The following is a 57,671-nucleotide window of genomic DNA, read 5'->3' as shown; positions in this document are numbered from 1 at the left end:
TCCGGGCGATGGCGACGTCGACGGTCGAGCCTCGTGAATGGGTCGACAGCTCTCCGACATAGCCGTTGGCGATCAGGTCGCTGCGCCTGACCTTCGGATACCATTGCGGATCGGGCGGCCCGCCCTCGCGCGTCCATTCATTCATGTCGGCGACGGCGCGGGCAGGGCGGTAGCAATCGAACAACACCAGGGTCAAGCCTTTGGCGGCGATCGCTTTCTGGACGGCGGACAGTGCCTTTGCCGCCTGCCCAGTGAGGATGCAGGCCGGGGCGTCATAGCCGTCCACTTGCGATGCAGAAAATTATCCGATCCGGCGTAGCGTATGTCCTGGCGGATCGAGGGATCGACATCGGCGAGCCGGACAAAGCCGGCGGGCAGGGCATCGGCCAAAGCGGGGAGTGTGGTTGCCGCGATAAGGATTGTTGCTGCCAGTGCTGAGGCTGCTGACGATAGAAGATGGCGCGAGGCACCCCCCTCTGCCCTGCCGGGCATCTCCCCCGCAAGGGGGGAGATTGGCAGCTTTGCCGTTGCGTATTGTCTTTGACAGTTGGCGAAAGCGGAAAGGACATCCGATCTCCCTCCTTGCGGGGGAGATGGCCGGCAGGCCAGAGGGGGGTGCCTCGGAACAGGCATGGGGTGAGTATCCTGCTATCCGCTGAGCCTGTGGAAAGCCAATTCCATGAATCGCTTGGCGCGATCTATTCGACAAACACCTTCACACTCGCCGCACGCCCCGCGGCGTCGATGACGGTCAGTGTCGAATAGCCGGCGCCGTCGGGCTGCCAGGTCGCGGTGCGGCGACGGTCGATGCCAGTGAGCGGCTTGCCGTTGGCCAGCCAGCGGAACGGCGCGCGGCCGCCTTGCAGCTTCAGCACAAGCGGCGAGGCGTCGGCAGAGCTGGTGCCGAGATCGACGCGGGCGCCGTCGGGCGGGAAGATGATGGTCGGTGCGGGTTCGGTCACTGTCGCCTGCACCAGTCCGTCCGACCCGGCGCCGAAGCGGGCGAGCGTCACCGGGAGGTCCTCGCGCCTGGGGCTGAACATGCCGGGCGGTTTGCCCGGCAAGGGGACGGTGGCGATGCCCGAGCGGACAAAACCCTCGAACAGGATGGGAGCGGCCGAGACATAGCCGGAAAGGCCGGGCACCGCGCCGGCATCGGGGCGGCCGACCCAGACGCCCAGCACATAGCGGCCGTCGAAGCCGATCGACCAGGCGTCGCGGTATCCGTAGGACGTGCCGGTCTTGTAGGCGATGCCGCGCTGCAAGGCACCCTCGGGCGGCTTGACGCCCGACAATATGTCGATGATCTGCCAGTTGGCCTGACCGTCGAGGATGGTGGCGCTGGTGCGCTCGGCATTGGCAGGCTCGGTGCCATCATGCAGCGTGTGCGTCTTGCCGCCATTGGCGAGCCCTGTGTAGAGCTGGACGAGGTCGCGCAATGTCACCCCGACGCCGCCAAGACCGATGGCCAGGCCCGGGGCTTCGTTGACCGGCAGTATGGGGCTGACGCCGGCCTGGCGGAAGCGCGCCATCAGCCGCGTTGGCCCGACCGCGTCGAGCACGCGGATCGCCGGCACATTGAGCGACAATTGCAGCGCTTGCCGGATGCTGACATCGCCCTGGTAGCCCATATCGAAATTCTTCGGTCGGTAGCCGGAGAAATCGACGGGGCTGTCGTCGATCAGCGTTTCCTGCGCCACCAGGCCCTGTTCGAAGGCCAGACCGTAGATGAAGGGCTTCAGCGTCGAGCCGGGCGAGCGGACGATCTTTGTCATGTCGATCCAGCCGGAGCGGCTGGCGTCGAAGAAATTGGCCGAGCCGACTTCGCCAAGGATGTCGCCGGTGCGGGAGTCGGCCAGCACCATAGCGACCGACAGGCGAGGGCCGAGCTTGGTGGCCGCGTCCCTCGCCACCTGTTCCAGCCCCTCCTGGACGCTCTTGCGGATCGTCAGCTGCAAGGGCTGGCCGGGGACGGCCTTGGGCAACATCGCATAGGCGGCGTGCGCGGCGAGCGCCGGCAGCGTGCGGCGCAGGTCCGAGACATCGTCGAGGGCGGCCCGTGCGGCCTCGCGCTCGCCGAGCAGGCGGGAGGAGACCATTCGGGTCAGCACCCGGTCGCGGGCGGCGTGGGCGATCTTCAAATTGCGGTCGGGCCGGCGCTTTTCCGGCAGTTGCGGCAGAGCGACGAGCAGGGCGGATTCGGAAACGGTGAGCCGTTTCGGCTCCTTGCCGAAATAGGCGAGCGAGGCGGCGCGCACGCCTTCCAGATTGCCGCCATAAGGCGCCAGCGTCAGGTAGCGTTCGAGGATTTCGCGTTTCGACAATCGCCGCTCGATCTGGATGGCGCGCAGCATCTGCCTGACCTTGGAGCCGAGGCTGCGGCTTTCGCGCGGCTCGATCAGCCGGGCAAGCTGCATCGAAAGCGTCGAGCCGCCGGAGACGATGTGGCCGCTGGTGGCGAACTGGCCGGCGGCGCGGGCCAGCGCCAGCACGTCGACACCTCCATGGTCCCAGAAACGCTTGTCTTCATAGGTGACCAGCATGTCGACGAACTGCTTGTCGACCTGGTCGAGGCGGGTTTCGAGCCGCCAGTACCCGTCCGGCGTGGCAAAGGCGCGCAACAATTCGCCGTCGCGATCCTGGACTTCGGTGGAGACCGTGAGTTCGGCTGGAAGCGGGGGTGGGAAAGCACGGTCGAGTTCCCAGAGGCTGGCTGCGGAGAGCGCCAAAAGGCAGGCGCCCCCTGCGGCTCCAATAGCGAGTTTGCGAAGTATCTTCATGGCTGGAAAGACGCCCCCTCATCCGGCCGCTTCGCGGCCACCTTCTCCCCGATGGGGAGAAGAGACTGGCGCCGGCGCTGGTCGTCTCCTCTCCCCTCGGGGAGAGGTCGACCGAGCGAAGAGGAGGGCGGGTGAGGGGGCACTTTGCTTATCGCGTCCATCACCATCGGAGCCTTACGGCGCCTTGACCTCCATCATGCCGGTGGCGGTGCGGGCCGAATATTGCGGCCGGTACATGTCCTCCACCGTTGCCGCCGGGTGCGCATAGGTACCCGGCGTCACCGCGCGCACGACATAGGCGAGTGTCAGATTGTGGTCATGATCGCCATCGGCCGGGTTGAACGCCGCGACGAAACGGTCGTCGCGGAATTCGAGATGGGCCGCATCGGTCTGCGCCAGCCAGGAGAAGTTCGTCAGCTGGGCGCTGGAGACCAGGCCGGGATTGTCGATCTCGAAGCCGGCCGGCAACAGGTCGGTGACCAGCAGGCGCGACGGCCATTTGTTCTGCTCGTTGACCTTGAGCACGACGACATAGCGTTCGTTCTGCGTCGCCTCGGTGACATTGGCCTCGGTGCCGTCGAGCTTGTAGTAGGTGCGGCTGATGGTGAAGCCGTCGCCGCCGGCCGGCAAGGGCTGGACCGGCGACGCCACGGTGGTAACGACTGCCTGCAGCGGGGTCTTGCCGGTGTTGGCGATGGTCAGCGGGCTGTCGGCCAGGTCAGAGCCTTCCACCTGGTTGGAGTAGCCGCCGGAATGCGCCGCGCCATTGACGGCCAGCGTGATCGAATCATTGCCTTCCTTCAGCGCGCGGGCCGCAAGCAGCATCCAGGATTCGTCCTGGGTGCTGGTCCAGCGGGCTTCGGCGCGTTCCCTGGTCACCAGCTTGATCAGTTCCGGCACGATTGTCGGCACCGGCTTGGATTCCGCCGCCAGCGCCAGCATCGCCGCGCCATCACGCAGCCGCGAGCCGTAGTCGGAGCGGTAGTAGTCGTAGTCGGTGGTGGACTTTGCCAACTGCAAGGCAGTCTTGAAGGTGGCTTCGGCGCGCGGTGTATCGCCGTAGAGCGCCAGGCTTGCCGCCAGCTGGGCAACGGCCATCGGGCTTGAGAAAGCTTCGAGCTGGGTGTCCGCATAGTAGCGCAGGTCGCCGATCGAGGCCTTCTTGTTGCGGGCCAGAACGTAGAGGGCGTAGGCGATCTCGCTGCCACGGTCCTGGACGCTCTGGTCGTAGCCGAGCGAGTTCTGCAGATTGCTCAGCGCCTGGTTCATGGCCAGGCTCGGCACGTCGTATTTCTGCTCGCGCGCCCTGGTCAGGAAGTCCGTGACATAGGCATCGAGCCACAGATCGCCGGAGCCCGGACCCCACAGGCCGAAGCTGCCGCCCGAGGCCTGATAGCTCAGAACCTTGTAGATGGCGTCCTGGATGCGGCCATGGATATCGGGATCGCTGGCCATGCCGATGCCGGATGCCAACTCATTGACGTAGAGAAGCGGCATGGCGCGGCTGGTGGTCTGCTCGGCGCAACCATAGGGGTAGCGGTCGAGTGTCATCAGCAGCGACGGCACGTCGAAGGCTGCCGCCTGCGAAACGCCGACGCTGACGGAGGCGCCGTCAAGCAGGCTTGCCGCCAGCAGTTCCTTGTCGACGCGCAGCGCGCCGCCATTGCCCTTGAGGTCGACCACCAGCCGGGTGGTGACCGGCAATTGCGCCGGACGCACCGGTACATAGAGCGTCTGCTCGACCTTGGTGCCGTCGGCATGGGCGAGCTTGATGGTAAGCGAGGCATTGCCGGCCGTCTGTGCGATCAGCGGCACGGTCAGCGTCTGGCGCTTGCCCTGGGCGAGCGTCAGCTTCTGGGGCAGGGGCTTGTCGCCCGTCGACAGGTCGCCCGTCGTTTCGATCGAGAAGGCGTAGTCGCCGGCCGGACCATCGGTGTCGGCGACATCGATGCGCATGACGGCGGCGTCACCGGGCGCCAGGAAGCGCGGCAGTCCGGCGGTGATGACGACGGGATCGCGCACGATCACGTCGGACTGGGCGTGGCCGACCGCTTCCTTGGTCCAGGCGACGGCCATGACGCGCACGGTGCCGTTGAACTGTGGGATGTCGAAGTCGATCCGCGCCTTGCCGTCGGCGTCGAGCTCGACAGGACCGGAGAAGAAAGCGACCAGCTTTTCGGTCGGCGGGCTGCCTTGCGCCTGCATGTTGGCGCCGTCGCCGCCGGTCCTGAGCTTGCCGGTGTTGCCAAGCGAGCCGTCGATCAGGCGGCCGTATATGTCGCGGATTTCCATGCCCAGCATGCGCTGGCCGAAGAACCAGTTCTCCGGGTCCGGTACCTTGTAGTTGGTCAGGTTGAGGATGCCGACATCGACGGCGGCAACCATGACATAGGCATTGCTGCCCGGCTGCACGCCGGCGACCGAAACCGGGATCGACAGCTGTTGGCGCGGCATGGTCTTGTCCGGCGGCGTCAAGGTGACGGCCAGCTTCTTCGAGCCCGGATCGACCTTCAGCCATTTCACGCCGATGGCGCGCGCCGGCATGCGCGTTTCCTGCGCCTCGCCCGGCCGGAACAGGGTTGCCGTGACATAGGCGCCGGCACCCCAGTCGTCGCCGACCGGGATGTCGACCGTGCTGCCGCCGGCCGGCACGGATGCCGTGACGGTCTTCAACAGCTTGTCGGAACCGATGTTGATGAGAAGTTCGCCGGCAAAGTGCGGCGAGACTTTCAGCCTGGCCACTTCGCCGGCGGCATAATTGTCCTTGTCGAGGGCGATTTCGAGGCCGTCAGGCGTTTCGGTGGTGGTCGAGGAGACATACCAGCCGGCATCGAACTCGTAGCTTGTCGCCGGTCCCTCGGGATCCGATGTCTCGACTTCGAGGCGGTACTGACCCCAGTCGACCGGCACGGAGACCGTTGCGTCGCCGTCGGCGCTGAGGTCGACCTGGCCGTTGGCGATCGACTTGGTGAAGTTGACCGGCTCGTAGTTCCAGGAATTGTTGGAGCGGTACCACTGGTAATTGCGTTCGACCTTGACCAGCGTCCACTGCGCGCCTTTCAGCGCCTCGCGCTTGCCGTCGGGATCGACGGCGATCAGGCTGAACTTGGCGGTGCCACCCTGCGGCACTTCATTGTCGGCGAAATCCGGACGGATGCCGATCATATGGCCTTGCGGGCGGATGCCGATGTTGAGCGAGCGCTCTATGGCGCGGCCGCCGGATTCGCGCATCCTCACCGTCACCTTGGCGTCGACCAGCTTGGTGGTCGAGGGCAGTTGGTCGACGGAGACCGGGAAGGTCACCTTGCCGTCATCGCCGACCACCGGCAGATCGGCGAGGGGGGTGACCGTGGGTTCGGCCGACTGCTCGTCGGCGAGACCGAAGGAAAAGCCCTGGAAGCGGTCCCAGTGGCGCGACGTCGACAGCGTCAGCTCGCCTTCCAGCGCCAGGCCGGCCGCCGGAGCGCCATAGAGGAAGCGGCCGTCAATGTCGATATTGGCGGTTTCGCCCAGGGCGATTTCCTGCTTGTCGGCCTTCATGTCGAATTCGATGCGATCCGGTACGAAATCCTCGACCAGGAACATGTGGCTGGCCACCGCCGGCTGCTTGGGATCGGTGTAGATCGACACCGACCAGGTACCGCGCATGGCGTTGGGTTCGAGCGGCAGGTCGACGGCATGGCCGCCCGCGGATGCGCCGTCACTGACGATACGGCGGTTTTCGACACCGTCGGGGCGCGAGAAGATGAAGGTCAGCGGCAGGTTCTCGACTGCCTTGGCGGCGCCGTCGCGAGCAAGGGCCGCGACATGAACATCCTCGCCGGCGCGGTAGATACCGCGTTCGGTCCAGGCATAGACGTCAAGCGCACCGGGCGCCGCGCGCCCGGTGACGCCGCGGTCGGACAGATCGAAGCCGGCCCGGCCCATGTCGAGGAAGACGAAATCATTGTCGCCCTGCTTGGCCATCAGCACGGCCGGCACCATGCCGCCGTCGCCGCGCGTCAGGCCGGGGTTGAAGACGGCATGGCCGTCAGCATCCGATGTCGCCGTGCCGAGAACCTCATTGTTCCTGGCAACCAGGGTCAGTTCGGCGCCTGCTATCGGCTTGGCACTGCCCAGCGAACGGGCAAAGACATTGAGCCCGTCCTGGCCGGTATAAGTCGACAGGCCGATGTCGGAGACGACGAACCATTGCGTGGCCATCGAATTGTAGTCGTCGCTCTTGTCGTTGACGGCCTGGGCGGTCAGCACGTAAACGCCGGGCTTGCGCTGCGGCACCGCCTCGTCGACCGGGAAGGAGGTGGTGACCTCCTTGTTGAGATCATCGGCGATGTCGAGCTGGCCTTGCCAGACCGGCGCGCCCATCTGCTCGGAAATGTTGGAGATGTCATAGCCGTCGAGCTGGTGCAGGAACTGGTAGCCCGACAGAAGCTGGGCGAGCGAACGATCGCCGATGCGATAGAGCTTCATCTCGGCGGCGTTCATGTTGACGGTGACGATCGGAATGCCACGGCGCGCGCCAGCCGGCAGCACGAAGCTGTCACCGGTGAAGCGGGCGGACGGTGCGCGGTCCTGCACATAGATCGACAGCACCACGGGGGCCGCGGTCACTTCGCCGATTGCCGCCGGCAGGCCGGCGCGGAAGGTGACGTCGTAGTGCTGGCCATGCTCCAGTCCTTCGACGCAGATTTGCTTGTCCTTGGCCTCGACGCCCTTGGGCGGTGCATTGTCCACGGTGACGAACTGCGCGTAGTCGACGCCGGTCTTGACCAGATCCTCGGAGAATTGCACGCAGATGCGCGGCGCGCTGGTGTCAGCGTCGACGGTATGGTCGATGACGCGAAAACCCTTGCGGGCCTTGAGATCGGCATAGTCGGCCTGGACCGCCGGCGAAGGGTTCAGGGCAAGGCTGGCCTCATAGGCCTGCAGCGCCGGCCGGTAGAGATCGCGCTTGTCGAGCCCGTTGCCGAGCAGCGCCAGCACTTCGGCGCGCGTCTTGGCGGTGCGCAGCAATTTATAGGCATTGAAAGCGGCCGACGTGCCGTTCGCCGGCAAAGTGGATGCTTCGGAGGTGCTTGCGGCGGGCTGAACGGCCAGCGTTTCACGCGCCAGGTTGAGCCAGAGCTGGCCATCATCGGGCAGCACCGAGACCGCGGCCTCGTATTTCAGCATGGCGGAGCGGTGATCGCCGGTCAGCACGGCCTGTTCGGCGGCGTTATGCAAGGCAGCCATGCCTTCTGTAGGTCTGTCATAGGCCGGGCCGAGCAGCTTGTTGCGGTATTGCTGGGCCTGATCGGCCATCCAGTTGGGGAAGAAAGCGAGTTCCGGCGGCGCGCCGATATCAGGATCGCCATCGATGTTGACGACCTTGCCCGCGACCGCGCCGTTGAAGGTTTTCAGCTGGTTGTAGTCGGATTTGAGGAAGCACCATTTGGCTTTTTTGTTGTAGGTGAAGGCGCGGCAGGCCGGGTCTCCCAGGCACGTCGTCTTGCACTGGTCGATTGTCACATTCTGGTCGGACCTGAGATCAAAGCCGAAATAGTCGGAATTGTCCGTTGTCGCTATTCGCCGGGCCTCGGCCGCTTGCGCGGCGCTGCTCCAGGCCAGGACATTGGCCCAGGCGAAAAACAGAAGAATCAGGATAGACAGACCACGAGCCGCGCGCATTGCCATAACACCCCTCCAGACACAGCTGACGTCCGGGCATGATCAAGCTTCAGTCAGGCTTGTCAACACAAGGACGCGGCAGGGTTCCGCCTGCCAGCGGTTTCCTTTCCGGCCGATGACCGGTAGTACCTCCATAGGACAGGGGATCACGCATTCTTGCGGCGACGCAAAAGGTGTGAATTCCAAGCCCGCCCTATTTCAGACAATTGGATTGTGGCCCCTTTACGAGCGCTTCAGAACTTCATTCCAATTTTAGTTTTGTAATCTAGGTTGTCTTAATGCCGGCGCATGAAGAGCAGATGTCAGGAGGTCGCGCGCCAGGGCGTGCGCTTCCGCGCGCCCTGCTGCTGGCCATGATGTGCTCGACCGTGCTCGTCGCCGAATCGCGCCCGGCGGCCGCTTTCGAGCTTTTCGGCATCAAGCTGTGGGGATCGTCCAGCGACGAGGATGCCGATATCGTCGATCCCCTGCGCTACGCCGTGACCATCAATGCCCCCGACGCCGACAAGGATCTGGTCAAGAAGCTCGAAAATGCCTCGGCGCTGAAGAGTGACGAGGAGCGTCCGGTTTCAGGCTCGCTCGGGCTGATGGCCAAGGCGCGCAGCGACCGCGAACAGCTTGTCGCCGCGCTTTATGCCGATGCCCGTTACGAAGGCGTCGTCACCGTCACCATAGACGGCAAGCCGCTCGACGATTTGCCGCCGGATGCCGAATTCAAGGGGCCGCAGCCGGTTCCCGTGGTCATTGACATTGCCACCGAGCCGAAATTCACCTTGGGCAATATCCACCTTGAGGGCGATGCGGCAGGACTGATGAGCGCCGATTATGGCCTGATATCAGGCGGCGACGCCGGATCCGGCGCGGTGCTCAAGGCCGAGGCGCTGATCGTGCGGACGCTGAAGGAGCAAGGCAGACCGCTGGCCAAGGTGACAAACCGCCAGATCGTCGCCGACCATGCGACCTCGACGCTCGACGTGACGCTGACGGTCGCCGCCGGACCGGTCGCCGGCTACGGCCCGACCACGGTGGAAGGCACCGAGAAGGTCGACCGTGACTTCACCGAATACATGACCGGCCTCAAGCGCGGCCGGCAATATTCGCCGCAAGAAATCGACGACGCGCGCGACCGGCTGCTGGCGCTCGAGGTCTTCAACAGCGTGACGTTCAAGGAAGCCGACACGCTCGATGCCGACCGCAACATTCCGATCGGCGTCCAGGTAAGCGAGCGCAAGCCACGCTATTTCGGCGTCGGCGGCACTTTTTCCAACACCGAGGGGCTGGGCCTTGAGGGCTATTGGGGCCACCGCAATTTGTTCGGCCGGGCCGAGAAGCTGCGCATCGAGGGCAAGATCAGCGGCATCGGCAGCAACGATCTCGGCGAGCTCAACTACAATGCCGGCATCATGTTCGAAAAGCCGGGCGTGATCGGGCCGGCATCGAAGTTCTTCGCCAGCGTCAAGACGGTGCTCGAACATCCTGACGCCTACGACCATTTCTCGGTCAAGGGCAGTACCGGGCTGTCCTACGAACTGACGAAGAAGCAGACGGTTTCGGCGGAAGTGGCGCTCGACTATTCTCGCATCCACGACGCTTTCGGCAAACACAAATACCTGATCGCCAGCATTCCGCTGCAATATGTCTACGACAACCGGGACAACCGGCTGAACCCGACAAGCGGCTTCCGGGTGCTGGCCTATGCCGAGCCCAGCTACGACATTTTGAGCGGTGCGGCGTTCCTGAAGCTGAGGGGCGAAGGGTCGGCCTATCAGTCGCTGGATTCGGCTTCGAAGTTCGTCCTGGCCGAACGTGTCGCTATCGGTTCGATCGTCGGCACCAGCCTCGAACATGTGCCAGCCGACCGGCGCTTCTATTCCGGCGGCGGCGGTTCGGTGCGCGGCTATGCCTATCAGGGCATCGGACCCAAGGACTTCACCGGCCAGCCGATCGGCGGCCTGTCATTCTTCGAAACCTCGGTCGAGATGCGCATCGCCATCACGGACACGATCGGCATCGTGCCGTTCGTCGACGCCGGCACCGTATCGACCAAATCGGCTCCCGATTTCTCCGATGTCAAGGTCGGCGCCGGCGTCGGCCTGCGCTATGTCACGCCGTTCGGGCCACTGCGCATCGATGCCGCCGTGCCGCTCAACCGCGATCCGGGTGACCCGCATTTCGGCATCTATGCCGGCATCGGACAGGCATTCTGAGCGATGAAAACAGTCTGGCGCATCCTCCGCATTGTTCTCTACACGCTGCTGATCGTGGTTGCGGGAGCGATCGGCGCGCTGGTGATGCTGACCAAGACCGAGCGCGGCCGCGACAATCTCGCCGGCATCATTTCGCGGCTGGCCTCGAACGACGACCGCAAGATCACGGTCAGCGGCATAGACGGCATCTGGTCCGGGGCGCTAAGCGTCGACCATGTCGTGCTGGAGGATCGCGAGGGCGCCTGGCTGGTGGCGCGCAAGGTGGCCGTCGACTGGTCGCCGCTGGCGCTGCTGTCGAAAAGCTTCAGCGCCGACCGTATCGCTGCCGAGCGCATCGAACTGGCCCGCCTGCCGGTGGCCGGCACGCAACAGCCGGCGCCGAGCGGCACGACGACGCTGCCGGTTTCCATCGACATCAAGCAGATCGATCTGCCCGAGATCGCGCTTGGCCAGCAACTGGCCGGCAGCGGCATCGCAGAGCTTGCGGCCAAGGGATCGGTCAAGGCCGATGCCGCGCCACTGGCGGTCGAGACGGTGCTCTACATCACCCGCCATGACGGCAAGCAAGGTAATGTCGACGCCAAGATCCACTTTGCGCCGGCAGACAACAGGCTCGATCTCGACCTGAAGGCCTCGGAGCCGGCAGGCGGTATCATCGCCAACCTGCTCAAGCTGCCCGACACGCCGCCGGTCGACATAAATGTCTCGGGCACCGGGCCGCTCGCCAATTGGAACGGCATCGGCACGTTCTCGGTCGACGGCAAGATCGTCACCCAGCTGACGGGTCGCCACCAACTGACCGACAAGGGCAATCATATCGAGGCCAAGGGCGATGGCGATTTCGCTCGCTTCCTGCCTGAGAATCTCAAGCCGCTGTTTGCCGGCAAGACCAGTTTCGACATTGCCGGCACCGCCACATCGGCCGGTGGCGTCAGTGTCGACCGCGCCAACATCGACAGCGATGCGGTGCACGGCACCGCGACCGGCATTGTCGATCCTGCCGGCGCCAGCGACCTCTCGGTCGAACTCGCCGCCAAGGGTCCACCCGTGGTGATCAGCGTCGGCAGCAAGGCGCAGCCGATCACGCTGGCGATCAGCAATGCCACCGCCCGCGCCTTCGGCGACGGCAAGGCGCCGATCATCGACGTCGGCGCCTCCTTCGTCTCCATCGTCGCCGGCGGCACGCGGCTGGATGATCTGGCGGCCCAGATCCATTCCGACGGTTTTGACATCCAGAACCGCGCCGGGCCGGTCACCGTCAAGCTGGAGGCGGGCGGCCTCAACACCGACGTGGCGACGCTGGCGCCGCTGATCACCGGCAGGATCGATGTCGATCTGGCCGGGTCGGTCAGCAAGGATGCCATTGCCATCGACCAGGGCACGCTGCGTTCCGACGCGCTCAACGCTTCGCTGACCGCGACGGTGGCGCTTGCCGACCTGTCGATGCAGCTGAAGATGAACGCGGATGCCGTGGCGACGGCCTTTCCGCCGCAGATCGCCTCGGTGCTCGGCGCCCGGGTGAAATTCTCGGCAAGCGCGGCCCGCGATCCACAAGGGTCCTTCGCCGCCAACTCGATCGAGTTCACGTCCGGCACGCTCAGCGCCGCCGGCACGGCCAGCATGCAAGGCACCGACATCCAGGCCGACATCAAGGGCAAACTGGGCGACGTTTCCGTGCTGTCGCCGACGGTCGGCGTGCCAGTTGCCGGTGGCGTCGATTTCGCGCTGTCGGCAAGTGGCGCCATGACGGCGCCGGATTTCACCGTTACCGCCGACAGCGACAGCCTGACGGCATCGGGCCGCACGGTGAAGAGCATCAAGCTGACGGCAAGCGGCAAGGCCGATATCACCAGTCCCGCCGCCAACGTATCGCTGACCGGCTCCGTCGACGACCAGCCGCTCGACATCAAGGCAGCGCTGGTGACGAGCGAAGGCAAGCGTTCGATCAATGGTTTTCTGGTCTCGCTCGGCGACAACAAGGTCTCGGGCGATCTCGCGCTCGACGACAAATTCATGCCGCTCGGCACGCTGACGCTCGATGCACCTGCCATCGACCAGCTGGCCGCACTTGCCGGCCAGGCGATAACGGGCGATATTGACGGCACCATCCGCTTTGCCAAGGAGGGCGACGCGCCCTCCGTCGCCATCGATGCCAAGAGCACGTCGATCGCGCGCGGCGAGGTGACGGCCAAGGCCATCACGGTCAATGCGCTGATCGCCAATTATCTCAAGGCGCCGGCGATCGCGGGTTCGATCAAGGCCGACAGCGTCACCTCCGGAACCACCGAAATCGGCGGCATCGGCGTTGACCTGAAGCGCGACGGCGACTGGACCAATTTCACCGGCGGCGCCACCATAGCGGGCATTCCGGCAACCGCTGCCGGCCGGGTGAAGATCGCCGATGGCACGACCAGCGTCGAGATTGCCTCGGGCGAAGCCACTGTTCGCGGCATCAAGGCGGCAATCGCTCAGGCGTCGACAATGAGCATCGCCAACGGCACGACCAGCATCGAGAAACTGGCTCTCGATGTCGGCGGCGGTTCGGTGACGCTGTCGGGCACTGCCGGTCAGACGCTCGACCTTGCGGCGCAATTTTCGGCACTGCCCGCGGCGCTCGCCAATGAATTTTCGCCCGGCCTCGTGGGCACGCTCAGCGGCACGGCTGGTGTGACCGGACCGCCGGCCGCGCCCGATGTCCGCTTCAATGCGCAACTGGCCGGTATCGAAACCAGCCAGACCCGGCAGGCCGGGCTCGGGCTGCTCGCCGTCGATGCGGCCGGCAGCTACACCTTGGCCGGCGGCGTGATGCTCGATCAGGCGACGCTGACCGGCGACAAGATTTCCGGCAAGGCGGCCGGCACCCTCAACCCGAACGGCGCCAGCGATTTTGCGCTGGATCTCATATCATCCGGCCCCAGCCTGCCCCTGACTGTCGGCAGCGCCGAGAGCCCGGTCAAGATCGAGATCCAGTCGCTGTCGGCAAAGGTGGCGGGCGAGAGCACGCGGGCCCGCCTGGATGTCTCCGCGATCCTGCCCTCGATCGTCACCAGTCCGGCGAGGGTGGACGGGCTTGCCCTGGCGTTGCATTCGGATGCGTTCGATCTCAAGAACCGTGCAGGGCCGGTTTCCGGCACAGTGTCGGTGGACAAGGTCGGTCTCGACAATCCGGTGATCGCGCCGCTGATCGCCGGCAAGGTCACGGCAGCCGTCAGCGGCCGCCTGACGGCCGACCTGTTTGCCATCGACAGCGGCTCGCTCAAGAGCGATGCGTTGAACAGCCAGGTCGCCGGCCAGGTATCGCTGCGAGACGGTGCCATCGACCTCAATCTCAAGGCGGATGCCCCATCGTCGGCCTTGCCGGCGGCGGCGCGCGGCATGCTTGGCGAACGCGCTGAGATCAGCGCCACGCTGAAGCGCGATCCCAAGGGCAGCATCAACATAGGCGGATTGAAGCTGGCCTCGGGTGCGCTGACCGCCGACGGGCAAGCCAGCCTTGCCGACAACAAGGTGGCCGCCGACATCAAGGGCGCGCTGAGCGACATCTCTCTGCTGTCGAAGGATGCCAAGGGCGCCATCGCCTTTGCGTTGAACGCACAGGGGTCGGCCACCGCGCCGGACCTGTCACTGACGGTCGACAGCGACAGGCTGCTGGTGGCGGCGCGAGAGATCACCGGGTTGAAGCTGACCGCCACCGGCAAGGCCGATGCCGCCAATCCGGCAGCCAACGTGCAACTGACCGGCAATGTCGCCGGCCAGGCGCTGCAAGGCAGCGCGGTGCTGGCGACGGCTGACGGCAAGAGCGCCATCAACGGCCTGCTGCTGTCGCTGGGCAAGAACAGGATCTCCGGCGATCTGGCGCTGGACGAGAAGTTCGTGCCTGTCGGCACCATCGCGCTCGACCTGCCCGATATCGGCCCGCTGGCGGCACTGGCGCTGGAAAAGGCCGAAGGCGACGTACGCGGCACGATTGCCTTCTCGAAGAATGGCGCAGCACCCCAGGTCGCCATCAAGGCGGCGACAGCGTCGATTACGCGCGGCGACCTGCAGGCGAAAGCCGTCTCGATCGATGCGCTGGTCGCCAACTATCTGGCGGCGCCCGTGATCTCCGGAAAGGTCCGCGCCGACACCGTCATTTCGGGCGGCACCGTGATCAGCGGCATCGATGTCGATTTGAAGCGCGACGGCGACTGGACCGGTTTTTCCGGCGGCGCCACAGTCAAGGGCATTCCGGCACAGGCTGCTGGCCGCGTGAAAGTGGCCAACGGCACGACGACCATCGAGCTTGCCTCCGGCCAGGCGACCGTCCAGGGCATCAAGGCGGCCATTGCTCAGGCCTCGACCGTCAGCATCGCCAATGGCACGACGACGCTGGACAGGCTGGTGCTCAACCTTGGCGGTGGTACGGCGACGGTAACCGGCAAGGTCGGCACGGCGCTCGACATCAACGCGACGCTGGCGCGGGTGCCGATGTCGCTTGCGAACAGTTTCTCGGCCGGCCTCGACGCCGCCGGCTCGATTTCGGGCACGGTGAAGGTGACGGGTGCGCCGGCCAGCCCTGCGGTCGCCTTCAATATCGATGCGGCCGGCGTGCAAACATCGCAGACCCGAGGCGCTGGTGTCGGGGCGGTGAGTGTTTCCTCGTCCGGCACCTTTGCCGCCAACAAGCTGGCCTTCACCGCCAATGTCAGCGATGGCGCCGGCCTTGGCCTCAAGGGCGGCGGCACCGTGACGACGGCCGGCACGCCGGCGCTGGTGCTCGACTTCAATGGCGCCGTGCCGTTCGGCCTGCTGAGCCAGAAGCTCGCCGCGCAAGGCATGTCGCTGACGGGCACGGCCAATGTCAACGTGCAGGTGCGCGGTCCCGCGACATCGCCCGTCATCGGCGGCAGCGTCAGCACCTCCGGTGCGCGCCTTGTCGATGCGCGCTCCGGCCTCGCCGTCAACGATCTCGCCGCCGATGTCACGATTGCCGGCGGCGTCGCCAGGATCAACCGGCTGACCGGAACGCTGTCGACGCGCGGCAGCCTGTCGGCCAGCGGCACGGTCGGCATCAACCCGGCGCAGGGTTTTCCGGCCGATTTGTCGATCAAGCTGGTCGACGGCCGCTATACGGACGGAAGGGTGGTGACCGCCAATCTCGGGGGCGACCTGACGATCAAGGGACCGCTGACCTCCGCACCGGTCATTGCCGGCACCGTGAATCTCGCCAAGACGGTGATCACGGTTCCGGACAAATTGCCGGGCTCGCTGGCGGCGCTCGACGTCAAGCACAAGAACGCGCCAGCTGCGGTCAAGGCACAGGACAAGGCGCTGCGGCCGCCGACGACCAGCGGCAAGGGCGGCGGTAGCGGCCTTGCGCTCGATGTCACGGTCAACGCCCCGAACCAGATCTTCATCCAGGGCAGGGGCGTCGATGCCGAACTTGGCGGCTCGCTCAGGCTGACCGGCCCGGCCTCGTCGCCGCAAGCGGTCGGCACCTTCACCTTGCAGCGCGGACGGCTGTCGATCCTCGGCAAGCGGCTGACCTTCACCGAAGGCACGGTCGGGTTTTCCGGCTCGCTGGTGCCCTATCTCAATTTGACGGCGACCACGACGACGACCAGCGCCACCGTCACCATCGTGGTGTCGGGCGAAGCGACCAATCCGAAGTTCACCTTCTCCTCCGTGCCGGCACTGCCCGAGGACGAGGTGCTGGCGCAATTGATCTTCGGCCGCTCGATGTCGAACCTGTCGCCGCTGCAGATCGCCCAGTTAGCCGAGGCCGCCGGGCAACTGGCCGGCGTCGGCGGCTCGACGTCGCTTCTGGAAAACCTGCGCAGCGCCATTGGCGTCGACGATCTCGACGTCACCACCGACGACCAGGGCGGCACGGCGGTTTCGGCGGGCAAATACCTCAACGACCGCACCTATGTCACGATCCAGAAGGGCGACAAGCCGGGCTCGGGCAAGGCTACGATCGACCTCAATGTCGGGCGCGGCGTCAAGCTGCGCGGCGAGGCCAACGATGCCGGCGAAGCCAAGGGCGGCATCTTCTACGAGAAGGAATACTGATAATTCGGCAGGGCTTTTGGCCTCATGATGGATCGATTCTGGCGCTGTTCGGGCTGGAGTAAATGTCTCAGTTTAATCGACTATCGAGATTCCAGAAGAATCCATCGGACAGTAGCAAATTTGCGCCAAGACTGTCGTTATCACGCGAACCGCTCCCCTTTCAAAGTTGCACATTCCCTAACATGTTCTCAATCCACGCCGTCTTTGACATCATGGCCTGGATGCGGAATGTTAAAAGGCGGAAAGCCAACAATGGGAGTTAAGTCATGACAATTTATAAGAGTAATGGCGATCGCGTTCCGGATCACATCCTGGCCATGGCCGAAGAAGCCAAGGCAGGCAAGGTGGACCGCCGCGAATTCCTGGCCATGGCCAGCGTCTTCGGCGCATCGACGGCAATGGCTTACGGCTTGCTCGGGCTCGCCGATCCGACGCCGGCGAAGGCCGAAGAGGTAAAGGGCAAGAAGGGCGGCACGCTGAAGATCGCCCAGTGGATCAAGGATCCCAAGGACCCGCGCAAGGCCGACTGGTCGGAAATCGCCAATGCCGAGCGCCAGGCGCTCGAGCCGCTGGTCAAGTACACGTCCGAATACACGTTCCGCCCCTATCTGCTGGAAAGCTGGGCCGTCAACGACGATGCCACGCAGTACACGCTGCATGTGCGCAAGGGCGTCACCTGGTCGAATGGCGATGCCTTCACAGCCGATGACGTCATCTTCAACCTGAAGCGCTGGGCCGACAAGAAAGCCGAAGGCAACTCCATGCCCGGCCGTCTCGGCTCGCTGGTCAAGGACGACAAGCTCGACGAAAGCGCCGTGACCAAGCCGGACGACCACACGGTCGTGCTGAAGCTCACCAAGCCGGACATCGCGCTGATTCCGAACATGTGCGACTATCCCGGCCTCATCGTCCACAAGACCTTCGACGAGAAGGGCGGCGACTTCAAGGCCTGCCCGATCGGCACCGGTCCGTTCGAACTCGTCTCCTACGATGTCGGTCAGAAGGTGGTCTACAAGCGCCGCACCGACGACAAGTGGTGGGATGGCGAAGTGTTCCTCGATGGCCTGGAATTCATCGACTACGGCACCGATCCGGCAGCCATGGTCAGCGCTTTCGAAGCCGGCGAAGTGCACACCAATTTCGAGACTTCGGCCGACTATGTGTCGATCCTCGACGGCATGGACCTGGTGAAGTCGGAGATCGTCACCGCGTCGACCATCGTCTGCCGCACCAACGTCAACAACAAGCCCTATGGCGACCAGAAGGTGCGCAACGCGCTGCAGCTTGCGGTCGACAACAATGTCGTCTTGCAGCTCGGCTACGGCAATGCCGGTTCGGTCGCCGAAAACCACCATGTCTGCTCGATCCATCCGGAATATTACGAGCTGCCCAAGGTTGCCCGTGATCCGGCCAAGGCAAAGGCGCTGATGGCGGAAGCCGGCCAGGCCGACTTCGAACACGAGCTGATCACTGTCGATGAAGACTGGCACAAGAACACCGGCGATGCGATCGCCGCCCAGCTGCGCGACGCCGGCATCAAGGTGAAGCGCACCGTTCTGCCGGGTTCGACGTTCTGGAACGACTGGACGAAGTATCCGCTGTCGATGACCAACTGGAACATGCGCCCGCTCGGCGTCCAGGTTCTGGCCATCGCCTATCGCACCGGCGAGGCCTGGAACGAGGCCGGCTGGTCGAATCCGGACTGGGATGCCAAGCTCAATGCGGCGCTCGCCGTTGCCGACGCCGCCAAGCGCAAGGAGATGATGAAGGAAATCGAGCAGATCCTGCAGGATTCCGGCATCATGATCCAGCCGTACTGGCGCAAGCTCTACAGCCACTCGGTCAAGGCGGTGCAGAATTACAAGATGCACCCGACCTTCGAGCGCGACTACGGCAAGATCTGGCTCGACCAGGCTTGATCGCACCGACATTGGGGGAAGAGGCTCGCTCCCTTCCCCCGCTCTTTGCATCGTCCGTCCCTGCTGGTCCGCACTTTCTCAAAAAAATTGCGGACTCGCGGGCAAGGCCATGCAACAAAAACAGGGTTGATCGCATCCGAAGGCCTGTTTGACAGCCAGCCCCGCCGGTTACGGCAGGGTTGGCTTTCATAGCCGGCTCAAACCCCAACCCATCGGCAGGGGGCCGCCATGCTTTCCTTCGTTATCAGGCGTCTTGGCACCATGGCATTGACGATGCTGTGCCTGACCATGGTCGTCTTCTTCCTGATCAACCTCGAACCCAATCTGAAGAAGCTGGCGATCAGCCAGACCGAAATGCATACGTCGGCCGAGCAGCTCGAGAGCTGGCTGGTCAACCATGGCTATCGGCAGAACTTCTTCGTCCGCTATGGGCAGTGGCTGGGCGTGGTGCCCAAGCAACCTGTGACAGACCCGGCGACCGGCAAGCCGGCGCAGCGTTTCTCCTTCTGCAACGATCCGCTCGTCCCGACCTTCGCCGGCGTTTTCCAGGGCGATTTCGGCTGCTCGACCAAGTTCAAGGCGACCGTCGCCTCAAAACTGTTTCCGGCACTTGGCGCTACGGGCATCCTGATGTTCTGGGTGCTGATGGTGATGGTGCCGATCTCGCTGCTGATCGGCATTCTGGCCGGCATGCGCGAGGGGTCGCGAACCGACCGGGTGCTGTCCGTGGCGTCGATCGCCTCGACGGCGACGCCTGAATATGTGTCGGGCGTCATCTTCACCGTCATCTTCGCCTCATGGCTAGGCTGGCTGAACGGCTCGGCGGCTTCGGCCAGCCAGGGCATCACCTTCTACAATTTCACTTTGCCGGTGATGACGCTGGCGATCTACGGCATCGGCTATATCGCCCGCATGACGCGTGCTTCGATGGTCGAAGTGATGACGCAGCAATATATCCGCACTGCCAGGTTGAAGGGTCTTTCCTTCGGCAGCGTCGTGGTCAAACATGCCTTGCGCAACGCGCTGATCGCACCGTTCACCGTCATCATGCTGCAGTTTCCCTGGCTGCTCACCGGCGTCGTCATCGTCGAGGTGATGTTTCGTTACCAGGGCTTCGGCTACACGCTGGTCGAGGCGGCCGGCAACAACGACATCGACCTTTTGCTCGGCTGCTCGCTGGTCTCGGTGTTCATCGTCTTGATCACGCAGCTCATTTCCGATGTCGGCTACGCGTTTCTCAATCCGCGTATCAGAGTCCAGTAGGAGATCAGACGGATGCAGGTCGAGTATATCAGCGCCGTCAGTATCGTGCTCGGAGTGCTGTCGCGCTTCTGGCCAGTCTGGATCGCGCTCATCATCGTCATGGGAGCGAGCTTCGTCTACAAGAAGAAGCTGGCGCTCTACGGCCAGTTGTTCGACAGCGGCGTCGGCATCGTCGGCGTCGGCATCTGTCTGTTCTGGCTGTTCACGGCGATCTTCGCCGCAACCATCGCGCCCTTCGATCCGCTGGCCCAGATCCCGGCAATGAAGGATACGCTGCCGGGCGCCATCGAAGCGAAATCGGGACTGGCCTATCTGTTCGGTGGCGACAAGCTGGCACGCGACGTGTTTTCGCGCATGGTCTATGGCAGCCAGATCGTGCTGATCATCGCGCCGGCGGCAACCGGCTTCGCGCTGATGGTCGGCATCACGCTCGGCCTACCCGCCGGCTACTACGGCGGCAAGATCGACACCGTGCTGTCGTTCCTCGCCAATCTCGTGCTGGCCTTCCCTGTGATCCTGCTGTTTTATCTTTTGGTGACGCCGGGCATCATGGACACGCCGATCCCCTATGGCATGGCCGGCGTCTTCTTCCTGTTCCCGATCATCTTCTTCACGGTGCTGTTCTGGACGCGCTACAAGAACCGCCCCGACCGGCTCTACATCTTGCTCGGCATCACCTTGATCCTCGGCGGCTGGATCTATGCCGGCCTTGTCTTCGACGCCGATCCGCTGAAGATCGTGCACATCGATCCCAACCAGCTCAACATCTTCGTGGCGGTGGTGTTCGCGTCCAGCCCCGGCGTGTTCCGCATCGTGCGTGGCCTGGTGATGGACATCAAGACGCGTGACTATGTGGCGGCGGCGCAGACGCGCGGTGAATCGCCCTGGTACATCATGCTGTGGGAGATCCTGCCCAATGCGCGCGGGCCACTGATCGTCGACGCCTGCCTGCGCATCGGCTACACCACCATCCTGCTCGGCACGCTCGGCTATTTCGGCCTTGGCCTGGCGCCGGAAAGTCCGGACTGGGGCACCGCGATCAAGGACGCCAGCCGCCTGCTGCGCTCCTTCATCCACCCGGCGCTGCCGCCGACGATCGCACTGATGTCGTTCGTGCTGGGCTTGAACCTGCTCGCCGACTCGCTGCGCGAACAATCGATGAAAGACTGATCTCGCGGGTTTCGACCCGATGCGCCTGAGAGAAACAGGCCTAGAAGAACCAGGATTGGAGCGACCCATGAACGAGGCAGTTCGAAATCCCGCGACGCCAACCAATGGGCCGGCCAACGCGCCGATCATCGAGATCGAGAACCTGTCGATCTCCTTCTTCACCCGCAAGGGCGAGATCCCGGCGGTCATGGATTTTTCCTGCACCGTCATGCCGGGCGAGGCGATGGGCATCGTCGGCGAATCCGGCTGCGGCAAGTCGACCGTGTCGCTCGGCATCATGCGCGACCTCTCCAACATCGGGAAGATCGTCGGCGGCAAGATCAAGTTCCAGGGCAAGGACATGGGCGAGCTCTCCGACGAGGAGTTGCGCTCCATTCGCGGCAACAAGATCGCGATGATCTACCAGGAACCGATGGCGAGCCTGAACCCGGCGATGAAGGTCGGCCAGCAATTGATGGAAGTGCCGCTGATCCACGACAAGGTGTCGAAGGAAGAGGCCCATAAACGCGCGCTTGACATGGTGCGCGCGGTCAAGCTGCCTGATCCCGAGCGCATGATGCGCTCCTATCCGCACCAGCTCTCGGGCGGCCAGCAGCAACGCATCGTCATTGCCATGGCGCTGCTGTCGAAGCCGGCGCTGCTTTTGCTCGACGAACCGACGACGGCGCTCGACGTGACGGTGGAGGCCGGCATTGTCGACCTGGTCAAGGGGCTCGGCGAGAAGTTCGGCACGTCGATGATTTTCGTGTCGCACAATCTCGGCCTGATCCTGGAAACCTGCGACCGCATCACGGTTATGTATTCGGGCGAAGCGGTCGAAACGGGCAAGATCAAGGACGTGTTCGACCGGATGCGCCACCCCTATACGCAAGGGCTGTTCCGCTCGATCCCGCTGCCCGGCGCCGACAAGAATTCGCGGCCGCTAATTTCGATCCCCGGCCAGCTGCCGCTGCCGCACGAGCGGCCCAAGGGCTGCAATTTCGGCCCTCGCTGCCACCATTTCGTCGAGGGCGTCTGCAACGCCGCCGAAATCCCGATGATCGAGGTCGCGGGCCACGAAGGCCATTTCTCGCGCTGCGTGCGCTTCAACGAGATCGACTGGGAGGCGCTGCCGCCCGGCGCCAAGAAGGTCAATGAGCGCGTCGTGCCCGGCGCTCCGGTGCTCAAGATCGAGGATCTCAGAAAATACTACAGGGTCGGCGGCAGCGAGGTGTTCGGCTCGAGCGAGGGCCGCGTCGTCAAGGCCAACGAGACGATCTCGTTCATGGCGCGGGAATCCGAGACGGTTGCCATCGTCGGCGAATCCGGCTGCGGAAAGTCGACGCTGGCCAAGGTGCTGCTTGGGCTGGAGACGGCAAGTGCCGGCACGGTGACGCTGGGCAACAAGGAAATCCAGTCGACGGGCATCGAGAAGCGGAGTGTCGACACGGTGTCGTCGATCCAGATGGTGTTCCAGAACCCGTTCGACACGCTCAATCCCAGCCATTCGGTCGGTTCGCAGATCATCCGCACGCTGGAGAAGTTCAATGTCGGCAAGACGGTCGCCGACCGCCGCAAGCGCATGCTGGAGCTGCTCGACCTGGTGAAGCTGCCCAGGGCGTTCGAGACCCGCAAGCCGCGCCAGCTATCCGGCGGCCAGAAGCAGCGCATCGGCGTGGCGCGGGCCTTTGCCGGCGACGCCAAGGTGGTGGTGGCCGACGAGCCGGTCTCGGCACTCGACGTGTCGGTGCAGGCGGCGGTGACCGAACTGCTGATGGACATCCAGCGCAAGAACAAGACGACAATGCTGTTCATCAGCCATGATCTGTCGGTCGTGCGCTACATCGCCGACCGCGTCGTGGTCATGTATCTCGGCTATATTGTCGAGCAAGGCACGACCGACCAGATCTTCGCGCCGCCCTACCATCCCTATACCGAGGCGCTGCTATCGGCGATCCCGATCGCTGACACCAGCGTGGTCAAGCGGCACATCGTGCTGGAGGGCGACATTCCCTCGGCGATGAACCCACCGTCCGGCTGCCCGTTCCAGACCCGCTGCGGCTACAAGAAGCTGGTGCCTGACAATCTGTGCGAGACCAAGGTGCCACCGGTCAAGCATCTCGGCGGCGGCCATATGAGCCTGTGCTGGCTCTCCGACGACGTGCTGGCAACGATGGAGCCGGTGATCAAGTTCGACAAGGAGCACGCCGCGCACGAAGGCGTGCCGGATGACGCGCCGCATGGCGATGGCCCCGGTTTTGCCGGCCCGCCGCCAAAGCGTCCGCGCGGCAAAAGGCCGAGCTGACCGACATAGAGGCAATGCCTCTCGTCGGAGTTTTGCCCTCCGCGGCATCGTCATATCTCATATCTGTCAAGGAATGACAGAGCTACGTTCGCTTGAATATCTCCGCCAATTGCCTTAGGTGATGCGTGATGTTTGATGCGCATTAAGGAAACGTATTGTGAGAACGACGCTTGCAATCGATGACGATGTCCTCCTTGCCGCCAAGGCCATGGCGCAACAGCAGGATCGCAGCGTTGGCGAGGTCATTTCCGATCTGGTTCGCCGATCACTGCGCAGGCCGCAGTCTGGCGGTGAGCGCAATGGTATTCCCTTACTCTCATCGCGGCCCGACGGCCCGATGGTCGATCTGGAAATGGTCAATGCGCTTCGCGATGAACTGCCGTGACCTTCCTGCTTGACGTCAACGTCTTGATTGCGTTGATCGATCCGGCTCACGTTGCGCATGAAGATGCCCATCGGTGGTTCCAATCCACCGGGCATATATCATGGGCTACATGTCCCATTACCGAGAATGGTGTCATCAGGATTTTGAGCAGCCCGAAATATCCTAATTCTCCGGGTTCGCCCGCTGTCGTTGCGCAGATTGTCGGCAAACTGCATGCCCTTTCAGGACATCAGTTCTGGTCGGACGACATCAGTCTCGTCGGTCCCAGCGACATTGATGCAGCTAGAATCCTAACCTCGGCGCAAGTAACGGATAGCTATCTCCTGGGGCTCGCAAAGGCGCGTGACGGCAAATTGGCGACCTTTGACCGAAAGTTATCGACCGCGGCGGTAAAGGGAGGCAAGCCGACCCTCCATCTGATCCCGAGCGGATGAATTCTGCCTGTTCCGATCAAGGCGACATCACTTTTCCGCAGCGCCAAGTGATTTCACTTGGCTGCGTAATGCTCCGGCAAAGTCAGTTGCCGCACTCACTCAGTTGCTGCGCATAGTCCCGCGCCATCTTGTCGGTGGCCCGGGCATAGCCCTGGACGCCGGCATCGCCCCGGTTGCCGCGGCCATAGGCGGTCCAGCCGAGATAGTAGGCCAGGTAGAGATTGTAGGTATCGTTGCGGGCGACGCCGTACGTGTCGGATGTCTTGGAATGGTACCAGCCGACAAAGTCGACGGCGTCGGCGAATTTCGTCCGCCGTGCCGCCCAGTTGCCGGTCTCGCGCTGATATTGCGACCAGGTGCCGTCCAGCGCCTGCGAGAAGCCGGTGGCTGACGAGACGTGCTTCCACGGAATGAAGCCGAGCAGCTTGGTGCGTGGCGGCCGGGCATTGCTCTTGAAGCCCGATTCCTTGCGCACGGTCGCCATCAGCACGGGAACGGGGATGCCGTATTTCTGCTGGGTGCGTTCGGCGGCCGACTGCCAGTTGTCGAACCAGCCGTCATTCTGGTCGAAGACGGCACAGACATTGTTGATGTGGCTGGGCGGCGTGGCGCAGGCCGAAAGCGCCAGCAGCACGCAAACCGCACCAATTTTACTAAAACTTGAGCTACGCATCGGCAGAGCAATAGGCCGAAATCATAAAGGGAATCTTGCAGCGCTCGTTAACGCTTCTCCGGCGCGGTCTCTCAAGGAAATACAGTATCGATAATCCGACGCACTTCGTCGCTTTTTCTAAACAGACATTGCAGAAATGCCGCCGTGGCTAAAATCACGCCCGCAAACGGCGTATTTCTGACAGCTTGCCCGGTCTGCCGGAGCTCTGATACCGGGCATGAACGAACCAAGACGCAAACGCGGCGCCGAGCGCACCAGCAACAGAGGGCCATCGGCCATCCCGCAACTGCCGCTCAGGCGGGTGACAAATCCCTATCCGCCAATGGCGATGCTGTCGCCCGACCAGATCGAGCAGATCCATCAGGCGTCGATGCACATATTGGAGAATTTCGGCATCGAGGTGATGAGCCCGCGGGCGCTGTCGCTGTTCGAGAAGGCGGGCGCCAAAGTCGATCATGCCTCGGCGAATGTCCGCATCGATCGCGGCCTGATCGAAGACGTGCTGAAGACCACGCAGTCCAGCTATGTGTTGACGCCGCGCAACCCGGCCAACGCGGTTCATCTGGGCGGCAACACCATCAATTTCACGCTCGTTGCCGGGCCGCCGAATGTGCACGACATGGAGCGCGGCCGCCGCGCCGGCAATTTGCGCGACTATTCGGATCTCACCCGGCTGGCGCAGCATTTCAACTGCATCCACATGCTTGGCAACCAGGTCTGCGCGCCGGTGGAACTGCCGGCGAATTCCCGCCATCTCGACACCTACTTCACCAATCTGACGCTGACCGACAAGAGTTTCCATGTCTCGGCGATCGGCCGGGGCAGGGCGCTGGACGGCATCGAGATGATGGCGATTTCGCGCGGGCTGACGCTCGACCAGATGCGCGACGATCCCGGCATCACCACCATCATCTCGGTCAACTCGCCGCGCCGCTTCGACGAGATGATGGCCGAGGGGCTGATGACCATGGCCGAGTTCGGCCAGTCGGTGGCGGTGACGCCGTTCACGCTGATGGGGGCGATGAGCCCGGTGACACTGGCCGGGGCGCTGGCGCAGCAGAATGCCGAGGCGCTGTTCGGCGTCGCGCTGACGCAGCTTGTCCGTCCAGGCGCGCCGGTCATGTATGGCGCCTTCACCTCCAATGTCGACATGAAGTCCGGCGCGCCGGCCTTCGGCACGCCTGAGAACACCAAGGCCAACATTGCGTCGGGGCAACTGGCGCGGCGCTACGGGCTTCCGTACCGCACGACGCCGGGCTCGGCTTCCAACGCCGCCGATGCGCAGGGCGCCTATGAGACGCTGATGGCGCTGTGGGGCGCGGTGCTCGGCCACGGCAACCTCGTCTACCACGCCGCCGGCTGGCAGGAGGGGGGGCTGACGGCGTCGTTCGAAAAATTCATCATCGATGTCGAGATGATCCAGCACATGATGGAGTTCTTGCGCCCGATCGAGGTCAATGAGGCCGAGCTCGCCGTCGAGGCGTTGGGCGCGGTGCCGACCGGCGGCCATTTCTTCGGCGAACCGCACACGCTGGAGCGCTACGCCACCGCCTTCTACCAGCCGATGCTGTCAAACTGGCAGAATTACGAGGCGTGGCAGGAGGCTGGCGGGCTCGACGCCACGGCGCGGGCGACGCGGCTGTGGAAGAAGGCGCTGGAAGACTATGTCGAGCCGGTGATGGATATCGCCGTGCGCGAGGCGCTGGAGGCTTACATGGCCAGGCGCAAGGAAGCGATCGGGCAGGGCGAGCCGTGATGGTCACAGGTTTGCGCGCGTGCACCCCCCTCTGTCCTGCCGGACATCTCCCCCTCAAGGGGGGAGATTGGCTGGCACGTTCTTCTTCGCCGACTACCAATGTTGAAAAGAGGGTCGCGGCGCAGCCGCTGCTGAATTCCCCCCCTTGAGGGGGAGATGGCCGGCAGGCCAGAGGGGGGCGGCTTGGCTCCTCCCATTTCGATTCATTCCACCGATCCAACTCATTGATAACAGAGATAAATCCATGAAATCGCATGCAAAGGTCGTGGTCATTGGCGGCGGTGTCGTCGGGTGCTCCGTGCTGTTCCATCTCGCCCGCCACGGCTGGACCGATGTTGTCCTGCTGGAGCGCGACGAATTGACGTCCGGCTCGACCTGGCACGCGGCCGGCGGCATGCACACCATCAATGGCGACCCTAACGTCGCCAAGCTGCAGAAATACACCATCAACCTCTACAAGGAGATCGAGGAGCTTTCCGGCCAGGCGACCGGCGTGCATCTGACCGGCGGCGTGCTTCTGGCGGCAAGCGCGGCGCGGCTGGACTGGCTGCGCGGCGTCGTCGCCAAGGGCCGCTATCTCGGCATCGAGCTGGAGGAGATCTCGCCCAACGAGGCGGCCGAACTGATGCCGCTTCTCGACCCCAGGCAGTTCGTCGGCGCCGTCAGGAACAAGGAGGACGGCCATCTCGACCCCTCGGGCGTCACCCATGCCTATGCCAAGGCCGCGCGGAAACTTGGGGCGGAAGTGGAGCGTTTCACCAAGGTCGAGGACATCGTGCGGCGTCCTGACGGGCTGTGGCGCGTCATCACCAACAAGGGCGAGGTGGTGGCCGAGCATGTCGTCAATGCCGGCGGCCTGTGGGCGCGCGAGGTCGGCCGCATGGTTGGTCTCGAACTGCCGGTGCTGGCCATGGAGCACATGTACCTGATCACCGAGGATATGCCGGAGGTCGCCGCCTGGAACGCCAAGACCGGCACCGAGATCATCCACGCGGTCGACTTCGATGGCGAGCTTTACCTGCGCCAGGAGCGCGGCGGCATGCTGATGGGCACCTATGAGAAGGCCAACAAGCCGTGGTCCGAATACCAGACGCCATGGAATTTCGGCCATGAATTGCTGGCGCCCGACATCGACCGCATCGCGCCGTCGCTGGAGGTCGGCTTCCGCCATTTCCCGGCCTTCCAGAACACCGGCATCAAGCAGATCATCAACGGCCCCTTCACCTTCGCGCCGGACGGCAACCCGCTGGTCGGGCCGGTGCGCGGCCTGCCGGGCTTCTGGGTCGCTTGCGGCGTCATGGCCGGTTTTTCGCAAGGCGGCGGCGTCGGCCTCGCTTTGTCGAACTGGATGATCGAGGGCGATCCCGGCGCCGATATCTGGGCGATGGATGTCGCGCGCTACGGCGACTGGGCGACGATGGCCTATACCAACGCCAAGGTGCGCGAGAATTATTCCAGGCGTTTTTCGATCCGCTTCCCAAATGAGGAACTGCCCGCCGGGCGGCCGCTGAAGACGACACCGGTCTATGATCTGCTGTCTGCCAGGGGTGCGCAATGGGGCGTTGCCTATGGGCTGGAAGTGCCGCTGTGGTACGCGCCGGAAGGCGTCAAGGACGAGTTCTCGTGGCGCCGCTCGAGCGACTTCACGCAGGTCGCCAAGGAGGTCGCGACGGTTCGCGACGGTGTTGGCCTGTCCGAGATTTCGAGCTTCGCCAAATACAAGGTGACGGGTGAGGGGGCCGCGGCCTGGCTCGACCGGATGCTTGCCTGCAAACTGCCGAAACCCGGCCGCATGACGCTGGCGCCGATGCTGAAGCAGGACGGCAGGCTGATCGGCGACTTCACGCTGGCCAATCTGGGGGTGTATGGCTGGTTCCTCGCCGGCTCCGGCATCGCCGAGCAATACCATATGCGCTGGTTCGAGAAGCACCTGCCTGACGATGGATCAGTCCGCATCGAAGCGCTGGGCGCGAAGCTCACCGGCCTGTCGATCGCCGGCCCGAAGGCGCGGGATGTGCTGGCAAAGGCCACGCGTTCGGATGTCTCCAATGCGGCATTTTCCTTCATGGCCATTGGCCGGATGGATATCGGCATGGCGCCGTGCCTGGTCGGCCGTGTGAGCTATACCGGCGATCTCGGCTACGAAATCTGGGTGACGCCGGAATACCAGCGCGCCGCCTATCAAGCGCTGATGGCGGCGGGCGAGGAATTCGGCATCGGCCTGTTCGGCTCGCGCGCCCTCAATGCGCTGCGGCTGGACAAGAATTACGGCTCATGGGGGCGCGAGTACCGGCCGATCTACGGACCGCTGGAAGCGGGGCTCGACCGCTTCGTTGCTTACGGCAAGGACGCCGATTTCATCGGCAAGGCCGCGGCGCTGGCCGAGCGCAAGCTGGGCGGCAAATTGCGCCTGCGCGCCTTTATCGTCGATGCCGACGATGCCGATGTCATTGGCGACGAGCCGATCTGGTTCGATGGTGCGGTGGGCGGCTGGGTGACGTCGGGCGGCTATGCGCATCATTCGAAGAAATCCGTCGCCATCGGCTATGTGCCGAAGGAGATCGCCGATGAGAGCGACGGCTTCGAAATCGAGCTGCTGGGCAAGCGCCATGCGGCGCGCATTCAGGTGGTGCCGCTTTTCGACGCCAATTTCGAACGGATGCGTGCCTGAAGCGCTTCGGCTTCGCCGATGCGCTTCAGATTCCTGTTTTGTACATGTCGTTGTCCCAAAACCGCGGGCACTTTTGGGCGACATGCACTAGGCCCGCCCCTTCTTCTGGGCGTCAGGCGCTGCGGCGGTTGTCCAGCGCGAAGGCGCCGGCGCCCGCAAACACCAGATAGAGGAAGATGAAGCAGAATGAGATCGCCGAATCGCCGCCATTGTTGACCGGGAAGAAGTCGCGCGGCGCGTGCGCCATGAAATAGGCGATCGCCATTTCGCCGGCCAGAAGGAACGCGACCGGCCGGGTGAACAGGCCCAGCGCCAGCAGGATGCCGCCGGCGAATTCGAGGATGCCGGCGGTGAGTGACAGCCCGCTCAAAGCACCGGCGTGGTCGCTGACCGGGAAATTGAACAGCTTCTGGGTGCCGTGTTCGATGAACTGCAGCGCGGTCACAATGCGCAGAATGCCGAGTGCCTGCGGCTGATATCTGGCAAGGCCGTCGAAAGGCTTCATCTAAAACTCCTTTAGCTTCCGGGATCGGCCATAGTTTATCGCCCGGCATTGGACCATTCATTTCCCCTGGTTTGCCATCAACAATCAGTGATTGGGAATGTTCCCAATTCCCTTCAAATGTTTCTCGCCAGGGTTGCATTAATACCTCTATGGTTGTATTAATGCGTGTACAACAATCTGAATGTGTGGGGGTCTTGCCATGAAAAAAGTCGTCATCAGCCTGTTCGCGATCGTCGCAGGCACCAGCTTCGCCATGGCCGAGGACGCCGGCTGTGAGGCCTTTAAATGGCCGGTGACGCGGGAGCAGACCCTGTTTGCCGCGGCACCGGCAACGCCGCCCGGAGCGGCGCTGGCGGTTGGTGCGGCTGCGGACCTGGCGCTGGTGCCGGTAGAGAAAGCCGGTTTTGCGGTGGCGCCCGAACGTGCGCCGGCATCAGACACGTTTGGGGCCGTCGCCAGCGTGGAAGTGCCGTCCGAGGGAGCCATTCAGATAAGTCTCTCGGGGGAGGCCTGGATCGATGTCATCCAGGATGGCCAGGCCATCAAGTCGGCGGGCTATAGTGGCGTGAAAACATGCCCTGGCATCCGCAAGAGCGTGCGCTTCAAGCTTGCGCCCGGCCCGGCCACCGTCCAGTTCAGCGGCGCGAAAAAAGCTGAGTTGAAGGTTGCGGTGCTGGCGCCGGAATGAGACGGCGCCAGGCAGGGGTAGAGGCCTTCATCGGTGGTCTGATGAAAACCCGCGCTTTGTGTCAGCGGTTTTCGATCGCGGTCAGCGGACTGGCGCCATCAAGGCGAAGTGCGCGTCTTGCGGGTCCTGGCATTGGACGATCCAACTGCCGCCGGGGACCTCCATCGGGCCCATCAGGATCTTGCCGCCATTGTCGGTGACCCGTTTTGCGGCCGCGTCGATGGCCGCAACGTTGAAGTAGAATTGCCAGACCGGCACCGGGATCTGCTCCGGCTTGTTCATGATGCCGCCGCCGGATTCGGGGCCAGCCGTAAAAGTCTGGTAAGTGCCCATCGGACCCATGTCGAAATCGCCGGCGTCGATCCAGCCGAACTGCTCGGAATAGAAATCGAACGCGGCTTTCCAGTCGCTCGTATAAAGCTCGTGCCAGCCGATGTGGCCCGGCGTGCCGGCCGGCACGACAGGCTGGTCGGGACCGTTCGGCTGCAGGAACATGAAGGTCGTGCCTTGCGGATCGGCGACGACGGCAAAGCGGCCGACACCCAGAATGTCGTCGGGCTGGCGGTGAACGGTGCCGCCGGCTTTCTCCAGCGATGCCGTGGCGACGTCGACATCCTTGGTGTGAATATAGCCAAGCCAGGCAGGCGGCATGCCCATCTTGGCGGCATCCTCGGGCAAGGTCATCAGTCCGCCGACGCCACGTTCGCCGACATTCATCACGATATAGCGCGGCATGCCGGGTGCCTTATCGAAGGGCTGCGCCGTCCAGCCGACCACTTGGGTGTAGAACGCCTCGGCGGCGTCGAGATCTGATGTCATCAATTCGTACCAGAAGAAGGGCATCGGGGTTTTCGGCATTTTCGGTCTCCTCACCTTTCATGGATCGATCGTCGTCCATCTTAGGACGATCCTCACGACGGAAATCCGACACGCCCGGACAACAATGGGTGTGTGTGCCAAGCGTTCCCTGGTTGCGCGAGCTCTGGTTTTCGATTTCTCTGCGGTGATGAGGGGTTGTCGTCCATGCGCTTGATGTCGCTCACGCCCGAGCTTGTCGCACTGTGCCATCGGGAAGAGGCCGATCCCGGCCCGGACCCGAGTTGGACAGACATGAACGACGAGGATTTCCGCACCCTTGCCTTGCGGCTGTCCAATGAAGCCGATGAGGGACCACTATGGGTGTTCGCTTACGGGTCCCTGATCTGGAAGCCGGAATTCGAGTCGGTCGAGCAACAGCTCGCCACGGCCTTTGGCTGGCACCGCTCTTTTTGCCTCGACATGGTGCGTTGGCGGGGCAGCGCCGAGCAGCCGGGGTTGATGATGGCGCTCGAACGGGGCGGACGCTGCAACGGCGTGATCTACCGCTTGCCGGAGGGCGAAAAGCCGGCGCAGATCGAAAGGCTGCTGCGACGCGAGATCAGCGACCACGAAAGCATCGAGACGGTCCGGTGGCTGCCGGTGCATACGCCGCAAGGTACGCTGCGCGCGCTTGGCTTCTGGGTCGGCGTGAAGGGCAGGGGAACGTCGCTGAACCAGCCGCTGGACAGAGTGGCGAGCGTGCTGGCCAGAGCCTGCGGGCATATTGGATCCGGCGCCGAATATCTCTACAACACGGTCAGCCATCTCGAGGAATTCGGCATCCATGACCGCAATCTGTGGCGGCTGCAGCAACTGGTAGCCGACGAGGTCAAGACCATTCATGGCTGTAAGCTTGAACCCGGCCATTCGCGCGCACTGTAAAAGTGGCCCTCGCCTCCAATAACATGACTAAAAAAATCATGTTATTGTCGAGCCTTTTCAGGGGCTTGCGCCGAAAATTGACCAATTGATAAAAAAATAAAACGTGCTAGCCTTCCTCAAAAGAAAACATGGGGAACTGACGATGCCAGAAGGCCAATTCAGGGAAGGCATTGCGGGCGGCAGGCTCTCGGCCGACCAGTATGCGGACAATTTTTCCGACCTGCATCCGCCGCTCGATCACCACGAGGCGCTGGTCGAATCCGATCGTTGCTATTTCTGCTACGACGCGCCGTGCATGAATGCATGCCCGACCTCGATCGACATTCCGCTGTTCATCCGCCAGATCTCGACCGGCAATCCGATCGGTTCGGCCAAGACCATCTTCGACCAGAACATATTGGGCGGCATGTGCGCCCGCGTCTGCCCGACCGAAACGCTGTGCGAGGAAGTCTGCGTGCGCGAGGTGGCGGAAGGCAAGCCGGTGCAGATCGGCCGCCTGCAGCGCTACGCCACCGATGTCGCCATGGGCGAGAACAAGCAGTTTTATCCGCGCGCCGAGCCGACCGGCAAGACAATCGCCGTGGTCGGCGCCGGGCCGGCCGGCCTTGCCGCCGCGCACCGGCTCGCCCGCCACGGCCATGACGTGACCATCCTGGAAGCGCGCGCGAAGGCCGGTGGCCTCAACGAATACGGCATCGCCGCCTACAAGAGTGTCGACGATTTCGCCCAAGCCGAAGTCAACTACGTGACCGCGATCGGCGGCATCGACATCCAGAACGGCAAGGCGCTCGGCCGCGACTACCAGCTGTCGGACCTGATCCGCAATTACGATGCGGTGTTTCTCGGCATGGGCCTTGGCGGCGTCAACGCGCTGCGTGCTGATGGCGAGGAGGCCGACGGCGTCATCAACGCGGTCGAGTTCATTGCCGAACTGCGCCAGGCCAGCGACCTTTCCGGCCTGCCGGTTGGCCGCCGTGTCGTCGTCATCGGTGGAGGCATGACGGCCATAGACGCCGCGGTACAGTCGAAGCTGCTCGGCGCCGAGGAGGTGACGATCTGCTACCGGCGCGGCCAGGAGCACATGAACGCTTCCGAATTCGAACAGGATCTGGCGGCAGCCAACGGCGTCAGCATCCGCCACTGGCTGCAGCCGAAGCGGGTGATCGCCGAAGGCGGCAAGGTCACCGCCGTCGAACTCGAATACACGGCGCTGAACGGCGACAGGCTTGCCGGCACCGGCGAGACACTGACGCTCGTTGCCGACCAGGTGTTCAAGGCGATTGGACAGAGTTTTGTGCCGGTCGCCCTTAATGGCAGCGGTGCGTCGATCGATCTTGAAGCCGGCCGCATCAAGGTCGATGCGGAAGGGCGCACTTCTCTCGCCAGGGTCTGGGCCGGCGGCGACTGCATCTTCGGTGGCGACGACCTGACCGTCTCGGCGGTCGCGCAAGGCCGCGACGCTGCGGAGAGCATCAATCGGGCACTGACCTCGAACGGGAGGGCATGAGCATGGCAGATATCAGAAACAATTTCGTCGGCATCAAATCGCCAAATCCGTTCTGGCTGGCCTCGGCGCCGCCGACCGACAAGGCCTACAACGTCATCCGCGCCTTCAAGGCCGGCTGGGGCGGCGTGGTGTGGAAGACGCTGGGCGAGGAAGGCCCACCGGTGGTCAACGTCAACGGCCCGCGCTACGGCGCGATCTGGGGCGCCGACCGCCGCCTGCTCGGCCTCAACAACATCGAGCTGATCACCGACCGCGACCTGCAGGTCAATTTGCGCGAGATCAAGCAGGTCAAGAAGGACTGGCCCGACCGCGCCATCGTCGTCTCGCTGATGGTGCCATGCGTCGAGGAGGCCTGGAAGGCGATCCTGCCGGTGGTCGAGGAGACGGAGGCCGACGGCATCGAGCTCAATTTCGGCTGCCCGCACGGCATGTCGGAACGCGGCATGGGTGCCGCCGTCGGCCAGGTGCCGGAATATATCGAAATGGTGGTGCGCTGGTGCAAGCAGAACACCCGCATGCCCGTCATCACCAAGCTGACGCCCAACATCACCGATGTGCGCAAGCCCGCACGGGCGGCACATGCCGGCGGCACTGACGCGGTGTCGCTGATCAACACCATCAATTCAATCACCGGTGTCGACCTCGACAGCTTCGCGCCGCAGCCGACAATCGACGGCAAGGGCTCGCATGGCGGCTATTGCGGCCCGGCGGTGAAGCCGATCGCCATGAACATGGTGGCCGAGATCGCGCGCGATCCCGAAACCCGCGGCCTGCCGATCTCCGGTATCGGCGGCATCACCACCTGGCGCGATGCTGCCGAATTCATGGCGCTCGGCGCCGGCAATGTGCAGGTCTGCACGGCGGCAATGACCTATGGCTTCAAGATCGTGCAGGAAATGATCGCGGGCCTCGAAAACTGGATGGACGAGAAGGGGCACGCCTCGCTCAACGACATCGTCGGCCGCGCCACGCCCAATGTCACCGATTGGCAGTATCTCAACCTGAACTACGTCGCCAAGGCGCGTATCGACCAGGATGCCTGCATCAAATGCGGCCGCTGCCACATCGCCTGCGAGGACACTTCGCACCAGGCGATCACCAGCATGGTCGACGGCGTCAGGCACTTCGAGGTGATCGAGGCCGAATGCGTCGGCTGCAATCTGTGCGTTAATGTCTGCCCGGTCGAGAACTGCATCACCATGGAACCGCTGGCGGCAGGCGTGATGGACCAGCGCACCGGCAGGCCGGTATCGCCGGTCTATGCCAACTGGACGACGCACCCGAACAATCCGATGGCCAAGGTGGCTGCGGAATAGGGACTTACCCCAACAAAAGAGCGGCGCTTTCGAGCGCCGTTTTTAATTTTCCTATTGCAGATAATAATTATCCACGATAGTATATATCCATGATAAAGGAGCCGATCCAATGAAGCTGGGCGAGGGCGTTGAGGCAGCTATCCATTGCGCTGCCACGCTGGCCAGTGTGGAGGGGAACAGCACCATGCCTGGCGCCGCTCTGGCCGAGTCCTTTGGCCTGTCGCCTAGCTATCTGCTGAAGCATCTCAACATGCTGAGCGCGGCGCGCATCCTGGAATCGGTGCCCGGGCCTGCCGGTGGCTATCGGCTGGCGCGGCCGGCCGAGCGCATCACGCTGCTCGACATCGTGCTGGCCATCGAAGGGCGCGAGCCGGCTTTCCGTTGCGGCGAGATCCGCCAGCGCGGTCCGGTGAAGCTCGATGCTTCGGCCTATGTCAAACCCTGCGGCATCAACGCCGCGATGCTGAAGGCCGAGCGTGCCTATCGCGCCGCGCTCGCCGAGACCAAGCTGTCCGATATCGTGGCCACCTATGCGGCAGAAGGCGATCCCAGGTCGCTTGCTGCGAGCTGCGCCTTCGTCGAGCGCCACCAGCGGCCGCAGAAATCCAGTTAACCCGTAGACCCAAACCCAAAGCAGATTTGAAAGGACAGGAAGATGAAACAGAGGCTGCAATTTTTCGCCAAGGCGCCGGAGATCATGAAGGCTGTGTCGGCGCTCAACAAGGCGGTGGACGAATGCGGGCTCGAGGTGAGCCTGCTGCACCTGATCAAGCTCAGGGCATCGCAGATCAATGGCTGCTCGTTCTGCGTCGAGATGCACAGCCGCGAGGCGAGGCGCGACGGCGAGACCGAGCAGCGGCTCTATCTGGTTTCAGCCTGGAAGGAATCGCCGCTGTTTTCCCTGCGCGAACGCGCTGCCCTGGCCTGGACCGAAGCCGTCACCTTGATCGCCAGCAATGGCGTGCCGGACGAACTCTATGCAAAGACGCTCGAGCATTTCTCGGAAGAGGAACTGGTCAAGCTTTCCGTTGCGCTCGGCATGATCAACACCTGGAACCGGCTGTGCATCCCGTTCCAGGCCATTCACCCGGTGCCGGCGGCGAAGGCCGCCTGATTGTCCGGTTATGTTGGGAGCGCCGTCGAAAGGCGGCGCTCCACTTTCAAAGGGAGCGTTTGATGCCTGCCGATTTGCCTTCGACCTTGTTGTTTCTCGCTCGCCTGTTGCTCGGCGGCGCCTTCGTCTTCGCCGGCCTGCGCAACATCCAGAACGCGGCCTTCCTGACCCAGCTGATGGCCGCGCGCGGTGTGCCGCAGGCAAGATTGGCGCTGTGGCTCGGCATCGTGCTTCAGATCGCCGCCGGCGTGCTGGTCATCGCAGGATTGTGGACGGCACTCGCGGCCGCGGTGCTGCTGCTGTTCCTCATCGTCGCCACGCCGATGTTTCACAATTTCTGGGACCATCAGGGCCAGGACCGTGCGTCCCGCATCAACGGCTTCGTCGGCAATGTCGCGCTGAGCGGTGGCTTTCTGACCCTGATCGCGCAATCTGTTTGACGCACAGTTCCATGCCGACTGCGGCCTCTGGTGCCCACGGCTCGATCATAAAATCGGAACCAATCGAGCCGTTGACGCATTTCACACCTGCATGCCCAGCATCCAGGATGGAATATGAAAATCGCCCATGTCGCGCCGCTTTATGAATCGGTGCCGCCAAGGCTCTATGGCGGCACCGAGCGCATCGTCTCGTATCTGACCGAAGCGCTGGTCGATCTGGGCCATGAGGTGACGCTGTTCGCCAGTGGCGACAGCCAGACTTCCGCGACGCTGGTACCCAGCCGGGAACGCGCGCTGCGCCTCGATCCGCGTCCGCTTAAATCCGAGATCGCGGCGCATCTTTCGATGCTTGCGCAGGTGAGGGAACGGGCGTCGGAGTTCGACGTCATCCACTTCCATCTCAGCCATTTCCTGCACTTTTCCTTCTTCGAGGATCTCGTCGACCGCACGGTGACGACACCGCATGGCAGGCTGGATTATGTCGACCTAGCGCCGGCCTATGAACGGTTTCCGCGTTTTCCCCTGATTTCCATTTCGCACAGCCAGAAGGCTGGCCTTGCCAACGCCAACTGGTTGGCGACGATCCATCACGGATTGCCGACCACTCTCTACGAACCGACTTTTGAGACGACGGCGGAAGAACCCTACCTTGCCTTCCTCGGCCGGTTCTCACGCGACAAGCGCCCGGACCGCGCCATCGAGATCGCCTTGCGTTCGGGGCTCAAGCTCAACCTCGCGGCAAAGATCGGCGACGACGACCGCGCCTATTTCCACGAGGTGGTCGAACCGTTGATCGACGGCGATCGCATCGTCTATGTCGGCGAGATCGAGGAGGACCAGAAGGCGGAATTTCTCGGCAAGGCGGCCGGCCTGCTGTTCCCGATCGACTGGCCGGAGCCGTTCGGCCTTGTCGCCATCGAGGCCATGGCCTGCGGCACGCCGGTCATCGGCTGGAATTGCGGCGCGCTGCCCGAAATCATCGATCAAGGCGTCACCGGTTTCATCGCTGACACGGTGGACGGCGCGGTCGCCGCGGTGCCCGACTTGCTGCAACTCGACAGGCGAAAGGTGAGGGCCGTTTTCGAAAAGCGGTTCTCCGCTCGAAGAATGGCTGGCGATTATCTGGCCGCCTATGCGGGCCTGATCGGCGTCCCGAGCGCGGCGAAGGCGTCTTGAGCAACGACGTGCTCGAGCCACGACAACGAAACAACAGGGATCTTTGACGAATGGCCCAACTCGATGAGCGCCAGCTCGATCCCGCGGTTGCGCTTGCATCGCTCGACGCCACCGCCCCTCGCGAGCCGCATCGGTTGTTTGCCCTCAAGCAGGGCGATTGCTTCGCGGTTGCCGACGCCTATGGCGACATACGCGGAGCCGGCGACGGTTTCTTTCGCGACGACACACGGGTTCTTTCCGAGTTCCGGCTGACCGTCGGCGGCAGGCAGACATCGCTGCTCGGCGCCTCGCTCAGCCAGGACAATGTGCTGTTCACCACCAATTTGACCAATCTGCCGATACAGAGCGCCGGTGGACGCGACATCCCGCAGGGAGCCATTCACATCGAACGCGTCAGGCTGCTTTGGCAGGACAGGCTGTTCGAACGCATCACCCTTTCCAATTACAGCCGGGAACACTCGACGATCAGCGTTTCCCTGCACTATTCCGCCGATTTCCGCGACATGTTCGAAGTGCGCGGCTCGACACGGCTGAAGCGCGGGCTGGCCCATGCCGCCGAAACAGACGCGACGTCCGTCCTGCTGCGCTATGACGGGCTCGACGGCCTGGCCCGCCTCTCTGCGATATCGTTCTCGCAGGCGCCGGACCAACTGACAGCCACCCGTGCCGATTTCCTGATCGCCGTGACCAAGCGCAGCAGGAAGGTGCTTTATGTCGAGGTCGGTCCCGAGGTGGCCGATAAGCCCGACCGCGACCGGTTTCGCGCCGCTGCCGCCCGCGCCCGCTTTGGCATGCGGGCCAAACGTCGCCATGGCGCGACGGTGCGCAGCTCGGGCCGCGTCTTCAACGACTGGGTCGAGCGCGCCCGCGCCGATGTCGCGCTGCTGACCACCGAACTGGCGACCGGCCCCTATCCCTATGCCGGCATCCCCTGGTTCTCGACGGCGTTCGGTCGTGACGGCGTCATCTCGGCACTGCAGATGCTGTGGCTCAATCCGGGCCTGGCGCGGGGCGTGTTGGCCTTTCTGGCCCAGCATCAGGCGACCGAGACATCGCCGTTCAGCGATTCGCAGCCGGGCAAGATCATGCACGAGACCCGCAAGGGCGAAATGGTGGCGCTGCGGGAGCTCCCCTTCGGCCGCTACTACGGTGGCGTCGATACGACACCGCTCTACATCTATCTTGCTTGTGCCTACGCCGATCGTACCGGTGACATGGCGTTCATCGACGGCTTGTGGCCATCGCTGTGCGCTGCGGCCGAATGGACGGAGGAGGCGGGCCGGGAGACCGGATTCGTCACTTACCAGCGAGCGGCCGAGTCCGGCCTCGCCAACCAGGGATGGAAGGACAGTTTCGATTCGGTCTTCCATGCCGATGGCCGCATTCCCAAGGGTCCGATCGCCCTGGTCGAAGTGCAAGGCTATGTCTTTGCCGCTTTCCGGGGGCTGGCCAGGCTTGCCCGCCGCCGTGGGGAGGACGACAGGGCCGACCATTGGGATGGTCGCGCCGAGGCGATGCGGGTCGCCGTGGAACGCGATTTCTGGCTTGACGATCTCGGCTTCTATGCCCTCGCGATCGACGGTGCGGGCGAGCCCTGCAAGGTGCGGACCTCGAATGCCGGGCATCTGCTTTTTGTCGGATTGCCTGAGCCGGCGCGGGCCCAGATGGTCGCCGACCAGCTGCTTTCCGCCTCCTTCCATTCCGGCTGGGGACTGCGGACGCTCGCCGACGATGCCGTGTTCTTCAATCCGATGTCGTACCACAATGGCTCGATCTGGCCGCACGACACCGCCCTGTGCGGTGCCGGCCTGGCGCGCTATGGCGAGCGTGAAAGCGTGGTTCGCCTGATGAGCGGCACATTCGAATCCGCAGTCCATTTCAACATGCGGCTGCCCGAACTGTTCTGCGGTTTTACACGTGCGCCGGGCGAAGCACCCATCGCCTATCCCGTCGCCTGCCTGCCGCAAGCGTGGTCGGCGGGCTCCGCCTTCATGCTGATGCAGGCCTGCCTTGGCCTGGAGATCGACGGCTGGGATGACGAAATCCGCGTCACCCGCCCGAGGCTGCCGATCGGCATCGACACGCTGACACTGCGGCACCTGGGCGTCGGCGACCGGGTCGTCGATCTCACCTTCCAGCGCGTCGGCGATCGGGTCGTCGCTTTCCTTGCCGACCGCCATGAAGGGCTGGTGCCGCTCATCGTAAGGACATGATCCGAACAAAATTGGCGGAACCGATCCGAGCTTTGTGCGTTGCAAAAATACGGGTCCGAACGCCGACCACGTGGTCGGCGGACCTTTTCAAACGGGAAACACGAAAAAACGGTCGCCGACGGCCGGGTGAGTTGACATTCAATGACAAACTACGGTGCGGAACTGCTCTGGGTTCTGATCTTCGCGAGCCTCGGTTTTTCCGCTCTTGCCGTATTCCTCTCCCTATCGCGGCAGCGCCGCAGTCACCCTCCGGCGGTTGCCCATACAGCGGGCGAAGACGTGGCCGCGGAGGCGGCGCGCAAGGTGATACGTGAGTTCGAAAAGAACGGCCAATCGGCCGATGCGGCGCTGGTGACGTGGTCGCCCGAGACATTGCGCAAGATCCTCGCCGACGATCTGCCCGATGCGCAGGTCATCGTGGTGTCGAACCGCGAACCCTATATCCACAACATCAGGGATGATGGCGTCGAATTGTTGGTGCCGGCCAGCGGGCTGGTGTCCGCGCTCGAGCCGATCACCCGCGCCTGTGGCGGCACCTGGATCGCCTATGGCGGCGGAACGGCGGACCGCCTCACCGTCGACGACCACGACCGGGTACAGGTGCCTCCCGGCCATCCGTCCTATACGCTGCGCCGGGTCTGGCTGACGGAGGAAGAACATCAGGGTTATTATCTCGGTTTCGCCAATGAGGGGCTCTGGCCGCTTTGCCACATCGCCTTCACCCGACCGATTTTTCGCGCCTCCGACTGGGCTGCCTATGAAGCCGTTAACCGGAAGTTTGCCGATACGGTGGTTGCCGAAGCGCGCAACGAGCGGCCGATCGTGCTGGTCCAGGATTACCACTTCGCGCTGCTGCCGCGCATGATCCGCGAGCGCCTGCCGGAGGCGATCGTCATCACCTTCTGGCACATCCCATGGCCGAACTCGGAGGTGTACAGCATCTGCCCTTGGCGTGAACGCATCCTCGAGGGGCTGCTCGGCAGCTCTATCATCGGTTTCCACACCCAGTTCCACGCCAACAATTTCACCGAAAGCGTCGATCGCTTCCTGGAAAGCCGCATCGAGCGGGCCGATGCGGCGATCTCCTATGGTGGCCAGACGACGCTGGTGCACGCCTATCCCATCTCGATAGAATGGCCGGCGGACCTGTTGGCAAAATTGCCTCATGTCGATGACTGCCGCGCCCGCCTGCGCAACAGGTTCGGACTGAAAGCGGATGTGAAGCTGGCCGTGGGTGTCGAGCGTCTCGACTACACGAAGGGCATTCTGGATCGATTTCAGGCGCTGGACGAATTGTTCAAGCGATACCCTGAATGGATCGGAAAGCTGGTTTTCCTGCAGATCGCGGCTCCCAGCCGCGGCACGCTGCCGGCCTACAAGCTGCTCCACGACGAATGCCACCGCTATGCCGAGGAGCTCAACCAACGCTATGGCAGCGAGGGCTACAGACCGGTGATCATGGTGGCCGAGCATCACTCGCAGGAACAGGTCTATGAGATCTATCGCGCCGCCGACATATGCATGGTCACCAGCCTGCATGACGGCATGAACCTGGTCGCCAAGGAGTTCGTCGCGGCGCGCGACGACGAACAGGGCGTCTTGATGCTCAGCACCTTCGCCGGCGCCTCGCGCGAATTGCTGGAGGCGCTGATCGTCAACCCTTACGACGCCGCCATGATGAGCGAAGCGCTGCTGCAGGCGCTGATCATGACTTCAGACGAACAGCGCGAGCGCATGCGGCCCATGCGCGAGACGATCCGCAACAACAATGTCTATCGCTGGGCCGGCAGCATGCTTCTGGATGCAGCGCGCTTGCGCAAGCGCGGTGACCTCGACCGGGTAACCGGTGTCGGTGAGCGGCCGCCTAGCGTCGACAATGTCGTGTCCATGTTCGAGCGCAAACGGGTAGTCATGTCATGAACGAGGTCCTGCAAAAGATGATCAGCGAAAGCCCGCAAAAGCCGCAGGCCGTCATGCCGAAACCGCAGACTGTGCTGACCGGCGAATGGGCGTTGTTCCTCGACATCGACGGCACCCTGCTGGAACATGCCGAGCACCCGGACGCCGTCTCGGTCAGCGACGAGCTCCGCTCCTTGCTGCAAGGCCTGGACCGCAAGCTGAACGGGGCGTTGGCGTTCATCACGGGCCGGTCCGTTGCGGCTGTCGACCATCTGTTTCAGCCTTTGAAACTGCGCGCGGCCGGGCTCTATGGACTGGAGCACCGGCTTCTGCCGGGCGACGACGTCGAAGTCGCGGAGGAGCCGGCGGATATCGCGGCCCTTGCCGACGAGATCGAGGCCGAGCTCGGTCGTGGGGCCTATATCGAGCGTAAGGGAAGGGTGCTGGCCATCCACACGCGCGCCGCCCCCCATCTGCTTCCCCGCGCGACGCAGCTTGTCGAGCAGGCGCTGGCCACGCTGCCAAAGGGCTACCGGGTGGTTGCCGGCAACGCCGGCGTGGAATTGCTGCCGCTGGAGGCCGCCAAGGGCGCCGCGATCCGGCGTTTCATGGAGATCGCGCCATTCACGGGCCGTCGCCCGGTCTTCCTGGGCGACGACACGTCGGACGAAAACGGCTTCGAAACCGTCAATGATGCGGGCGGCATATCGATACGGGTCAAGCCACCGGCGCACACCACCGCGCAGTACGGGCTGGTCGGCGTCGCCGAGACGCTGGCCTGGCTGAGAGGTCAACTTTAGGTCCAGCCGGCGCAACCGCGATCGCGCGTCCTGGAAAGGACAAGGAAAGGAACGGTTTCGATGGGACGCTTTGCACAATTGGTTCGAGAGATCACCCCGAACTGGCTGCACTCTCGCTCCTCCCGCGATGAGATTGCCGACGTTTCACCGTCCGACGCGGATTTCAGCTGGCAAGAGGCAATCGACAACAAGATGTATGGGGCGGATACATCTGACTATTCCCATGTGCCGGAAAAGCCTGTTTCGGCAAAACCGGCAGACGACAGGCCTGCGGACGAGGACGACCGCGTTCCAAAGAAGGCCAATTAACGGTCCTGTCCTATGCCGCAAATCGCAGGCCGCCGTCGCAGGTCAATATCTGACCGGTCATGAAGCCGTTGGAGACGAGGAAGGCTATCGCCGCGGCGACGTCTTCGGCGCGGCCGATGCGGCCGACCGGGGTCCTGCCTGCGTAATCGGCAAACAGCGCCTGCCTCTGCTCCTCGGCCAGAAAATCCCACCAGGGCGTGTCGATGACGCCGGGCGCCACGACATTGACGCGCAGCGGCTTCAGTTCCACCTCCAGAATCGGCACCACGGTCAACAGCATGCCGTTGATGGCAGCGATACCGGCGACGCCCGGCGCCGCGAGCTGCGCCGACACCGCCGAGATGAAGGTGACCGAGCCGGCCTTGTTGAGTGTCGGCAAGGCGGCCTGCAGGCAAGACAGCTGCGGGCGGACCTTTTCCTCCACGCCACTGCCGATGTCGCTCAGGTCAAGCGTCGGGAAGGGGCCGAGGCCCTTGCCGCCGCTGGCCGCCAGCACCAGATGGTCGAAAGGCCCGAGGCTCTCGAGAACTGGCGGACCTCGTCCGGCTTCGCGGCGTCGAAAGCAGCCTTCCCGGCAGCGCCGCCAAGGCTTTTCCAAGCGCTCTTCAGTTTCTCCTCGTTGCGCCCGGTGATGGTCACCTTCATGTCCGGGCCGAGCAACTTGCGTGCCGTCGCCAGGCCGATGCCGGACGAGCCGCCGATGATGACGGTGTGTTGGATTGTCTTGGTCATGAACGCTGTTCCTTCGATGAGGCGAGGCCGACGAGGTCTAGGCTCAAGCTGCGCAATTGTTGTCTTGCCTTGGCGTCGTGGGCCTGGGCATCGGCGCGAGATTCCCGCAGGCCGTCGAAATAGAGGCCGCTTTTACCTTCGAGCGCGGGTGACGTCGCGAGGTTGAGGATGGCCTCGGCGCCGGTTTCGACCGAGCTCCAAGGTGTGACGCCTGCTTGCCGGACCATGGTGGTGTTCATGTAGCTGGCCGGATGCAACGCATTGACGGTGACGCCGGTGCCTTTCAACTGCTCCGCAAGGTCGACGGTGAACAGAATCTGCGCCAGCTTGCTCTGGCAATAGGCGCGCACGCCGTCATAGGAGCGGGTCAGCATGACATCGCTGAAATCGACCGCCTGCTGTCCGGCCGAGGCGACATTGACGATGCGGGCCGGCGCACTCGCCTTCAGCAACGGCAGAAGCTCCGATGTCAGCAGAAAACCGGCGAGGTAGTTGACCGCGAAGCGCAGTTCGTAGCCGTCGGCGCTGACCTGCCTTTTGGCACCCTGGCCCGCCGTGCCGATTCCGGCATTGTTGACGAGGATGTCGAGCCGGCCCGTCCGGGCGCGCACCGCCTCGGCAAGCCGGCGCACTTCGGCCAGCGAAGAGAGGTCGGCGACCAGAAGCTCCGCCATGCCGCCGGCCGCTTCGATCTCGGTGACAACAGCCTTGCCGCGCCTCGCATCGCGGCCATGCACCATCACACGGGCGCCCGCGGCGCCGAGCCGTTGCGCGACGACGCGGCCGACGCCATCGGTCGAACCGGTGATGAGGATCGTCTTGTCTTTGAGTTCCATGTTCAGAGCCTCCGTTCTGTTGCTCTGAACGGAAGATGGGACAGTTGGCGCGAGCCAAACAGTTCAAACTTTATCCTGGTATCAATACTGCTATACTGGGCGCATGGAGTCCCAACCCCACGCGGCCCCAAACCACTCCGCTGAAGACAGCCGCCGGCGCGAACTCGGCGCCTTCCTGCGCTCGCGCCGCGAAAGGCTGACGCCCTCGGCCACCGGCATCGCCACCGGTCTCAGGCGGCGCACGCCGGGACTACGGCGCGAGGAGGTGGCGATGATCGCCGGCGTCGGCACCACCTGGTACACATGGCTGGAGCAGGGGCGGGAGGTCAGGCCCTCGGTCGAGGTGCTGACGGCACTCGCCGAAGCACTGCGCCTCGACGCCGCCGAAAAACAGCATCTGTTCATCCTTGCCGACCGCCAGCAGCCGGAGCGCCGTGCCGTGGCGCCGGAAAGGGTCGACGGCCCCTTGCTGCACATGCTGCAGAGCCTGGTGCTGCAGCCGGCCTATGTGGTCGGGCGGCGCTGGGATGTGCTGGCCTGGAACCCGGCGGCGGTGGCGGTGTTCGGCGACTATGGCCTGCTGGAAGGGGATGCCCGCAACATCGTCCACATGGTGTTCACCAGCCCGCACCACCGGCGCCTGCTGGTCGACTGGGAGCAACTGGCGCGCACCGTGCTGGCCTCGTTCCGGGCCGCGAGCGCCCGCTATGTCGGCGATCCGGATTTCGAGCGGCTGATCGAGTTGATGACGCGTTCGAGCCCCGAATTTCGTGCCTGGTGGCCGCAGCGCGACGTCGCGCACCGATTGTCGGGGGTGAAACATGTCCGGCACCCGAGCGCGGGCGCCATGAGCTTCGAGCATATGAGCCTGTCGATCGGCGACGGCTCGGACATGAAGCTGATCGTCTACACGCCGCTCGCCGAGCAGAATTCGATCGCCAAGCTGCAGACATTGCTGGATGAACTGCCGGCCAAGCGGCGCAGCGCCTGAAGCGTCAGGTCTTCGGCTTCAGCCCATCAAGAAACAGTTGTTCCAGGAAGCGGGCCGCATCCTCGAAGCGGCCGTCGCCGCCGCGGTTCGGCCCGAGCACGGCGCGGACCTGGACGTCGAAATCGGCATAATGCTGCGTCGTTGCCCAGATCGAGAAGATCAGGTGCCACGGATCGGTCTTGGCGATCTTGCCAGCGCGCATCCAGCCCTTGATGACGGTCGCCTTCTCGTCGACCAGCGTCTTCAACTCTCCGGCCAGCAGCGGCATGATGCGCGGCGCGCCTTGCAGGATCTCGTTGGCGAACAGCCGGCTCTCGCGCGGAAAGTCGCGCGCCATCTCCAGCTTGCGCCTGATGTAGCTGCGCAGTTCGGTAAGGGGATCCCCAATGTCGTCGAGTTCGCGCAGCGGCGCCAACCAGGTGTCGAGCAGGCGCTGCATCAGCGTTTCGTGGATGTCTTCCTTGCGGCGGAAATAATAGAGCAGGTTGGGCTTCGACATGCCTGCGGCTTCGGCGATCTGGTCGATGGTCGAGCCGCGGAAACCGTTGGCGGAGAAAACCTCGAGCGCCGCCTCCAGGATGAGTTCGCGCTTTTCCTGCTGGATGCGGGTGCGGCGAGGGGCGTCCGTGGCGATGGTCACCGTTGCAAGCCCTCGTGTTGAGGGTCCTCTGGACCAATTCTCTGGACCAGTTTTTCCCTAGCCTGTGGAACGCACTTCAGGTGCCGCATTTCCGCTAGTAATCCTTGACCGCTGAGAGGGCGGTGCTAACGTTTGTCCAATCGGTCAAAAATTTGCGTAGCATGAAAACGCGGCAAAGACCAAGCGTTGGGCGCAGCGAAACAGTTTACAAGGGGAAGTCCTGGTCATGTCCAACCGGCTGAAAGTCACGCCGAACGATCTCAGCGCATTCTGGATGCCGTTCACGGCAAACCGGCAGTTCAAGCAGGCGCCGCGCATGATGGTGTCCGCCAAGGACATGCACTACACGACCAGCGACGGCCGCAAGGTGCTCGACGGCACCGCCGGCCTGTGGTGCGTCAATGCCGGCCATTGCCGGCCGAAGATCACCGAGGCGATCCAGCAGCAGGCTGCCGAGCTGGACTATGCGCCGGCCTTCCAGATGGGCCATCCGATCGTGTTCGAACTGGCCAACCGCCTGGTCGACCTCGCGCCCAAGGGCATGGATCATGTCTTCTTCACCAATTCCGGTTCGGAATCGGTCGAGACGGCGCTCAAGATGGCGATCGCCTATCACCGTGTTAAAGGCGAGGGCTCGCGCACCCGGCTGATCGGCCGCGAGCGCGGCTATCACGGCGTCAATTTCGGCGGCATCTCGGTCGGCGGCATCGTCACCAACCGCAAGATGTTCGGCACGCTGCTCGGCGGCGTCGACCATATGCCGCACACGCATCTGCCGGAAAAGAACGCCTTCACCAAGGGCGTGCCGGAGTATGGCGCGGAACTCGCCAACGAGCTGGAGCGTATCGTAGCCCTGCATGACGCTTCCACCATCGCCGCCGTCATCGTGGAGCCGGTCGCCGGCTCCACCGGCGTCATCCTGCCGCCGAAGGGTTATCTTCAGAGGCTACGCGAGATCTGCACCAAGCATGGCATCCTGTTGATCTTCGATGAGGTCATCACCGGTTTCGGCCGTCTCGGCACGCCGTTCGCCGCCGACTATTTCGGTGTCACGCCCGACATCATGACCACCGCCAAGGGCGTCTCCAACGGCGTCATCCCGATGGGCGCGGTGTTCGTGAAGAAGGAGATCCACGACGCCTTCATGACCGGCCCCGAGCACATGATCGAGTTCTTCCACGGCTACACCTATTCGGGCAACCCGATCGCCTGCGCGGCCGCACTCGGCACGCTCGACACCTACAAGGAAGAGGGCCTGCTGACCCGTGGCGAGGAGCTGGCGCCGTACTGGGAAGACGCGCTGCATTCGCTGAAGGGCGAGCCGAACGTCATCGATATCAGGAACATCGGCCTGATCGGTGCGATCGAGCTGGCGCCGATCGCCGGACAGCCGACCAAGCGGGCCTTCTCGGCCTTCGTCAAGGCGTTCGAGCGCGGCGCGCTGATCCGCACCACCGGCGACATCATCGCGCTGTCGCCGCCGCTGATCATCACCAAGGGCCAGATCAACGAATTGATCGACCATGTGCGGGAAGTGCTGAGGTCCATCGATTGACGGACTGACACGATATCCCTCGCCCTGGAGGAGAGGGTCGCCGCGAAGCGGTCGGGTGGGGTCGGTGCGGCAGCGCGCCGACCTGATCTTTTGCTGCAACGAACGGTTACAGTCAGGCGGGCAACGCGCCGATCCCGGTCAGGATCACCCGCTTGATATTTTCCTTGGCTTCCCGCCATTGCCGGTCGGACAGCGGCTTGCCGCCATTGAGCGTCTCGATCTGGTGACCGAAATCGGCGTAGTGCTGGGTCGTAGCCCAAAGCATATAGAGCAGATGGCGCGGATCCACCGGGTCCATCTTGGCTTCCTCGATCCAGCGCCTGATGATCTCGACGCGGCCGTCCGTCCATTCGCGCAGCGTCGATTCCATATAGTCCTGAAGCACCGGCGCACCGTGCATCACTTCAGAGGCCCAGACCTTGGAGCCGTCAGGATGGCGGCGTGATATTTCCATCTTGGCGTCGATATAGGCACTGATGCCGTCTATGGGTCCGCGCGCCGCGTCGAAGCAATTGGCCGCCTGTAGCCAGATTTCAAAGATGTTTTGAACGACCGACCGGTAAAGCTCTTCCTTGGTGGCGAAATAGTAGTGGAGATTTGCCTTCGGCAGTCCCGCCAGATCCGCAATCAACTGCATCGTGGCGCCGCCGAACCCTGCCTCCGCAAACACCTTCTCGGCAGCGACGAGAATGGTTTTTTCATTCTCTCGTCGGATCTCCTGTCGCCGCATGGGGCGGGTGGGTTCTGCCATGTCTACCCCAAGATTGTAGTTGACCGCTTGGTCAGGTTGTGTAGTTTAAAAGCTGACCATACGGTCAAGCTGTAAATCACTCAAGGGGCGACAAGAACCCTGGCGTAGATGGGAACTCAAGATGGCCGCACCCGGTGAGAATCTGCGAATCAATTCAGACCGTTTGTGGGATTCCATCATGGAGATGGCGAAGATTGGCCCCGGCATTGCCGGCGGCAACAATCGTCAGACCCTGACCGACGAAGACGGCGAAGGGCGGCATCTGTTCAAGCGCTGGTGCGATGCGGCCGGGCTCGAAATGGGCGTCGATGAAATGGGCACGATGTTTGCCCGCCGCGAAGGCACCGATCCCAGCCTGCCGCCGGTCTATGTCGGCAGCCATCTCGATACGCAGCCGACCGGCGGCAAGTATGACGGCGTGCTCGGCGTGCTGGGTGGGCTTGAAGTGGTGCGCTCTCTCAACGACCTCGGCATCAAGACCAAACATCCGATCGTCGTCACCAACTGGACGAACGAGGAGGGCTCGCGCTTCGCGCCGGCGATGATGGCGTCCGGCGTGTTCGCTGGCGTGCTCGACCAGGCCGATGTGTACGGGCATGTCGACAAACAGGGCAAGAAATTCGGCGAGGAACTCGAGCGCATCGGCTGGAAGGGCAGCGAGAAGGTCGGCGACCGTAAGATCCACGCCTTCTTCGAACTGCATATCGAACAGGGTCCGATCCTCGAGGACGAAGATATCGACATTGGTGTCGTCACCCATGGCCAGGGCCTTAAATGGCTGCAGGTGACGCTGACCGGCAAGGAAGCCCACACCGGCTCGACGCCGATGCCCAAGCGCCGCAATGCCGGGCTCGGCATGGCGCGGGTGATCGAACTGGTGCACGAGATCGCCATGGACTACCAGCCCGATGCCGTCGGCGCGGTCGGCCACATGGAGGTCTATCCCAATTCGCGCAACATCATCGCCGGGCGCACCGTCTTCACCGTCGATATCCGCTCGCCGGAAAAGGAAGTGCTGGACGCGATGGACGGCCGCATCCGCGAAGGCATCGACACGATCTGCGATGCACTCGACATTCGCTACGAGATCGAACAGGTCGGTGCTTTCGATCCGGTGACCTTTGATGCCGGCTGCGTCAAGGCGATCCGTGATGCCGCCGAACGCCTCGGCTATTCCCACCGCAACATCGTCTCCGGCGCCGGCCACGACGCCTGCTGGATCAACCGCGTCGCGCCCACCGCCATGGTGATGTGCCCTTGCGTCGATGGCCTCAGCCACAACGAGGCAGAGGAGATCAGCAAGGAATGGGCTTCGGCAGGTGCCGACGTTTTGTTCCACGCGGTGGTGGAGACGGCGGAGATCGTCGGGTGAGAGGTCGGCGCTGTACCCCCAACCCTAACCCCTCCCCACAAGGGGGAGGGGGACTTCCGTTGGTGCTAATCTTGGCAAATTGTCTACGTTTCCACACCGAGAGGAAAGTTTGGGCTCGCGGCAGCGTTCCCTCCCCCTTGTGGGGAGGGTTAGGGTGGGGGTCCACCTTCGCAAGAATCCTTTTTATGCATTCTTTCAAAGGCTTTGAACGTCGGGCTGTGATAGCGCGACGCCAAGTCTCCCTCCCTTGCGGGGAGCGATTGAGGGTGGGGGGTACTCTTGGCACCGACCGGAATTGATCCTGCTGCTATCGAACGTGCCAGGGTCCTGCGTCGGAACATGACGGAAGGCGAGCGGAAGCTCTGGTCCGAGTTGAAGGAGTTCCGTCGCCTATACGGTTTACACGCCAGAAAGCAGGCACCGATCGGCCCTTACGTTGCTGACTTTGTTCTGCATGAGAAGAACCTCGTTATCCAGGTGGATGGAGAGCATCACTTCACGCCGGAGCAAATGGAGAAGGATCGGACACGCGACGCATGGTTTGGCCGACAGGGCTATCGTGTATTGCGGTTTTCGACCGGAGATCTGGCGAACTCTTTCGATGGTTGCATCGAGGAGATATTGGGAGAAGTTGGAGTCATGTAGCGCCGCCGCTTCGGTCCTGAACCGATCTGAAACACTACCGAGACGCTCGTAAGAAGCGCGGCAAGAACAAGGGAACAACCAATGACCAAAGTCATCCGAAACGGCACCATCGTCACTGCCGACCGCACCTGGAAGGCCGATGTGCTGATGCAGCACGGCAAGATCGTGGCCATCGGTTCGGGCCTGCATGGCGACCACGAGTTCGATGCCACCGGCTGCTATATCATGCCGGGCGGCATCGACCCGCACACCCATCTCGAAATGCCGTTCATGGGCACCTATTCGGCCGATGATTTCGAATCCGGCACGCGCGCGGCGCTCTCCGGCGGCACGACGATGGTGGTCGATTTCTGCCTGCCGGCGCCGCAGCAGTCGCTGCTCGAAGCCTTGCAGATGTGGGACAACAAGACCTCGAAGGCGTCCTGCGACTATTCCTTCCACATGGCGATCACCTGGTGGGGCAAGCAGGTGTTCGACGAGATGGCCACTGTCGTCGACAAGGGCATCACCTCGTTCAAGCATTTCATGGCCTACAAGGGCGCGCTGATGGTCGACGACGACGAGATGTATGCGTCGTTCCAGCGCTGCGCCGATCTCGGCGCGCTGCCGCTGGTGCATGCCGAGAATGGCGACGTCGTTGCCGCCCTGTCGCAGAAGCTGCTGGCTGCCGGTAACAACGGCCCCGAGGGCCACGCCTATTCACGGCCACCCGAAGTGGAAGGCGAGGCGACCAACCGCGCCATCATGATCGCCGACATGGCCGGCGTGCCGCTCTATGTCGTGCATGTCTCCTGCGAGCAGAGCCACGAGGCGATCCGCCGGGCGAGGCAGAAGGGCATGCGGGTGTTCGGCGAACCGCTGATCCAGCACCTGACGCTGGACGAGAGCGAGTATTTCGACAAAGACTGGGATCATGCGGCGCGCCGCGTGATGAGCCCGCCCTTCCGCAACAAATTGCACCAGGATTCGCTGTGGGCGGGCCTGCAGGCGGGCTCGCTGCAGGTGGTGGCGACCGACCATTGCGCTTTCACCACCAAGCAGAAGCGCAACGGCGTCGGAGATTTCACCAAGATCCCGAACGGCACCGGCGGGCTCGAAGACCGCATGCCGGTGCTGTGGACCACAGGCGTCAACACTGGCCGGCTGACGATGAACGAGTTCGTCGCGGTGACCTCGACTAACATCGCCAAGATCCTCAACATGTATCCGAAAAAGGGCGCCATCGTCGAAGGCGCGGATGCCGACATCGTCGTCTGGGATCCCAAGCGAAAGAAGAAGATCACTTCTAAGCAGCAGCAGTCCGTCATCGACTACAACGTGTTCGAAGGGTTCGAGGTGACCGGTCTGCCGCGGTTCGTGTTCTCGCGTGGCGAACTGTCGATCCAGGAGGCCGAGATCAAGGCCAAGCCCGGGCATGGAGAATTCGTCGGCCGCGAGCCGAATGCGGCGGTCAACCGGGCGCTGTCGACGTGGAAGGAAATCTCCGCGCCGCGCAAGGTGGAACGCACCGGCATCCCGGCGACCGGGGTTTGAGCTTGGCGCGTTCGGCCGCGCTCATTTCGTTGGTCCTGATGGCAACTGCCTCAGGTCCGGCAGCAGCGGACGGCCTACTGGCCGGCTCCTGGGGCAATGATGTCGGCTGCGCCGGCGTCAAAGCCGGTTATCAGGAGAGCGATGCCTATATCGTGCTGACCGCCGAAGGCGTCGAGACCTATGGCAGCGGCTGCCGGTTCACACAGCAATTGACATCGGTGCTGGGCGCGCAATCGCTTGGCGCGACCTGTTCGGCGGAAGGCGAGGCGGGAACGACAATCGAAACCGTCATGGTCACCAACAAGGGGGAGGATGGTTTCTTCGTCACCATCCCCGGCCTTGAGGAAATGGGGCCGCTGCAATTATGTTCGTGACGGTGCCGATGGCGGCCATTCCGTCGATGCTGGCCTCACGCGACCAGCGCATCCAGTTCCGGCAGCAGGACGACGCTTTCCTGTTCGTTGGGATCGGTGCGCGCAATGACGGCCGAAGACGGGGCGCTGCTCAGATTGGCCGGCAGATGCGGCACGCCGGCGGGAATATAGAAAAGGTCGCCGGCCTTGGTGACGATATGATGCTCGAGCCGGTCGCCGTACCAAGTGTGGACTTCGCCGGAGAGCACATAGATCGCCGTCTCGTGGCTCTCATGCATATGCGCCTTGGCGCGCGCGCCGGGCGGGATGGTGAGCATGTGCATGCAGATGCCGGAGGCGCCGACGGTTTCGGCGGTAATGCCGGCGAAATAGGTCAATCCCTGCTTGCCTTCATAAGTGCTTTCAGGGCGGATAAGATGACAAGTGGGTTTGGGCGACATCGGGGAAACTCCGGGCGTCGATCGAGTGGGACAAGACCAATGGGACAGGGCGAGTGGAAAACAACATCGCGATAAAAGCAATCGGATTCCAGCCGCCGCAGGGACGGAAACAGGCAGGCGGCAGCCGATGACGGGGACTTCGCCAGCCGTCGTCGCGGCAAGCAAACTCGGACTGACCTTCCAGACCAATGACGGGCCGGTGCAGGCGCTGTCCAATGTCGATCTCACCATCGGCAAAGGGGAGTTCGTCTCCTTCATCGGGCCTTCGGGCTGCGGCAAGACCACGCTGCTGCGCGTCATCGCCGATTTGGAGAAGCCGACCTCGGGGACGATTTCGGTCAACGGCATGACAGCAGAACAGGCGCGCGAGAAACGCGCCTATGGCTATGTTTTCCAAGCCGCCGCGCTGTTTCCCTGGCGGACGATCGAGCGCAATGTCGGGCTGCCGCTGGAGATCATGGGTCTGTCCAAGGCGGAGCAAGGCGAGCGTATCAAGCGCACGCTCGAGCTCGTCAACCTCTCTGGCTTCGAGAAGAAATATCCCTGGCAGCTCTCGGGCGGCATGCAGCAGCGCGCCTCGATTGCCCGTGCGCTGGCCTTTGATGCCGACCTGCTGCTGATGGACGAGCCGTTCGGCGCGCTGGACGAGATCGTGCGCGATCATCTCAACGAGCAATTGCTGGAATTGTGGGGACGCACCAACAAGACGATCTGCTTCGTCACCCACTCCATTCCGGAGGCCGTCTATCTGTCGACGCGCATCGTCGTCATGTCACCGCGCCCGGGCCGCGTCAGCGACATCATCGAATCGACGCTGCCGAGAGAGCGGCCGCTCGACATCCGCGAGACGCCGGAGTTTCTGGCGATCGCAGCGCGCGTGCGCGACGGGCTGCGGGCAGGGCACAGCTATGATGATTGAGGGAGCAAACGACGGGCTCCCTCCTCTCCCCACCGGGGAGAGGGTGGCCGGAGCGAAGCGGAGGTCGGGTGAGGGGGCGGCCACCCGCGCCTTCGTCATCCTAGGGCGGAGCCGATGCGAAGCGGCGAGCGCAGACCCTAGGATCCATGCCGTGACGTCTGCCGAAAGGCCAAAACGGTTGAGAATATCGGCCAAGCAGGGCGAGGCAGAGGGGATCATGTTCGGCACCGTTGCGGAGCGGAGAGGTAACGGCATGGATCCTAGGGTCTGCGCCGCGTCGCTTCGCTCCTTGCTTCGCCCTAGGATGACGAACGCGTGGTGGGTCGCTCGCGTTACGCAGAGCGCACGCCTGTCCGGCGAGGCCTGCTAGATGGACACCTTCCGCGACAAACTCATCCCCGTCACCTCGATCCTCGCCGGCGTGGTCGTGCTCTGGTATGTTTTCGCCGTCATCCTCAACACGCCGTTCCAGCGCGATCTCGACCGCCGTGCCAATGAGACCTCCACGTTCAGCCAACTCATCGGCAAGACGCTGTCGCAGCCGAAGCCGACATTGCCGGCGCCGCACCAGGTGGCGGTGAATTTCTTCGAGAACACCTTCCTGCGGCCCATCACTTCGAACCGCAGCCTCGTCTACAATGCCTGGGTGACGCTGTCGTCGACACTGCTCGGCTTTGCCTTCGGCACTGCGCTCGGCATCATCATTGCGGTCGGCATCGTGCATGTGGCAACGCTCGACCGCAGCCTGATGCCGTGGATCATCGCCTCGCAGACCATTCCTATCCTGGCAGTGGCGCCGATGATCATCGTCGTGCTGGGGGCGATCGGCATCAGCGGCCTGATCCCGAAGGCGATGATCTCGACCTATCTGTCGTTCTTCCCGGTGACTGTGGGCATGGTGAAGGGGCTGCGCTCGCCCGAGATCATGCATCTCGACCTGATGCACACCTACAATGCCAGTCGTGCGCAAACCTTCTGGAGATTGCGCGTGCCGGCTTCGGTGCCGTTCCTGTTCACCTCGATGAAGGTGGCGGTGGCGGCAAGCCTGGTCGGCGCCATCGTCGGCGAACTGCCGACCGGCGCTGTCGCCGGCATCGGTGCCAAGCTTTTGGCTGGCGCCTATTACAGCCAGTCCATCGACATCTGGTCGGCGCTGGTCGCCGGTTCGGTGGTGGCCGCACTTCTGGTCATGGTGGTCGGCATTGCCGGGCGCCTCGTCGACCGCGCCATGGGCGGGAGGCCGGCATGAACTGGCTGAAACCCTCCTGGCAAGCGGTGCTGGCGATTGTGCTGTGCCTGATCGCTGTGGCGCTCGGCCCGATCGCCGCGCCGAAAGTGGATGCACTGGCGCAGCCCGCAGGGACGTTGATATATCCCTATGCGGCGACGAACTGGCTGATCTTTGGCGTGCTGCTTGTCGCCGCTTTGATCTCGATGGCCAGAATACCGTCCATCGTCGAAGCCGTTGTGCTTTTCATCGGCGCGCATCTGGTCGCCTGGCTCCTGATTGGCGGCGTCGCCGGCTTCGAAGGCCTGGCGCGGGCGCCGTATTTCCTGCTGCTCACGGGTGCCTGGCTGCTTGGCTGGCGCTGCGTGGCGGTGCTGTCATCATTGCGTCCCTTCGCCAAATGGGCTCGCACCGCGCTGCGCCTGATCATCCCGGCCATCTTCGGTGCCTGGATTCTGATCATCTGGGAAGCGGTGACGCGCGGGGCCGGCATACCCTTCATCCTGCTGCCGCCGCCAAGCGCCATCGGCGCACGCATCGCCGGTTCGCTGCCGGTGCTCGGCGCCGATGTCCGCCAGACCATCTTCAAGGCGGTGATCTTTGGCTATGTCGTGGGCAGCGGCGCCGGCTTCATCACCGCGGTCCTCGCCGACCGTGTGCCGTTCCTGCGGCGCGGGCTCTTGCCTATCGGCAACATGGTCTCGGCGCTGCCGATCATCGGCGTGGCACCGATCATGGTGATGTGGTTCGGCTTCGACTGGCAGTCCAAGGCGGCGGTGGTCATCATCATGACCTTCTTCCCGATGCTGGTGAACACGGTCGCCGGCCTTGCCGCCTCCGGCCACATGGAGCGCGACCTGATGCGCACCTATGCGTCGGGCTACTGGCAAACCCTGCTGAAGCTCAGGCTGCCGGCAGCAGCTCCCTTCATCTTCAACGCGCTGAAGATCAACTCGACGCTGGCGCTGATCGGCGCCATCGTCGCCGAGTTCTTCGGCACGCCTGTCGTCGGCATGGGCTTCCGCATCTCGACCGAGGTCGGGCGGATGAACATCGACATGGTCTGGGCCGAAATCGCAGTTGCAGCACTTGCGGGTTCGGTCTTTTATGGCGTGGTCGCTCTTGTCGAAAGAGCCGTCACGTTTTGGCATCCCTCTGTCCGTGGTGGATAGGGGCGGTGGGTTTAGGGCACTAACTTCAGAGGGTAATAAAATGAAAAGACTGATTATTCCCGTTCTGGCCGGCGCGATGTCGTTGGCCGCTTTCCAGGCAATGGCCGCCGACAAGGTGACGTTGCAGCTGAAATGGGTCACGCAGGCCCAGTTTGCCGGCTACTATGTCGCCAAGGCCAAGGGTTTTTATGAGGCCGAGGGTCTCGACGTCGACATCAAGCCGGGTGGTCCCGATATCGCGCCCGAGCAGGTGATCGCCGGCGGCGGCGCCGACGTCATCGTCGACTGGATGGGCGGTGCGCTGGCTGCCCGCGAAAAGGGCGTGCCGCTGGTCAACATCGCCCAGCCGTTCAAGAAGGCCGGCATGGAGCTGGTCTGCCCGAAGGACGGGCCGATCAAGACCGAAGCCGACTTCAAGGGCCACACGCTGGGCGTCTGGTTCTTCGGCAACGAGTATCCGTTCTATGCCTGGATGAACAAGCTCGGCCTCAAGACCGAAGGCGGCGCCGATGGCGTCACCGTGCTCAAGCAGAGCTTCGACGTGCAGCCGCTGATCCAGAAGCAGGCGGATTGTATCTCGGTCATGACCTACAACGAGTACTGGCAGCTGATCGACGCCGGCTACAAGCCCGAACAGCTGACCGTGTTCAACTACTCGGCGATGGGCAACGACCTGCTCGAGGACGGGCTCTATGCCTCGGAAGACAAGCTCAAGGATCCGGCCTTCGAAGACAAGATGGTGCGTTTCGTGCGCGCTTCGATGAAGGGCTGGAAATACGCCATCGACAACAATGACGAAGCCGCAGGCATCGTCATGGACGGCGGCGGCCAGGATGAGAACCACCAGAAGCGCATGATGAGCGAAGTCGCCAAGCTGATCGACAATGCCGACGGCAAGCTCGATCCGGCGACCTACGAGCGCACCGCCAAGGCGCTGCTCGACCAGAAGATCATCACCAAGGAGCCGACCGGCGCCTACACCACCGCCATCACCGACAAGGCCGTGAAGTAAGCCTAGTTAGCAACATTTCGATCTCGAAAACGGCGCCTCTGGTCAGAGGCGCCGTTCTTTTATGGTGTTCATGACGAAGCTGGTTTCGATCGAGGCGACGCATTTCAGCCGCGCGATTTTTTCCTTGATGAAGCGCTCGTACTGCTCGAGGCTTCCCGTCACCACCTTCAGCACATAGTCGCGCGAGCCGGTGACGAGGTGGCATTCCAGCACCTCTTCCCAGCCGCGGATCGCGTCCTCGAACATCACGATCTCGTCTTCGTTCTGACGGCTGAGCCGGATGGTGGCGATGGCGACCATGCTCCAGCCGAAGGCTGAGGGATCGACCAGCGTGGTGTAGCCCCTGATGACACCGGACTCCTCCAACCGCCGCACCCGCCTCAGACAAGGCGACGGCGACAGACCGATCCGCTCGGCAAGCTCGTGGTTGGTGATGCGGGCGTCGGCTTGCAGCTCACGCAGGATCTTGCGGTCGAAATCGTCGGCTATCTTCTGCTGCACGTT

Annotated in this window: 43 protein-coding genes and 1 pseudogene (1 of these 44 cut by a window edge); 32 read left to right on the top strand and 12 right to left on the bottom strand. The window is 63.4% G+C overall.

What is annotated here, in order from left to right:
* The 3 genes from NKI69_RS21755 to NKI69_RS21745 all read right to left on the bottom strand — a co-directional run.
* Positions 1–286: the 5' portion of a M15 family metallopeptidase gene (locus tag NKI69_RS21755; protein ID WP_245273280.1), read on the bottom strand. Its footprint begins 266 nt before the window's first position; only the first 286 of its 552 coding nucleotides appear in the window; the start codon lies at positions 284–286; its stop codon lies beyond the left edge, outside the window.
* A 412-nt stretch (positions 287–698) separates the two neighbouring features.
* Entirely contained in the window at positions 699–2,780 is a 2,082-nt protein-coding gene (gene pbpC / locus NKI69_RS21750) for a penicillin-binding protein 1C (RefSeq protein WP_352722521.1), read from the bottom strand.
* Between the two features lie 174 nt (positions 2,781–2,954).
* The gene (locus NKI69_RS21745; RefSeq protein WP_352722520.1) at positions 2,955–8,453 is read right to left on the bottom strand and encodes an alpha-2-macroglobulin family protein; all 5,499 of its coding nucleotides are present in this window, start codon (positions 8,451–8,453) and stop codon (positions 2,955–2,957) included.
* A 272-nt stretch (positions 8,454–8,725) separates the two neighbouring features.
* Here NKI69_RS21745 and NKI69_RS21740 point away from each other — a divergent pair, with 272 nt between their 5' ends.
* The 8 genes from NKI69_RS21740 to NKI69_RS21705 all read left to right on the top strand — a co-directional run bounded on the left by NKI69_RS21740 (position 8,726) and on the right by NKI69_RS21705 (position 24,160).
* Positions 8,726–10,654, top strand: coding sequence for an autotransporter assembly complex protein TamA (locus NKI69_RS21740; RefSeq protein ID WP_023813219.1), 1,929 nt, complete (start codon positions 8,726–8,728; stop codon positions 10,652–10,654).
* A 3-nt stretch (positions 10,655–10,657) separates the two neighbouring features.
* On the top strand, positions 10,658–16,705 hold the full coding sequence (locus tag NKI69_RS21735; protein WP_023813218.1) for a translocation/assembly module TamB domain-containing protein: 6,048 nt from the start codon (positions 10,658–10,660) through the stop codon (positions 16,703–16,705).
* Positions 16,706–16,971: 266 nt separating this feature from the next.
* Entirely contained in the window at positions 16,972–18,624 is a 1,653-nt protein-coding gene (locus tag NKI69_RS21730) for an ABC transporter substrate-binding protein (RefSeq protein ID WP_352722519.1), read from the top strand.
* Positions 18,625–18,852: 228 nt separating this feature from the next.
* A complete protein-coding gene (locus NKI69_RS21725; RefSeq protein WP_023813216.1) occupies positions 18,853–19,887 on the top strand; it encodes an ABC transporter permease in 1,035 nt (344 codons plus the stop codon).
* A gap of 12 nt (positions 19,888–19,899) precedes the next feature.
* Positions 19,900–21,057 (top strand): ABC transporter permease, encoded by a 1,158-nt coding sequence (locus NKI69_RS21720; RefSeq protein WP_352722518.1) that lies wholly within the window; start codon positions 19,900–19,902, stop codon positions 21,055–21,057.
* Positions 21,058–21,124: 67 nt separating this feature from the next.
* Complete coding sequence (locus NKI69_RS21715; RefSeq protein ID WP_352722517.1) at positions 21,125–23,341, top strand: dipeptide ABC transporter ATP-binding protein; 2,217 nt, start codon at positions 21,125–21,127, stop codon at positions 23,339–23,341.
* A gap of 157 nt (positions 23,342–23,498) precedes the next feature.
* The gene (locus NKI69_RS21710; RefSeq protein WP_352679179.1) at positions 23,499–23,726 is read left to right on the top strand and encodes a CopG family transcriptional regulator; all 228 of its coding nucleotides are present in this window, start codon (positions 23,499–23,501) and stop codon (positions 23,724–23,726) included.
* Positions 23,723–24,160, top strand: coding sequence for a TA system VapC family ribonuclease toxin (locus NKI69_RS21705; RefSeq protein ID WP_352679182.1), 438 nt, complete (start codon positions 23,723–23,725; stop codon positions 24,158–24,160). The genes NKI69_RS21710 and NKI69_RS21705 overlap by 4 nt, the downstream gene beginning before the upstream one ends.
* 82 nt (positions 24,161–24,242) lie before the next feature.
* Here NKI69_RS21705 and NKI69_RS21700 read toward each other — a convergent pair whose 3' ends face one another.
* On the bottom strand, positions 24,243–24,833 hold the full coding sequence (locus NKI69_RS21700; protein ID WP_352722516.1) for a transglycosylase SLT domain-containing protein: 591 nt from the start codon (positions 24,831–24,833) through the stop codon (positions 24,243–24,245).
* A gap of 217 nt (positions 24,834–25,050) precedes the next feature.
* On the opposite strand from NKI69_RS21700, the gene NKI69_RS21695 reads away from it, so the two are divergent.
* Both NKI69_RS21695 and NKI69_RS21690 read left to right on the top strand, forming a co-directional pair.
* A complete protein-coding gene (locus NKI69_RS21695) occupies positions 25,051–26,589 on the top strand; it encodes a trimethylamine methyltransferase family protein (RefSeq protein ID WP_352722515.1) in 1,539 nt (512 codons plus the stop codon).
* Between the two features lie 244 nt (positions 26,590–26,833).
* Positions 26,834–29,260, top strand: coding sequence for a GcvT family protein (locus tag NKI69_RS21690; protein ID WP_352722513.1), 2,427 nt, complete (start codon positions 26,834–26,836; stop codon positions 29,258–29,260).
* Positions 29,261–29,372: 112 nt separating this feature from the next.
* On the opposite strand, the gene NKI69_RS21685 is transcribed toward NKI69_RS21690, so the two are convergent.
* Positions 29,373–29,765 (bottom strand): DoxX family protein, encoded by a 393-nt coding sequence (locus tag NKI69_RS21685; RefSeq protein ID WP_023813208.1) that lies wholly within the window; start codon positions 29,763–29,765, stop codon positions 29,373–29,375.
* 199 nt (positions 29,766–29,964) lie between these two features.
* On the opposite strand from NKI69_RS21685, the gene NKI69_RS21680 reads away from it, so the two are divergent.
* Positions 29,965–30,453, top strand: coding sequence for a hypothetical protein (locus tag NKI69_RS21680; RefSeq protein ID WP_023813207.1), 489 nt, complete (start codon positions 29,965–29,967; stop codon positions 30,451–30,453).
* Between the two features lie 81 nt (positions 30,454–30,534).
* On the opposite strand, the gene NKI69_RS21675 is transcribed toward NKI69_RS21680, so the two are convergent.
* Complete coding sequence (locus tag NKI69_RS21675; RefSeq protein ID WP_352722512.1) at positions 30,535–31,311, bottom strand: VOC family protein; 777 nt, start codon at positions 31,309–31,311, stop codon at positions 30,535–30,537.
* A gap of 165 nt (positions 31,312–31,476) precedes the next feature.
* Between NKI69_RS21675 and NKI69_RS21670 the strand changes: the two genes are divergently transcribed.
* From NKI69_RS21670 to NKI69_RS21620, 11 genes are all read left to right on the top strand, one after another.
* Positions 31,477–32,193, top strand: coding sequence for a gamma-glutamylcyclotransferase (locus tag NKI69_RS21670; RefSeq protein WP_023813205.1), 717 nt, complete (start codon positions 31,477–31,479; stop codon positions 32,191–32,193).
* A 142-nt stretch (positions 32,194–32,335) separates the two neighbouring features.
* Complete coding sequence (locus NKI69_RS21665; protein WP_023813204.1) at positions 32,336–33,700, top strand: NAD(P)-dependent oxidoreductase; 1,365 nt, start codon at positions 32,336–32,338, stop codon at positions 33,698–33,700.
* Between the two features lie 2 nt (positions 33,701–33,702).
* The gene (gene preA / locus NKI69_RS21660; protein ID WP_027035003.1) at positions 33,703–35,016 is read left to right on the top strand and encodes an NAD-dependent dihydropyrimidine dehydrogenase subunit PreA; all 1,314 of its coding nucleotides are present in this window, start codon (positions 33,703–33,705) and stop codon (positions 35,014–35,016) included.
* Positions 35,017–35,125: 109 nt separating this feature from the next.
* On the top strand, positions 35,126–35,629 hold the full coding sequence (locus tag NKI69_RS21655) for an RrF2 family transcriptional regulator (RefSeq protein WP_023813203.1): 504 nt from the start codon (positions 35,126–35,128) through the stop codon (positions 35,627–35,629).
* Between the two features lie 42 nt (positions 35,630–35,671).
* Positions 35,672–36,130: a carboxymuconolactone decarboxylase family protein gene (locus NKI69_RS21650; protein ID WP_023813202.1), complete on the top strand. Its 459-nt coding sequence runs from the start codon at positions 35,672–35,674 to the stop codon at positions 36,128–36,130.
* A 62-nt stretch (positions 36,131–36,192) separates the two neighbouring features.
* A complete protein-coding gene (locus NKI69_RS21645) occupies positions 36,193–36,570 on the top strand; it encodes a DoxX family protein (RefSeq protein ID WP_023813201.1) in 378 nt (125 codons plus the stop codon).
* A 114-nt stretch (positions 36,571–36,684) separates the two neighbouring features.
* Positions 36,685–37,746: a glycosyltransferase family 4 protein gene (locus NKI69_RS21640; RefSeq protein ID WP_352722510.1), complete on the top strand. Its 1,062-nt coding sequence runs from the start codon at positions 36,685–36,687 to the stop codon at positions 37,744–37,746.
* Positions 37,747–37,796: 50 nt separating this feature from the next.
* Positions 37,797–39,959, top strand: coding sequence for an amylo-alpha-1,6-glucosidase (locus NKI69_RS21635; RefSeq protein WP_352722508.1), 2,163 nt, complete (start codon positions 37,797–37,799; stop codon positions 39,957–39,959).
* Positions 39,960–40,100: 141 nt separating this feature from the next.
* Complete coding sequence (locus tag NKI69_RS21630; RefSeq protein WP_352722507.1) at positions 40,101–41,879, top strand: alpha,alpha-trehalose-phosphate synthase (UDP-forming); 1,779 nt, start codon at positions 40,101–40,103, stop codon at positions 41,877–41,879.
* 17 nt (positions 41,880–41,896) lie between these two features.
* Complete coding sequence (gene otsB / locus NKI69_RS21625) at positions 41,897–42,658, top strand: trehalose-phosphatase (protein ID WP_502900187.1); 762 nt, start codon at positions 41,897–41,899, stop codon at positions 42,656–42,658.
* Positions 42,659–42,718: 60 nt separating this feature from the next.
* Positions 42,719–42,967, top strand: a complete 249-nt coding sequence (locus NKI69_RS21620) for a hypothetical protein (protein WP_352722505.1) — start codon at positions 42,719–42,721, stop codon at positions 42,965–42,967.
* Between the two features lie 10 nt (positions 42,968–42,977).
* On the opposite strand, the pseudogene NKI69_RS21615 reads toward NKI69_RS21620, so the two are convergent.
* Together NKI69_RS21615 and NKI69_RS21610 are read right to left on the bottom strand one after the other, a co-directional pair.
* Positions 42,978–43,699 (bottom strand): annotated as a pseudogene (locus tag NKI69_RS21615) (SDR family oxidoreductase).
* Positions 43,696–44,535 (bottom strand): SDR family NAD(P)-dependent oxidoreductase, encoded by an 840-nt coding sequence (locus NKI69_RS21610; protein WP_352722504.1) that lies wholly within the window; start codon positions 44,533–44,535, stop codon positions 43,696–43,698. The pseudogene NKI69_RS21615 and the gene NKI69_RS21610 overlap by 4 nt, the downstream one beginning before the upstream one ends.
* Positions 44,536–44,638: 103 nt before the next feature.
* Here NKI69_RS21610 and NKI69_RS21605 point away from each other — a divergent pair, with 103 nt between their 5' ends.
* On the top strand, positions 44,639–45,526 hold the full coding sequence (locus tag NKI69_RS21605; protein WP_128303454.1) for a helix-turn-helix transcriptional regulator: 888 nt from the start codon (positions 44,639–44,641) through the stop codon (positions 45,524–45,526).
* A gap of 4 nt (positions 45,527–45,530) precedes the next feature.
* Here NKI69_RS21605 and NKI69_RS21600 read toward each other — a convergent pair whose 3' ends face one another.
* Positions 45,531–46,166, bottom strand: a complete 636-nt coding sequence (locus NKI69_RS21600) for a TetR family transcriptional regulator C-terminal domain-containing protein (protein WP_023813192.1) — start codon at positions 46,164–46,166, stop codon at positions 45,531–45,533.
* 226 nt (positions 46,167–46,392) lie between these two features.
* On the opposite strand from NKI69_RS21600, the gene aptA reads away from it, so the two are divergent.
* A complete protein-coding gene (aptA, locus tag NKI69_RS21595) occupies positions 46,393–47,721 on the top strand; it encodes an omega-aminotransferase AptA (RefSeq protein WP_023813191.1) in 1,329 nt (442 codons plus the stop codon).
* A gap of 112 nt (positions 47,722–47,833) precedes the next feature.
* Here aptA and NKI69_RS21590 read toward each other — a convergent pair whose 3' ends face one another.
* Positions 47,834–48,472 carry a TetR/AcrR family transcriptional regulator gene (locus NKI69_RS21590; RefSeq protein WP_013530908.1) on the bottom strand — a complete coding sequence of 213 codons (639 nt, stop codon included), beginning with the start codon at positions 48,470–48,472 and terminating at the stop codon, positions 47,834–47,836.
* Between the two features lie 121 nt (positions 48,473–48,593).
* Here NKI69_RS21590 and NKI69_RS21585 point away from each other — a divergent pair, with 121 nt between their 5' ends.
* From NKI69_RS21585 to NKI69_RS21570, 4 genes are all read left to right on the top strand, one after another.
* Positions 48,594–49,844, top strand: a complete 1,251-nt coding sequence (locus NKI69_RS21585) for a Zn-dependent hydrolase (RefSeq protein WP_352722503.1) — start codon at positions 48,594–48,596, stop codon at positions 49,842–49,844.
* A 279-nt stretch (positions 49,845–50,123) separates the two neighbouring features.
* Complete coding sequence (locus tag NKI69_RS21580; RefSeq protein WP_352722501.1) at positions 50,124–50,489, top strand: endonuclease domain-containing protein; 366 nt, start codon at positions 50,124–50,126, stop codon at positions 50,487–50,489.
* Positions 50,490–50,570: 81 nt separating this feature from the next.
* The gene (hydA, locus tag NKI69_RS21575; protein WP_023813189.1) at positions 50,571–52,022 is read left to right on the top strand and encodes a dihydropyrimidinase; all 1,452 of its coding nucleotides are present in this window, start codon (positions 50,571–50,573) and stop codon (positions 52,020–52,022) included.
* Positions 52,023–52,024: 2 nt separating this feature from the next.
* Positions 52,025–52,396, top strand: coding sequence for a hypothetical protein (locus tag NKI69_RS21570; protein ID WP_023813188.1), 372 nt, complete (start codon positions 52,025–52,027; stop codon positions 52,394–52,396).
* A 35-nt stretch (positions 52,397–52,431) separates the two neighbouring features.
* Here the strand turns inward: NKI69_RS21570 and NKI69_RS21565 are convergent, their stop codons facing one another.
* Positions 52,432–52,836: a cupin domain-containing protein gene (locus NKI69_RS21565; RefSeq protein ID WP_127296050.1), complete on the bottom strand. Its 405-nt coding sequence runs from the start codon at positions 52,834–52,836 to the stop codon at positions 52,432–52,434.
* Positions 52,837–52,963: 127 nt separating this feature from the next.
* On the opposite strand from NKI69_RS21565, the gene NKI69_RS21560 reads away from it, so the two are divergent.
* From NKI69_RS21560 to NKI69_RS21545, 4 genes are all read left to right on the top strand, one after another.
* Positions 52,964–53,755, top strand: coding sequence for an ABC transporter ATP-binding protein (locus NKI69_RS21560; protein WP_127272369.1), 792 nt, complete (start codon positions 52,964–52,966; stop codon positions 53,753–53,755).
* 370 nt (positions 53,756–54,125) lie between these two features.
* A complete protein-coding gene (locus NKI69_RS21555; RefSeq protein ID WP_352722500.1) occupies positions 54,126–55,004 on the top strand; it encodes an ABC transporter permease in 879 nt (292 codons plus the stop codon).
* Positions 55,001–56,155 (top strand): ABC transporter permease, encoded by a 1,155-nt coding sequence (locus NKI69_RS21550; protein WP_352722499.1) that lies wholly within the window; start codon positions 55,001–55,003, stop codon positions 56,153–56,155. Before NKI69_RS21555 ends, NKI69_RS21550 begins: the two co-directional genes overlap by 4 nt.
* 40 nt (positions 56,156–56,195) lie before the next feature.
* Positions 56,196–57,167 (top strand): ABC transporter substrate-binding protein, encoded by a 972-nt coding sequence (locus NKI69_RS21545; protein ID WP_109668338.1) that lies wholly within the window; start codon positions 56,196–56,198, stop codon positions 57,165–57,167.
* A gap of 42 nt (positions 57,168–57,209) precedes the next feature.
* On the opposite strand, the gene NKI69_RS21540 is transcribed toward NKI69_RS21545, so the two are convergent.
* Entirely contained in the window at positions 57,210–57,668 is a 459-nt protein-coding gene (locus tag NKI69_RS21540) for an Lrp/AsnC family transcriptional regulator (RefSeq protein ID WP_352722498.1), read from the bottom strand.
* Positions 57,669–57,671: the final 3 nt, after the last annotated feature.

It is taken from the genome of Mesorhizobium sp. M0491 (assembly GCF_040321265.1).
Lineage (GTDB): Bacteria > Pseudomonadota > Alphaproteobacteria > Rhizobiales > Rhizobiaceae > Mesorhizobium.
This window is presented reverse-complemented; position numbering and strand designations above follow the sequence as displayed.

Coding starts and splice junctions, on each gene's coding strand:
- pbpC (WP_352722521.1), bottom strand. CDS start 2,780: ATGAAGATACTTCGCAAACTCGCTATTGGAGCCGCAGGGGGCGCCTGC.
- NKI69_RS21745 (WP_352722520.1), bottom strand. CDS start 8,453: ATGGCAATGCGCGCGGCTCGTGGTCTGTCTATCCTGATTCTTCTGTTT.
- NKI69_RS21740 (WP_023813219.1), top strand. CDS start 8,726: ATGCCGGCGCATGAAGAGCAGATGTCAGGAGGTCGCGCGCCAGGGCGT.
- NKI69_RS21735 (WP_023813218.1), top strand. CDS start 10,658: ATGAAAACAGTCTGGCGCATCCTCCGCATTGTTCTCTACACGCTGCTG.
- NKI69_RS21730 (WP_352722519.1), top strand. CDS start 16,972: ATGACAATTTATAAGAGTAATGGCGATCGCGTTCCGGATCACATCCTG.
- NKI69_RS21725 (WP_023813216.1), top strand. CDS start 18,853: ATGCTTTCCTTCGTTATCAGGCGTCTTGGCACCATGGCATTGACGATG.
- NKI69_RS21720 (WP_352722518.1), top strand. CDS start 19,900: ATGCAGGTCGAGTATATCAGCGCCGTCAGTATCGTGCTCGGAGTGCTG.
- NKI69_RS21715 (WP_352722517.1), top strand. CDS start 21,125: ATGAACGAGGCAGTTCGAAATCCCGCGACGCCAACCAATGGGCCGGCC.
- NKI69_RS21700 (WP_352722516.1), bottom strand. CDS start 24,833: ATGCGTAGCTCAAGTTTTAGTAAAATTGGTGCGGTTTGCGTGCTGCTG.
- NKI69_RS21695 (WP_352722515.1), top strand. CDS start 25,051: ATGAACGAACCAAGACGCAAACGCGGCGCCGAGCGCACCAGCAACAGA.
- NKI69_RS21690 (WP_352722513.1), top strand. CDS start 26,834: ATGAAATCGCATGCAAAGGTCGTGGTCATTGGCGGCGGTGTCGTCGGG.
- NKI69_RS21685 (WP_023813208.1), bottom strand. CDS start 29,765: ATGAAGCCTTTCGACGGCCTTGCCAGATATCAGCCGCAGGCACTCGGC.
- NKI69_RS21680 (WP_023813207.1), top strand. CDS start 29,965: ATGAAAAAAGTCGTCATCAGCCTGTTCGCGATCGTCGCAGGCACCAGC.
- NKI69_RS21675 (WP_352722512.1), bottom strand. CDS start 31,311: ATGCCGAAAACCCCGATGCCCTTCTTCTGGTACGAATTGATGACATCA.
- NKI69_RS21670 (WP_023813205.1), top strand. CDS start 31,477: ATGCGCTTGATGTCGCTCACGCCCGAGCTTGTCGCACTGTGCCATCGG.
- NKI69_RS21665 (WP_023813204.1), top strand. CDS start 32,336: ATGCCAGAAGGCCAATTCAGGGAAGGCATTGCGGGCGGCAGGCTCTCG.
- preA (WP_027035003.1), top strand. CDS start 33,703: ATGGCAGATATCAGAAACAATTTCGTCGGCATCAAATCGCCAAATCCG.
- NKI69_RS21655 (WP_023813203.1), top strand. CDS start 35,126: ATGAAGCTGGGCGAGGGCGTTGAGGCAGCTATCCATTGCGCTGCCACG.
- NKI69_RS21650 (WP_023813202.1), top strand. CDS start 35,672: ATGAAACAGAGGCTGCAATTTTTCGCCAAGGCGCCGGAGATCATGAAG.
- NKI69_RS21645 (WP_023813201.1), top strand. CDS start 36,193: ATGCCTGCCGATTTGCCTTCGACCTTGTTGTTTCTCGCTCGCCTGTTG.
- NKI69_RS21640 (WP_352722510.1), top strand. CDS start 36,685: ATGAAAATCGCCCATGTCGCGCCGCTTTATGAATCGGTGCCGCCAAGG.
- NKI69_RS21635 (WP_352722508.1), top strand. CDS start 37,797: ATGGCCCAACTCGATGAGCGCCAGCTCGATCCCGCGGTTGCGCTTGCA.
- NKI69_RS21630 (WP_352722507.1), top strand. CDS start 40,101: ATGACAAACTACGGTGCGGAACTGCTCTGGGTTCTGATCTTCGCGAGC.
- otsB (WP_502900187.1), top strand. CDS start 41,897: ATGATCAGCGAAAGCCCGCAAAAGCCGCAGGCCGTCATGCCGAAACCG.
- NKI69_RS21620 (WP_352722505.1), top strand. CDS start 42,719: ATGGGACGCTTTGCACAATTGGTTCGAGAGATCACCCCGAACTGGCTG.
- NKI69_RS21610 (WP_352722504.1), bottom strand. CDS start 44,535: ATGGAACTCAAAGACAAGACGATCCTCATCACCGGTTCGACCGATGGC.
- NKI69_RS21605 (WP_128303454.1), top strand. CDS start 44,639: ATGGAGTCCCAACCCCACGCGGCCCCAAACCACTCCGCTGAAGACAGC.
- aptA (WP_023813191.1), top strand. CDS start 46,393: ATGTCCAACCGGCTGAAAGTCACGCCGAACGATCTCAGCGCATTCTGG.
- NKI69_RS21590 (WP_013530908.1), bottom strand. CDS start 48,472: ATGGCAGAACCCACCCGCCCCATGCGGCGACAGGAGATCCGACGAGAG.
- NKI69_RS21585 (WP_352722503.1), top strand. CDS start 48,594: ATGGCCGCACCCGGTGAGAATCTGCGAATCAATTCAGACCGTTTGTGG.
- hydA (WP_023813189.1), top strand. CDS start 50,571: ATGACCAAAGTCATCCGAAACGGCACCATCGTCACTGCCGACCGCACC.
- NKI69_RS21565 (WP_127296050.1), bottom strand. CDS start 52,836: ATGTCGCCCAAACCCACTTGTCATCTTATCCGCCCTGAAAGCACTTAT.
- NKI69_RS21560 (WP_127272369.1), top strand. CDS start 52,964: ATGACGGGGACTTCGCCAGCCGTCGTCGCGGCAAGCAAACTCGGACTG.
- NKI69_RS21555 (WP_352722500.1), top strand. CDS start 54,126: ATGGACACCTTCCGCGACAAACTCATCCCCGTCACCTCGATCCTCGCC.
- NKI69_RS21550 (WP_352722499.1), top strand. CDS start 55,001: ATGAACTGGCTGAAACCCTCCTGGCAAGCGGTGCTGGCGATTGTGCTG.
- NKI69_RS21545 (WP_109668338.1), top strand. CDS start 56,196: ATGAAAAGACTGATTATTCCCGTTCTGGCCGGCGCGATGTCGTTGGCC.